The 54,962-nt window shown below is 61.7% G+C and carries 59 protein-coding genes (1 of these 59 running past the window's edge); 20 read left to right on the top strand and 39 right to left on the bottom strand.

The features are described 5' to 3' along the window. The 3 genes from BT179_RS26965 to BT179_RS07065 all read left to right on the top strand — a co-directional run. A protein-coding gene (locus tag BT179_RS26965) for a hypothetical protein (protein WP_256343832.1) crosses the window boundary here: on the top strand, positions 1-55 show its end. Its footprint begins 74 nt before the window's first position; only the last 55 of its 129 coding nucleotides appear in the window; its start codon lies beyond the left edge, outside the window; it ends in the stop codon at positions 53-55. Between the two features lie 105 nt (positions 56-160). Next, positions 161-679 (top strand): GNAT family N-acetyltransferase, encoded by a 519-nt coding sequence (locus BT179_RS07070; RefSeq protein WP_072430603.1) that lies wholly within the window; start codon positions 161-163, stop codon positions 677-679. A gap of 35 nt (positions 680-714) precedes the next feature. After that, positions 715-1,347, top strand: a complete 633-nt coding sequence (locus BT179_RS07065; RefSeq protein WP_072430602.1) for a pyridoxamine 5'-phosphate oxidase family protein — start codon at positions 715-717, stop codon at positions 1,345-1,347. 258 nt (positions 1,348-1,605) lie between these two features. On the opposite strand, the gene BT179_RS07060 is transcribed toward BT179_RS07065, so the two are convergent. Beyond that, on the bottom strand, positions 1,606-2,475 hold the full coding sequence (locus BT179_RS07060; RefSeq protein ID WP_072430601.1) for an NmrA family NAD(P)-binding protein: 870 nt from the start codon (positions 2,473-2,475) through the stop codon (positions 1,606-1,608). 148 nt (positions 2,476-2,623) lie between these two features. Between BT179_RS07060 and BT179_RS07055 the strand changes: the two genes are divergently transcribed. Continuing rightward, entirely contained in the window at positions 2,624-3,517 is an 894-nt protein-coding gene (locus BT179_RS07055) for a LysR family transcriptional regulator (protein WP_072399107.1), read from the top strand. Positions 3,518-3,654: 137 nt separating this feature from the next. Here the strand turns inward: BT179_RS07055 and BT179_RS07050 are convergent, their stop codons facing one another. From BT179_RS07050 to BT179_RS06980, 15 genes are all read right to left on the bottom strand, one after another. Continuing rightward, positions 3,655-4,398 carry a substrate-binding periplasmic protein gene (locus BT179_RS07050; RefSeq protein ID WP_072399105.1) on the bottom strand — a complete coding sequence of 248 codons (744 nt, stop codon included), beginning with the start codon at positions 4,396-4,398 and terminating at the stop codon, positions 3,655-3,657. A gap of 146 nt (positions 4,399-4,544) precedes the next feature. Next, positions 4,545-6,311, bottom strand: coding sequence for a S8/S53 family peptidase (locus BT179_RS07045; RefSeq protein WP_072430600.1), 1,767 nt, complete (start codon positions 6,309-6,311; stop codon positions 4,545-4,547). A gap of 68 nt (positions 6,312-6,379) precedes the next feature. Further along, positions 6,380-7,006, bottom strand: coding sequence for a response regulator transcription factor (locus BT179_RS07040; protein ID WP_072399101.1), 627 nt, complete (start codon positions 7,004-7,006; stop codon positions 6,380-6,382). Then, positions 6,993-8,069 carry a sensor histidine kinase gene (locus tag BT179_RS07035; protein WP_072399099.1) on the bottom strand — a complete coding sequence of 359 codons (1,077 nt, stop codon included), beginning with the start codon at positions 8,067-8,069 and terminating at the stop codon, positions 6,993-6,995. The genes BT179_RS07040 and BT179_RS07035 overlap by 14 nt, the downstream gene beginning before the upstream one ends. A gap of 53 nt (positions 8,070-8,122) precedes the next feature. Beyond that, complete coding sequence (locus BT179_RS07030) at positions 8,123-9,430, bottom strand: ABC transporter ATP-binding protein (protein ID WP_072399097.1); 1,308 nt, start codon at positions 9,428-9,430, stop codon at positions 8,123-8,125. A gap of 13 nt (positions 9,431-9,443) precedes the next feature. Further along, positions 9,444-11,183, bottom strand: coding sequence for an ABC transporter permease (locus tag BT179_RS07025; RefSeq protein WP_072430599.1), 1,740 nt, complete (start codon positions 11,181-11,183; stop codon positions 9,444-9,446). A 436-nt stretch (positions 11,184-11,619) separates the two neighbouring features. Beyond that, positions 11,620-12,693, bottom strand: coding sequence for a protein-glutamate methylesterase/protein-glutamine glutaminase (locus BT179_RS07020; RefSeq protein WP_072399093.1), 1,074 nt, complete (start codon positions 12,691-12,693; stop codon positions 11,620-11,622). A 2-nt stretch (positions 12,694-12,695) separates the two neighbouring features. Continuing rightward, positions 12,696-13,193, bottom strand: a complete 498-nt coding sequence (cheD, locus tag BT179_RS07015; RefSeq protein ID WP_072399091.1) for a chemoreceptor glutamine deamidase CheD — start codon at positions 13,191-13,193, stop codon at positions 12,696-12,698. Next, on the bottom strand, positions 13,190-14,026 hold the full coding sequence (locus tag BT179_RS07010) for a CheR family methyltransferase (protein ID WP_072399089.1): 837 nt from the start codon (positions 14,024-14,026) through the stop codon (positions 13,190-13,192). Before BT179_RS07010 ends, cheD begins: the two co-directional genes overlap by 4 nt. Continuing rightward, entirely contained in the window at positions 14,023-14,556 is a 534-nt protein-coding gene (locus tag BT179_RS07005; RefSeq protein WP_072430598.1) for a chemotaxis protein CheW, read from the bottom strand. The genes BT179_RS07010 and BT179_RS07005 overlap by 4 nt, the downstream gene beginning before the upstream one ends. A 37-nt stretch (positions 14,557-14,593) precedes the next feature. Next, positions 14,594-16,252 (bottom strand): methyl-accepting chemotaxis protein, encoded by a 1,659-nt coding sequence (locus tag BT179_RS07000; RefSeq protein ID WP_072399086.1) that lies wholly within the window; start codon positions 16,250-16,252, stop codon positions 14,594-14,596. Positions 16,253-16,285: 33 nt separating this feature from the next. Further along, positions 16,286-18,400, bottom strand: a complete 2,115-nt coding sequence (locus tag BT179_RS06995) for a chemotaxis protein CheA (protein WP_072430723.1) — start codon at positions 18,398-18,400, stop codon at positions 16,286-16,288. Between the two features lie 85 nt (positions 18,401-18,485). Further along, entirely contained in the window at positions 18,486-18,770 is a 285-nt protein-coding gene (locus BT179_RS06990) for an STAS domain-containing protein (RefSeq protein ID WP_072399084.1), read from the bottom strand. A gap of 15 nt (positions 18,771-18,785) precedes the next feature. Further along, positions 18,786-19,154 (bottom strand): response regulator, encoded by a 369-nt coding sequence (locus tag BT179_RS06985; protein ID WP_072399083.1) that lies wholly within the window; start codon positions 19,152-19,154, stop codon positions 18,786-18,788. Positions 19,155-19,165: 11 nt separating this feature from the next. Further along, positions 19,166-20,383 (bottom strand): methyl-accepting chemotaxis protein, encoded by a 1,218-nt coding sequence (locus BT179_RS06980; protein WP_072430597.1) that lies wholly within the window; start codon positions 20,381-20,383, stop codon positions 19,166-19,168. A gap of 371 nt (positions 20,384-20,754) precedes the next feature. On the opposite strand from BT179_RS06980, the gene BT179_RS06975 reads away from it, so the two are divergent. Next, on the top strand, positions 20,755-22,101 hold the full coding sequence (locus BT179_RS06975) for an MATE family efflux transporter (RefSeq protein ID WP_072399078.1): 1,347 nt from the start codon (positions 20,755-20,757) through the stop codon (positions 22,099-22,101). A 90-nt stretch (positions 22,102-22,191) separates the two neighbouring features. Further along, positions 22,192-22,860, top strand: a complete 669-nt coding sequence (locus BT179_RS06970) for an HAD-IA family hydrolase (RefSeq protein WP_072430596.1) — start codon at positions 22,192-22,194, stop codon at positions 22,858-22,860. 103 nt (positions 22,861-22,963) lie between these two features. Here the strand turns inward: BT179_RS06970 and ppnN are convergent, their stop codons facing one another. Continuing rightward, positions 22,964-24,337: a nucleotide 5'-monophosphate nucleosidase PpnN gene (ppnN, locus tag BT179_RS06965; protein ID WP_072399074.1), complete on the bottom strand. Its 1,374-nt coding sequence runs from the start codon at positions 24,335-24,337 to the stop codon at positions 22,964-22,966. A gap of 217 nt (positions 24,338-24,554) precedes the next feature. On the opposite strand from ppnN, the gene BT179_RS06960 reads away from it, so the two are divergent. Then, positions 24,555-25,088, top strand: a complete 534-nt coding sequence (locus tag BT179_RS06960; protein WP_072399072.1) for a DUF3087 family protein — start codon at positions 24,555-24,557, stop codon at positions 25,086-25,088. On the opposite strand, the gene arsH is transcribed toward BT179_RS06960, so the two are convergent. Next, positions 25,073-25,768: an arsenical resistance protein ArsH gene (gene arsH / locus BT179_RS06955; protein WP_072399070.1), complete on the bottom strand. Its 696-nt coding sequence runs from the start codon at positions 25,766-25,768 to the stop codon at positions 25,073-25,075. The two genes, BT179_RS06960 and arsH, sit on opposite strands and share 16 nt — an antisense overlap. 257 nt (positions 25,769-26,025) lie before the next feature. Here arsH and BT179_RS06950 point away from each other — a divergent pair, with 257 nt between their 5' ends. Beyond that, a complete protein-coding gene (locus BT179_RS06950) occupies positions 26,026-26,772 on the top strand; it encodes an OBAP family protein (protein ID WP_072430595.1) in 747 nt (248 codons plus the stop codon). Between the two features lie 184 nt (positions 26,773-26,956). Here BT179_RS06950 and BT179_RS06945 read toward each other — a convergent pair whose 3' ends face one another. From BT179_RS06945 to BT179_RS06910, 8 genes are all read right to left on the bottom strand, one after another. Beyond that, positions 26,957-27,184: a hypothetical protein gene (locus BT179_RS06945; protein ID WP_072399066.1), complete on the bottom strand. Its 228-nt coding sequence runs from the start codon at positions 27,182-27,184 to the stop codon at positions 26,957-26,959. A gap of 60 nt (positions 27,185-27,244) precedes the next feature. Beyond that, positions 27,245-27,424, bottom strand: a complete 180-nt coding sequence (locus BT179_RS06940) for a con-10 family general stress protein (protein ID WP_003182983.1) — start codon at positions 27,422-27,424, stop codon at positions 27,245-27,247. A gap of 204 nt (positions 27,425-27,628) precedes the next feature. Further along, positions 27,629-28,192: an ATP-dependent Clp protease proteolytic subunit gene (locus BT179_RS06935; protein WP_072399064.1), complete on the bottom strand. Its 564-nt coding sequence runs from the start codon at positions 28,190-28,192 to the stop codon at positions 27,629-27,631. A 136-nt stretch (positions 28,193-28,328) separates the two neighbouring features. Then, positions 28,329-29,366 carry a DNA topoisomerase IB gene (locus tag BT179_RS06930; RefSeq protein ID WP_072399062.1) on the bottom strand — a complete coding sequence of 346 codons (1,038 nt, stop codon included), beginning with the start codon at positions 29,364-29,366 and terminating at the stop codon, positions 28,329-28,331. Between the two features lie 103 nt (positions 29,367-29,469). Further along, positions 29,470-30,549, bottom strand: coding sequence for a molybdenum ABC transporter ATP-binding protein (gene modC / locus BT179_RS06925; protein ID WP_072399060.1), 1,080 nt, complete (start codon positions 30,547-30,549; stop codon positions 29,470-29,472). A 3-nt stretch (positions 30,550-30,552) separates the two neighbouring features. Continuing rightward, positions 30,553-31,233, bottom strand: coding sequence for a molybdate ABC transporter permease subunit (gene modB, locus BT179_RS06920; protein WP_072399059.1), 681 nt, complete (start codon positions 31,231-31,233; stop codon positions 30,553-30,555). Next, complete coding sequence (gene modA, locus BT179_RS06915; RefSeq protein ID WP_072430594.1) at positions 31,234-31,986, bottom strand: molybdate ABC transporter substrate-binding protein; 753 nt, start codon at positions 31,984-31,986, stop codon at positions 31,234-31,236. Positions 31,987-32,138: 152 nt separating this feature from the next. Further along, complete coding sequence (locus BT179_RS06910) at positions 32,139-33,212, bottom strand: NAD(P)H-dependent flavin oxidoreductase (protein ID WP_072399055.1); 1,074 nt, start codon at positions 33,210-33,212, stop codon at positions 32,139-32,141. A 147-nt stretch (positions 33,213-33,359) separates the two neighbouring features. Here BT179_RS06910 and BT179_RS06905 point away from each other — a divergent pair, with 147 nt between their 5' ends. Continuing rightward, positions 33,360-33,848 carry a GyrI-like domain-containing protein gene (locus tag BT179_RS06905; protein ID WP_072430593.1) on the top strand — a complete coding sequence of 163 codons (489 nt, stop codon included), beginning with the start codon at positions 33,360-33,362 and terminating at the stop codon, positions 33,846-33,848. Here BT179_RS06905 and ada read toward each other — a convergent pair. The 3 genes from ada to BT179_RS06890 form a co-directional block, all read right to left on the bottom strand. Further along, positions 33,812-34,885, bottom strand: coding sequence for a bifunctional DNA-binding transcriptional regulator/O6-methylguanine-DNA methyltransferase Ada (ada, locus tag BT179_RS06900; protein ID WP_072430592.1), 1,074 nt, complete (start codon positions 34,883-34,885; stop codon positions 33,812-33,814). The two genes, BT179_RS06905 and ada, sit on opposite strands and share 37 nt — an antisense overlap. 88 nt (positions 34,886-34,973) lie before the next feature. Beyond that, complete coding sequence (alkB, locus tag BT179_RS06895; protein ID WP_371128584.1) at positions 34,974-35,654, bottom strand: DNA oxidative demethylase AlkB; 681 nt, start codon at positions 35,652-35,654, stop codon at positions 34,974-34,976. Further along, on the bottom strand, positions 35,641-36,372 hold the full coding sequence (locus BT179_RS06890; RefSeq protein WP_072430591.1) for a 2OG-Fe(II) oxygenase: 732 nt from the start codon (positions 36,370-36,372) through the stop codon (positions 35,641-35,643). The genes alkB and BT179_RS06890 overlap by 14 nt, the downstream gene beginning before the upstream one ends. Before the next feature lie 35 nt (positions 36,373-36,407). On the opposite strand from BT179_RS06890, the gene BT179_RS26455 reads away from it, so the two are divergent. From BT179_RS26455 to BT179_RS06875, 3 genes are all read left to right on the top strand, one after another. Then, complete coding sequence (locus BT179_RS26455; RefSeq protein WP_072430590.1) at positions 36,408-37,421, top strand: hypothetical protein; 1,014 nt, start codon at positions 36,408-36,410, stop codon at positions 37,419-37,421. A 44-nt stretch (positions 37,422-37,465) separates the two neighbouring features. Next, positions 37,466-37,783 (top strand): hypothetical protein, encoded by a 318-nt coding sequence (locus tag BT179_RS06880; protein WP_072430589.1) that lies wholly within the window; start codon positions 37,466-37,468, stop codon positions 37,781-37,783. 170 nt (positions 37,784-37,953) lie between these two features. Beyond that, positions 37,954-39,207: a hypothetical protein gene (locus BT179_RS06875; RefSeq protein WP_072449234.1), complete on the top strand. Its 1,254-nt coding sequence runs from the start codon at positions 37,954-37,956 to the stop codon at positions 39,205-39,207. Positions 39,208-39,298: 91 nt separating this feature from the next. On the opposite strand, the gene BT179_RS26720 is transcribed toward BT179_RS06875, so the two are convergent. Then, positions 39,299-39,469: a hypothetical protein gene (locus tag BT179_RS26720; RefSeq protein ID WP_092182102.1), complete on the bottom strand. Its 171-nt coding sequence runs from the start codon at positions 39,467-39,469 to the stop codon at positions 39,299-39,301. Positions 39,470-39,501: 32 nt separating this feature from the next. Beyond that, positions 39,502-39,804 carry a DUF1883 domain-containing protein gene (locus tag BT179_RS06870; protein ID WP_072399040.1) on the bottom strand — a complete coding sequence of 101 codons (303 nt, stop codon included), beginning with the start codon at positions 39,802-39,804 and terminating at the stop codon, positions 39,502-39,504. 202 nt (positions 39,805-40,006) lie between these two features. Between BT179_RS06870 and BT179_RS06865 the strand changes: the two genes are divergently transcribed. Then, positions 40,007-40,357 carry a hypothetical protein gene (locus BT179_RS06865; RefSeq protein ID WP_072399039.1) on the top strand — a complete coding sequence of 117 codons (351 nt, stop codon included), beginning with the start codon at positions 40,007-40,009 and terminating at the stop codon, positions 40,355-40,357. 34 nt (positions 40,358-40,391) lie between these two features. On the opposite strand, the gene BT179_RS06860 is transcribed toward BT179_RS06865, so the two are convergent. Further along, a complete protein-coding gene (locus BT179_RS06860; protein WP_072399038.1) occupies positions 40,392-40,604 on the bottom strand; it encodes a hypothetical protein in 213 nt (70 codons plus the stop codon). A gap of 233 nt (positions 40,605-40,837) precedes the next feature. Here BT179_RS06860 and galU point away from each other — a divergent pair, with 233 nt between their 5' ends. From galU to ahpF, 4 genes are all read left to right on the top strand, one after another. Further along, the gene (gene galU / locus BT179_RS06855; RefSeq protein ID WP_072399037.1) at positions 40,838-41,677 is read left to right on the top strand and encodes a UTP--glucose-1-phosphate uridylyltransferase GalU; all 840 of its coding nucleotides are present in this window, start codon (positions 40,838-40,840) and stop codon (positions 41,675-41,677) included. Between the two features lie 360 nt (positions 41,678-42,037). Then, a complete protein-coding gene (gene gorA / locus BT179_RS06850) occupies positions 42,038-43,393 on the top strand; it encodes a glutathione-disulfide reductase (protein WP_072399036.1) in 1,356 nt (451 codons plus the stop codon). A gap of 230 nt (positions 43,394-43,623) precedes the next feature. Continuing rightward, on the top strand, positions 43,624-44,187 hold the full coding sequence (ahpC, locus tag BT179_RS06845; protein WP_053157484.1) for an alkyl hydroperoxide reductase subunit C: 564 nt from the start codon (positions 43,624-43,626) through the stop codon (positions 44,185-44,187). 124 nt (positions 44,188-44,311) lie between these two features. Further along, positions 44,312-45,874, top strand: coding sequence for an alkyl hydroperoxide reductase subunit F (gene ahpF, locus BT179_RS06840; RefSeq protein WP_072430587.1), 1,563 nt, complete (start codon positions 44,312-44,314; stop codon positions 45,872-45,874). A gap of 177 nt (positions 45,875-46,051) precedes the next feature. Here ahpF and gloA read toward each other — a convergent pair whose 3' ends face one another. After that, positions 46,052-46,573: a lactoylglutathione lyase gene (gene gloA / locus BT179_RS06835; RefSeq protein WP_072430586.1), complete on the bottom strand. Its 522-nt coding sequence runs from the start codon at positions 46,571-46,573 to the stop codon at positions 46,052-46,054. Between the two features lie 181 nt (positions 46,574-46,754). Here gloA and BT179_RS06830 point away from each other — a divergent pair, with 181 nt between their 5' ends. Further along, positions 46,755-47,288, top strand: a complete 534-nt coding sequence (locus tag BT179_RS06830; protein WP_072430585.1) for a DUF4946 domain-containing protein — start codon at positions 46,755-46,757, stop codon at positions 47,286-47,288. 89 nt (positions 47,289-47,377) lie between these two features. Here BT179_RS06830 and BT179_RS06825 read toward each other — a convergent pair whose 3' ends face one another. Further along, positions 47,378-47,746 (bottom strand): histone-like nucleoid-structuring protein, MvaT/MvaU family, encoded by a 369-nt coding sequence (locus tag BT179_RS06825; RefSeq protein WP_072399032.1) that lies wholly within the window; start codon positions 47,744-47,746, stop codon positions 47,378-47,380. A 462-nt stretch (positions 47,747-48,208) separates the two neighbouring features. After that, complete coding sequence (locus BT179_RS06820) at positions 48,209-49,072, bottom strand: LysR family transcriptional regulator (RefSeq protein WP_072430584.1); 864 nt, start codon at positions 49,070-49,072, stop codon at positions 48,209-48,211. Positions 49,073-49,155: 83 nt separating this feature from the next. Here BT179_RS06820 and BT179_RS06815 point away from each other — a divergent pair, with 83 nt between their 5' ends. Continuing rightward, a complete protein-coding gene (locus BT179_RS06815; RefSeq protein ID WP_072430583.1) occupies positions 49,156-50,100 on the top strand; it encodes a DMT family transporter in 945 nt (314 codons plus the stop codon). Between the two features lie 248 nt (positions 50,101-50,348). Further along, on the top strand, positions 50,349-51,425 hold the full coding sequence (gene hppD, locus BT179_RS06810; RefSeq protein WP_072399029.1) for a 4-hydroxyphenylpyruvate dioxygenase: 1,077 nt from the start codon (positions 50,349-50,351) through the stop codon (positions 51,423-51,425). A 90-nt stretch (positions 51,426-51,515) separates the two neighbouring features. On the opposite strand, the gene rarD is transcribed toward hppD, so the two are convergent. From rarD to BT179_RS26960, 4 genes are all read right to left on the bottom strand, one after another. Further along, the gene (gene rarD, locus BT179_RS06805; RefSeq protein ID WP_072399028.1) at positions 51,516-52,400 is read right to left on the bottom strand and encodes an EamA family transporter RarD; all 885 of its coding nucleotides are present in this window, start codon (positions 52,398-52,400) and stop codon (positions 51,516-51,518) included. Between the two features lie 161 nt (positions 52,401-52,561). Beyond that, entirely contained in the window at positions 52,562-53,575 is a 1,014-nt protein-coding gene (locus tag BT179_RS06800; protein WP_072430582.1) for an aldo/keto reductase, read from the bottom strand. A gap of 204 nt (positions 53,576-53,779) precedes the next feature. After that, positions 53,780-54,616: an IS3 family transposase gene (locus BT179_RS06795; RefSeq protein WP_072430581.1), complete on the bottom strand. Its 837-nt coding sequence runs from the start codon at positions 54,614-54,616 to the stop codon at positions 53,780-53,782. Then, positions 54,613-54,915 carry an IS3 family transposase gene (locus BT179_RS26960; protein WP_072430580.1) on the bottom strand — a complete coding sequence of 101 codons (303 nt, stop codon included), beginning with the start codon at positions 54,913-54,915 and terminating at the stop codon, positions 54,613-54,615. The genes BT179_RS06795 and BT179_RS26960 overlap by 4 nt, the downstream gene beginning before the upstream one ends. Positions 54,916-54,962: the final 47 nt, after the last annotated feature.

Below are 54,962 nucleotides of genomic sequence, written 5' to 3'. Positions count from 1 at the left end.
CTGCCTGGGCTTTCTGGAGAAAGCGATGGCCGGGCTGATGGGGGAGACGCATTGACCACAAGGGGCATTGCGCTGATGCTTGCGCAGGCTGCGCCATCGAATGGGCGCGGCCCGCCAGGCTCTTGATCGGGCCGGTCCATTCACAGAACCGAGGGAACCTATGCCTGTGACTGTTCGTGTCGCCGTTGCGGACGACGCACAACACCTGCCCGCCATCGAGGCGTCCGCCGCCCTGGCGTTCGGAAGCATTGATGAGTTGAGCTGGGTGGCGCAGTCGCCGCCGATGTCCGTCGAGCGACATCGCCAGCTCATTGCGCTATCGACATGCTGGGTCGCCCTCGATGACGAAAGCGCGCCGCAAGGGTTTCTCAGTGCCGAGCGCTACGGCGAGGCTCTTCATATCCATGAGATATCCGTCGCGCGGCCCTGGCAGGGCCGGGGCGTGGGGCGGCGTCTGATAGAGGTTGCCCAGGAGCATGCCCGCTCCAACGGGCTGCATCTGGTCACCCTCACGACATTCATCGACGTGCCCTGGAATGCCCCGTTTTATGCCCGCATGGGTTTCCAGGCTCAAGCCACCCAAGACCTGCAGCCGCGACTGGCGGCCCTGTTGAGCGCCGAATACCAACGCGGATACGCTCCGGGCAGCCGCTGTGCAATGGTCTGGTCAGTCACCTGAAGACGATTTTTCAAATACCTGCAACGGAGACAAGCATGGAACGCGACAACGACAGCAGCGCCTACATCACCACGACACAAGCGCTGGAAAGCCTCTATGGCGCCGTCGCGACGCCCTCGCTGCTCAAGGAAGTCGACCATATCCATCCGGTCTACCAGCCCTTCATCGAAGCGGCTTGCTTCGTGATCCTCGCTTCCTCGGGGCCCGGCGGGCTGGATGCATCCCCGAGGGGCGACGCGCCGGGATTCGTTCATGTCCATGACAGCAAGACGCTGTATCTGCCCGACCGGCGCGGCAACAACCGTATCGATTCGCTGCGAAATATTGTCGAGGATCCCCGGGTCGCGCTGCTTTTCCTGGTGCCGGGCGTGGGGGAAACCTTGCGGGTGAACGGTACGGCCAGGATATCGGTCGAGCCCGGGCTGCTGGCCCGGTTCGAGGTGAAAGGGCAGCGCCCTCGGACCGTTCTGGAAGTCACCGTTTCCTGCGTCTATTTCCAGTGCAGCAGGGCGGTGGTCAGGGCAGGGTTATGGGATAGGGAGCGACAGGTCGAGCGCAGCGCCTTGCCCTCGGCAGGCGAAGTGTTCAAACGCATCTGTCCTGCCAAGGTTGATGGCGATGCTTACGACAAGGCCCTGCCGGAGCGTGTCGCCAATACGCTTTATTGAGCGATTGACACTGCACTCGATACCCGGCTCGATAAGGCCTGGGTAGCGCCTGTTGTTTGTTCCTGATGACCTTCGGACACTATGACTGTGTAACGACGATGAGCGGTTTATGTCGGGCCGATACTTTTGTGTTGGTTGCCGGCCAGGTCATCGTGAAAAACTAAATTGACAGGGTGCTGCCGGAGGATTGACAGGCGTAGAAGGTGATCAACTCATCATGCCCAAAGGAGGCTGAACCGCCTCCTTTGGCACCGCCATTCAGACCCCGGCAACCGCCTCGCGCACGAAATCTTCATAGGTGCGCAGCGGGTGGCCGATAAGGGTCTGGAGTCGTTCTACCGTCCCTTCGGCTGCCCGCATGCCGTCTGCCTGGATTCCCTCCATCATCAAGCGCATGTCATAGGCCAGCCAGGCGGGCCCGTGTGACGCCAGTTGCCCTTCGAAAGCGACCACGTCATCCCCTCCATAAGCGACTTCGCGACCCAGCACGGCGCTCCAGATCTTCGCCACGCTAGCACCGGTAAGCGCTTGCGGCCCGATCAATTCCAGCGTGAGCCTATCCAGCGCGGCAGCGGCCTTGTCGCGGCGCAACAGCTCGGCCACGGCGACATCGGCGATATCCCGCGCATCGATCATGCAGACGCCCGCCGCACCGATGGGCATCGGGTACACCGAATAGTCCTGGATCGTCTGTTGGACCATGCGATCGTTCTGCATGAAATACGCCGGTCGCAGGATGGTGGCGGGGATGTCGAGACGCTCGATCATGCGCTCGACCGTATATTTGCCGGTGAAATGCGGGACATTGCTGAACGTGTCGGCGTGAATCACCGACAGGTAGACGATGCGCTCGATGCCGGCCTCGCGAGCGAGGTTCAGTGTCATGAGGGCCTGGGTGACCTCATCGGGCGTCACGGCATTGAGCAGGAACAGCGTACGCACTGACGACAGCGCGGTGCGCATCGATGCGACATCAGTGAGGTCGGCGACGACTTCGGTGACGCCGGCCGGGAACGCCCGTTTGCCCGCTTGGCGCACGAGGGCCTTGACCTCGACGTTCGCGTTGGCCAGGCCCTGGGTGACGAGTGAACCGATGGTGCCCGTGGCACCGATGACGAGAATGCTCATTTTGACGCTCCTGTAGTGGGTCAGTGGAGCCGCGTTGACGGCGCTGCTCTGGACGCTTCGAACAAGTTCGATGTGCAGAAGGTATTCCGTTGCACTTGAAAAACGAAGACGGCAGAATCCAGACACCTCGTTTCAAAAACGGAACACCATGAACCTGAATGCGTTGCTGGATTTCTTTCTGGTCGCCACCCATGAGGGGTTGGGGAAGGCCAGCCGCGCGAGCGGTATCCCCAAGGCCACCCTGTCGCGGCGTATTGCGGAGCTTGAAGAGCAACTGGGGGTGCGGCTGATCGAGCGTAGCGCCCGCGGCCTGAAACTCACCGAAGCCGGCCAGGGCCTTATGGCTCGGGCCGAGGGGCCACTGGGTGAAGTGGCCGAAGCCATGACGGCAGCTCGGGAAGGCGTTTCGACACCTCGTGGCCGCTTGCGGGTCGCGGCCCCCGTGCTGTTCTCCCAGCTCGCGATGGGACGCATCGGAGCGCAATTCTGTAGGGCCTACCCGCAGGTCGAGATTGAAGTCGTGGCGGAAGATCGGAAGGTGGATCTGGTGGAGGAGCAATTCGATGTCGCCATCCGGATCAACCCGAGTCCGGACAGCAATCTGGTCGGCCGCTGCTTCGCCAGGGACCGGTTGGTGGTCGTGGCCGCGCCGGGCATACCCAAGCCCATGCCCGGGGACGTCAGGGTGGTTCCCGGCATCGTGACCTCGACCTTCCAGCCCACCCAGTGGGTTCTCGATGGTGGGCAGTTGGTCCTGGAGCCGAACCCGAACATGCGATTCTCCTCCTTCTTGATGGTCCGGGATGCCGCTGTGGCCGGTGGCGGTGCAGCGCTCATTCCACAATCCATCGCCTGGAACCAGCTTGCCCGTGGCGAGTTGGTTCAGTGGGGCACGATGGTGGGCGCCGAACCGGCGCTTTGGGTCTTGCATACCTCCAGGCGTCTTGCGCCCCCCAAGGTTCGCGCATTCGTGGACTTCATCTGCGCCCGATACCCGGACCTTTCCCTGACTTTCGAAGGCACCGAGAAGTCTTCAGCCTGACTGTGGCGAGCCGCCGATTCGAGAAACGTCGCCGTCCGCGACTGCATCGACTTGTCGATCACTTGTCCCGCGACCCGGTTTCATGAGGCTTGCCGAAGCACGATGAGCCGATGCGCAGGCTCGACGGTACGCGGTGACTACCTGGGCTGGGCGTACCGGCGCTGGATGCGCTCCAGCTCGCCCGAGCGGCGCAGTTGCTCCAGGGCGCGGGCCCAGGCGGCGACGACGCTGTCATCCGAGTCGCGGCTGAAGGCGATGTACAGCGAGGATCGATAGAGTTCGACAGGCACCTGCCGCAACAGGCCAGGCGGGATTTTCAACTGACGGCTGTAGTAAGCCATGCCCGCCGGGGTATCGCCGACGATGATCTCCGTTCGCCCGGCCAGGAGCATGCGGTAGAGCTGCAGGCTTCCGGTGGCGCTCTTGTCCAGATTCCTGAAGCCGCGTGATTGCAGCACTTCGGGAATCAGGCCGGCATTGCGTGTGGTGATCTGGGGCGCCTGCAACAGTTGCTCCAGTGTATTGACCGGTTGCTGTGCACTGGCCAGTTGATAGGGGTAAATGGATTCCTCGACGATCGGCCCGACCCACTTGTACAGCGGTTCGCGTTCGGCGGTACGGAACATGGAATACAAGATGGTCTTCGGCCGGGTCTTCAAGACCCGTGAACTGCGCATGCTGGGCAGCACTTCGATGGGGAAGTCGTCTGCGGTCAACGTCATGATGGCCCGGACGATTTCCGTGGTCATGCCCGTCAGTTGATTGTTTTCCAGATAGTTGTACGGCGCCCACTCTTCGGTGACGACCAGGTACGACTCGGCCCTGACCGGCGTGCCGAGCAGTAGGCAGAGCAGCGCAACGGCGAATATGGAATATTTCAAGTGTTCTGCCTGGTGGCCTGGTCGGTATTCAAGAGCGCAGCTGACTGAAGGGACAAACTCAGTATAGACCCTGGAATGTCGCCAGACAGGCGCCCTGCCGCGATGGCGCCTATCCAATCATTCTCCCATCGCCAACCTGGCCGGACTCAGCGCACCCGCTCGCGACTCTGGGCGGCCAGGTCCAATGCCTTTTGCATGTCCAGCCGCGCCGAGCGGCCCACGTCCTTGTCGTTGAGCTGATAACGGCGCTCCGATGGCAGGATGGGCGCGGTGAGATCCTCGCCGTCCATGGCCTCGAAGTCGTGATTATCGCCAATGGTCATGGCGCTGCGGCGCAGCAGCATGCGCAACTGTTCGGGTTGCAGTTGCGGATTGATGGACAGCATCGCCGCCAGCAATCCCGCCACCATGGGGGTGGCATAGGAGGTGCCGCAATGCACCGCGCCTTCCTGGCCGGCCTGGGGCGTCGAGGCGTGGGCGCAGGCGGCGGCTGTGATATCGACACGCATGTCGATGTTGGAGGAGTCGCGCTTGACCGCATAGGCCGGGTCTTGGACGGCGACTCCGGTGCGTTCGCTGCGCTGGTGGCCGCCAACGACCAGCAGTTGCTCAGTGATGAAGGAGGAGGGCAGACGGTATTCGTCCGTGCCCGAGAACGAAGACCCGTTGCCGGCGGAGTTCACCACCACCACGTCGGGATGAGCCTTGCGTAGCCACAGGAAAAATTCTTCCAACAGTTCCTCGTAGCCTCCCATGGCGATCCCCGAGCGCAGCAGCGAATCCACGTCGTCGCCTTTGACATCCTTGGCGCCGACCCGGTGAATGCCCCAACTCCAGTTGAGTACTCGCACGCCGTCTTCCACGAGGTTGACCGAGGCGGCGATGTTGGCGGTGATACCCGCGTCCGAATTGCGTTCGACGATGACCTCGAAGCCACCGCTGGTCTTGTCCAGCCCCCTCAGAAAACCGGTATTGCCGCCGTCGTCCCAGCGCGCGGCGAGGATGCCGGCGACGGTGGTGCCATGGTTATCCGGCTTATCGGCATCGCGTGCGTAGACGCACGTGCGCGGCGCCGAGCAGGGACCGAGGTAATCGGCAAAATCCGCGGTGTCGAAGTCCACGTCGCGCTCGATCAGGCCGATGCGCACCGGCTGCGGTCGGATGGGCGCCTGCTGGCCGGGAATGCGCCGCTGGTAATAATTCACCGCATCGAGAAAGCGGTTCGCCGCCCATTCATCGGAGTCCTGGGCCGGTTTCTTCGGTTCTGCCGGGCGGGCGGTAGCCTGCTCGGTTTCTTCTGCGGCGGATTCTTCCACCACCACGGCATCCACGCTGGTCTCGCTGCCCAGGCGCAGCACCAGCGCGTCGCGCTGCACCAGGTCGCTGGCGGGCAAGCGCAGTTGGTACACGTTCAGCGGCGCGATACTGCCGACCACCTTCGCCCCATACTTGCTGGCCAGGCGCTGGGCTTCCGGCAAGCCTTCGCGATCTTCCTCGATCAGCACGCTGACCAGGTTGACGTAGGTGGTCAGGCCGTCCATGTTCTTCGCCACTTCGTCCGCTGTAGCGGCCAGGACGTGACTGTTGCGCAGGGTCAGCCAGGCTGCGTTGCTGGTGCGCGAACCCTCCTGCAGCCAGAGCGGTCCGCTCTGGTAGTCGGCGCTGTCCAGGCTCAACCGGAGGTTGGCCCCGTCGCGCTGGACGGCTTGCGCCGGTATCGCCTTGTCACCCAGCTTCAGTTGTGGGGCGTCCTGGCCCAGGCCGCGCACGGTCAGGCACCAGTCCTGTCGTTGGCTTTGCAGCAGGTCGCCGCAGCGCTTCAGGACTTCCAGGCGCAGCGGCTCTTGCGCGGCAGCCAGGGTGTGGGTGGCCAGGGTGAGCAAAGCGGCGAGGGCAGCGGATCGTACGGGCATGAACCAGTGTTCTCTGGCAGGGATTTGTTGTTCCGACTGCCGCAGGGTGCGCTTCGTTCAGCGGCGCATCAGCTGGCGTCCTTGAGTCTTTCCGACATCTTCACCAACGTGGCCAACGAATCGGCGCCCATCTTGCGCATCAAGGCGCCGCGTCGCACCTTCACCGTCACTTCGCTCAACCCCAGCCGCCCGGCCACCTGCTTGTTCAGCAGACCGCAGACCACCAGATCCATCACCTCCCGCTCTCCGTCAGTGAGGGTGCGGTGACGACGTTTCAGCTCATCCATCTTTTCTGCGAGCTGACGTCGCTGCCGATCACGACTCAAGCCCAGGCCGATGGCGTCCAGCAGGTCCTGTTCACGAAACGGTTTGGTCAGGAACTCCAGTGCCCCGCCTTTCATGGCCTTCACCGACATGGGAATGTCGCCATGGGCGGTGATGAAGACAACCGGAACCTGGATGTTTAGGCGGGCCATTTCCTGCTGGAAATCCAGGCCGCTCAAGCCCGGCATCCGCACGTCGAGGATCAGGCACGCCGGCGTATCGGCAAGCGTGGCGTCCATGAATTCCCGCGCCGAGCCGAAGGCCATGCTCGGCAGGCCGACGGAAGCCAGGAGGTCCTGCAGCGAGGCGCGCACGGAACTGTCGTCATCGACGATATAGATCATCGATTCGTTGGGGTCATGGGCTGTCATCGGATTCTCGGGTTACGGCCGGCAGGGTGAAGTGGAAGGTGGCGCCTGACTGTGGATCGCTGCTGACCCAGAGGCGACCGTCATGGGCCTCGATGATGGAACGGCTGATGGCCAGGCCCATGCCCATGCCGTCGTGCTTGGTGCTGTAGAACGCGTCGAATACCCGTTCGTGGTCGTTGCCGCTGAGGCCCTTGCCCTGGTCTGACACACAAAAGAGCAAGCGCTGGGCCGATTCCAGTACGACATTGACCTCCAGGCTGCGCTGCTCGACATCGACCTGCCGCATCGCGTCGATCCCGTTCATCGCCAGGTTCAGGATGACCTGCTGGATCTGTACTTCATCCGCCAGCATCGGCGGCAGGCCTTCCTGGACATGCACCCGTAGGCTGATGTTCTGCTCGTTCAGTTCGCCGGCCAGCAGCCGCAGCGCGGCATTCACCGTGTCGGCGACGTTCAGCCACCGCTTGCTGGGGGCCTGGTGCCGGGCCATGCCCCGCAGGCGGGTAATGATTTCGCTGGCCCGATGGGTGTCGGCGATGATGCGTTCCACGGCCTGGCGGGCCTTGGGCAGGTTGGGCGGGTCGTTGGCCATCCAGCGCAGGCACGCGCTGCTGCTGGTGGCCACCGCGGCCAGTGGCTGGTTCACTTCGTGAGCGATGGACGCGGCCAGCTCCCCCAGCATGTTGACGCGAGCGATGTGCGCCAGGTGCGCGCGGGTTTTGTGCACCGTGCCGATGGCGGCGGACAGGCGCAGCGCCAGGTAGGTGGTACCGGCGATGGCGGCGAGGCTGATCAGGACGTTGACCAGCCCGGCCTCCGTATCGCCGAAGCGGGTGAGCCGATAACTGAGGATCGTCAGGAGCATGCAGGCGACCGACAGGCCGGCGACGGCGCGGGTCGGCAGGATTCGTACGGCAATCAGCACCACGACGATCTGGAAGACGCCCACCGCGATTTCAAGGTCGGTGACGGTGTCTATGGCCGCGATGCCGAGGGACAATCCCAGCAACAGCAGCAGGCGAAGGGTCAATTGAGTGCTTCTCACTGGATATTCATCTCGCATCGCGCAAATGGCCGGCCCAGGCACGCAGTGTATATCGCCTCTGTGCCCGTGGCTCAGGAAGGGTTGTCCAGGCTGAACCGGTCGGCCACTTCGTCGTAGGCGAACAGCTCCGCGTAGCGCCCCCATTGCGTGACGCAATCGAGGGTAGTCGCAGCGTCGTGCTCCGACATGAAGTCCTCCAGTTGGTCCCGGAAGCGCCTGGCGGGTGCCGTGCGGGTGGGACGGTCATCCAGCACCTTGCGCACATGGCCCACCAGGGGAACGTGCCTGAGCAGCTGCTGGGCGAACAATTGCTTGCGCTCGTCGACCGTCGATCGGGCATAGCGCCGCCCGGCCGGCAGCAGTGCGAGATGGCCGTCCTGCAGATCGGCCAGGCGCATCAGTTGCAGCACCTCGGCCACCGGGAAGAGATCGCTGGGGCTATAGCGCAAAGTGTCGGCCAGTTCACGCAGGTCCGCCTGACCGTCGTAGGGCTGCTCGTGCACCGCCTCGATCAGGCCGGCCAGGGCGTTCGTTGAAATCGAAGGCAACACCATGCCCACGCCAGTGCCTGCAAATGCACCCGTATGGGCTGAACCGTCCCGGCCACCGCCGGCCATCTGCACATAGATATGCTCCACCAACGCCTGGAACGCCGGGTCGGCGCGATTGCGCGGCTGGCTGAGGTCGACGACGATTTCCTTCATGATCCGCCCCGGATTGGAGGAGAAAATCAGTATCCGGTCGCACATCAGCACGGCTTCTTCGATGTTGTGGGTGACCATCAGGATGGACTTGATCGGCATCCGGCCTTCGCACCACAGATCCAGCAGGTCGGTGCGCAGGGTTTCGGCCGTCAGCACGTCCAGTGCGGAAAACGGCTCGTCCATCAGCAGCACATCCGGAGCGACCACCAGTGCGCGGGCCAGGCCGACGCGCTGGCGCATGCCACCCGACAGTTCCTTGGGAAAGGCGCTTTCGAAACCGTCGAGGCCGATCATGTCGATGGCGGCCAGGGCCCGTCGGCGCCGCTCGGGCGCCGCCACTTCCAGCGCTTCCAGGCCGACTTCCACGTTCTGCAGCACCGTCAGCCAGGGGAACAGGGCGAAGCTCTGGAAGACCATGCGTACCGAGCTGGCCAGCCCGCGGTCATCGGCAGGGAAGTCGACCACGCCGGCCGTGGGCGCGATCAGGCCAGCGATGGACCGCAGCAAGGTGGACTTGCCCGAGCCCGAACGCCCCAGCAGGCCGACGATCTCGCCATCGTTCAAGCGCATGCAGACGTCGTCCAGTACCAGTCGCTCGGCACCGCCAGCGGTACCGTAGACATGCCGAAGCTGTTGCACATCCACCAGGCAGCGTTTGTCCATGAGTGCTTGCATTGGCTCACCTCCCTCAATCAATTCGAAGCCGACGCTCGGCGAACCCGTACAACGGGCGCCACAGCAGGCGGTTGAAACCCACGACGAAAACCGACATGACCGTCACTCCCAGGGCCACCCGTGGCAGGTCCCCTGCGGTCGTGGCCTGGGCAATGAAAGCGCCCAGCCCGCGGGCGTAGAGATGCTCGTCGCCCCAGGACACGGCCTCGGCGACGATGCTGGCGTTCCAGGAACCGCCGGCGGCAGTGAGGGCGCCAGTGACGTAATACGGAAAGATCCCGGGCAGTGCGACCACGCGCCACCACTGCCAGCCGCCCACCCGGAAGTTGCGCGCCGCTTCGCGCAGATCGTTGGGCAGCGCGCTGGCACCTGCGATCACGTTGAACAGGATGTACCACTGGGTGCCCAGCACCATCAGCGGCGACAGCCAGATATCCGGGTCGAGCTTCAGGGTGACGATGGCGATCACGGCAAAGGGAAACAGCACGTTGGCCGGAAAGGCCGCCAGCAACTGCGCGACGGGCTGCAGGCGTTCGGCCCAGCGCGGGTGCAGGCCGATCCAGACGCCGATGGGCACCCAGACCAGGCTGGCGAGGACGATGAGCACCGCGACCCGCAGCAGGGTGACCAGCCCCAGGCCGAAGGCCTCGATGACATCTTCCTGGCCCAAGGTGCTGGCGATGAAACCTGCCAATTGCAGCAGGCCGGCCAGACAGGCCAGGGCCACCAGGGCGATCCAGGCCCGGTCGGCGACACGATTGAAACCCTCGCTGGCCTTGAAGCGAAACGGGGGGAGCCTGGGCAGCCTGGGCAGGTACAACGCGGCCTTGATGCTGCCCAGCGCGGTCAACGTCAACGGCACCAGGCGGGTCGAGCGCAACAGGTCGTAGATTCTCGACCGGGGGCGTTTCTGGGCGGCGGTCTGTTCGAAGCGGAACTTGTCCGCCCAGGCCACCACGGGCCGGAAGAACAGCAGGTCGTACAGCATGATCACGGCGACCATGGCCAGCACTGCCCACACGGTCGCAGCGACGTTCTTCTGTTCGATGGCCAGTGCCAGCCAGGAACCGATGCCCGGCAGGCTCACGGTCGTATCGCCGACGGTTATCGCCTCGCATGCCACCACGAAGAACCAGCCGCCGGACATCGACATCATCATGTTCCACACCAGGCCCGGCGTGGCGAATGGCAACTCCAGCCGGATGAAACGTTGCCAGGGCGAAAAGCCGAATTGCCGGCTCACTTCGTAGAGGTCGTGGGGCATGGTCCTGAGCGATTGATAGACGCTGAAGGTCATGTTCCAGACCTGGCTGGTGAAGATGGCGAAGATGGCCGCGCATTCCACGCCGGACTGTTTGCCGGGAAAGACGCCCATGAAGAAGACCACGGTGAAGGTGAGAAAACCCAGTACCGGCACGGATTGCAGGATGTCCAGGGCAGGCAGTATCACCAGGGCCGCCTTGCGACTTTTCGCGGCCAGGCTGGCGATCACCAGCGAAAAGACAAAGGACGCCAGCAGCGCGATGAACATGCGCAAGGTGGTGCGCAGTGTGTATCCCGGCAGATGGGCCAGGTCCAGCGACAGCGGCGACGCATCGAGAGCCCCCAGGGGCTGGTCCATTTGTTCGAGGCCATAGGCGATGAACACGGCCAGCGCTATCAACAGGCCCAGCAGGGCGAGATCGGCCCACCAGCAAACCTGTTGGTTGTACTTGAAAGCAAGCCATGCGGGGGTTGGGATTGAAGGGCGCATAGACCACCTCTCTGATGAGCAAGCTGGAGGACCTGGAGGGACTGCGCTGAACGCCCGGCAAGATTAATCGGAGCCCCCGGGCGGGGCCAGAATGACTAGGGACGGGAAAATATACGTTGGTATATCGCTGATCCGCATTTTTCGCCGGCAGGTGCGTCTGTAATGAGCTCGTACCCCTGGCCAAACTACACAGCGGGTCAATGGCGACAGAAACCTGAAATCACCCCCCGTTGGGAGCGAGCCTGCTCTCGATGGCACACTGGCAGACAGTACAGCGTTGCCTGACACACCATCGCGAGCAGGCTCGCTCCCACAAGGGGCGGGTGGCTTGTTTGAACGCAGCATTCTCGTTCAGGAACAACTCATGACAAAGATGGCGATTTTTCTCGGTGGTTTTCTCGCGCTGACGCTTCTGATCGGCGCTCTTGCGACGATTTCACCGGTGTAGGATCACCTGGGCTATTTCCTGCAAGCCCATGACCCGTTGCGCCGCGTTGAGCTTGATGGCTTCCTTGGGCATGCCGAAGACCACGCAGCTAGCTTCATCCTGGGCCACGGTGGCGCTGCCGGCGTCGAGCATTTCCTTGAGGCCGCGGGCGCCGTCGTCGCCCATGCCGGTCATGATGATGCCGGTGGCGTTGCGGCCGGCGAACTTGGCCACCGAGCGGAACAGCACATCCACCGAAGGACGGTGGCGGTTGACCAGCGGGCCGTCCACCACCTGCACGTGATAGAACGCCCCGCTGCGGGTCACCATCATGTGCTTGCCGCCGGGGGCGATCAGGGCCAGGCCGGGGTGGATGCGGTCGTTGTTGCGGGCTTCGCGCACTTCGATCTGGCACAGGCTGTTGAGCCGGGCGGCGAACGAGGCGGTGAATTTTTCCGGCATGTGCTGGACGATGACGATACCGGGGCATACCCGCGGCAAGGCGGTCAGCACCGCTTCCAGGGCCTGGGTGCCGCCAGTGGAAGTACCCAGGGCGACGATGCGTTCGGTGGTCTGCGCCATGGCATGGCCGTTGGCGGCGGGCAGCATGGCATCGGCGCTGAGCTTGGCGGCCGGCACCAACGGGGCCGGGGCAGGGCGCCGGCCCAGGTTGCGCACATTGACCTGGGCGGCGGCCCGGATCGCCGTCACCAGTTCCGACGCCGACTCCAGCAGGAAGTTCTTCAGGCCACTGGTGGGCTTGGTGATGATTTCCACCGCGCCGGCCGCCATGGCCTGTGCGGTGGTTTCCGCGCCCGTTGGCGTCAGGGACGAGCAGATCACCACCGGCGTGGGGCGCTCGCTCATGATTTTCTTGAGGAAGGTGATGCCGTCCATGCGTGGCATTTCCACGTCCAGCACGATCACGTCGGGCCACTCGCGGGCCAGTTTGTCCATGGCGAAAATCGGATCTGACGCAGCGCCCATCACATGGATATCCGGCGTCTCGCTGAGAATCGCCAGCATCACCTGGCGCACCACGGCGGAGTCGTCCACCAGCAGAACATTGATCTTTTTTGACATGGTTAATGCCGGGTCCTTATCGGTTGGTGTCTGACCCACACATCGCCGCTGCAAAGGTCGAAAATGATGCTGCGGTAGCCGGTGCTGCCCATGTCCTGGGCGATCAGGTCCAGGCGATAAAGAGAGGCTATTTCCAGCGCCGCGTTGACGTTCTGCCGCGCCACATCGCCGAACGGCACATGGCGTTGCAACTCGGGAAACATCTCGCCGCCGCCGAACAGCTTGAGCTGGTAATCCTCGGGCTCGGTGCGGTGGGCCCGGGCCTGGCGCACGAACAGTTCGATGGCTTCGTCGGCGTACATGCCGTTGAGGGCGGTGGAGCAGCGTACGCGGCTGGGCAGCATGAAGTGGCACATGCCGCCGATCCTGCGCTCGGGATGCCACAGCGTGACCGCCACACAGGAACCCAGGATCGTGCGCAGGCGGGTCGGGCAGGTGGCGAAACGGAATTCCCCCGGCCCCAGGTACACTTCGGCCACTTGCTTGGTTGCGGCGTTCATGGCTTGCGATAGATCGAGGGAGCCACCAGCTTCAACGCATCGCAGACGCCATTGAGGCTTTCCGAATGGCTCACGATGAAATACCCGCCGGGCTTGAGCCGGGGGATCAATCGGGCGACCACTTTGCTTTTGGTGGGCTGGTCGAAATAGATCATCACGTTGCGCAGGAAGATCACATCGAACTCCCCCAGCTCCGGCAAGGTGTCGTTGAGGTTGACCTGGATGAAGTTGACCCGGCTGCGCAGCGACCGGTCGATCAGGAACGTGCCCTGTTGGCTGCCGGTGCCCTTGAGGCAGTATTTCACCAGCAAGGGCTGGGGCAGGGTGCGGGCCCGTTCCATCGGGTAGTGCCCGGAGCGCGCCTTGGCCAGGACCTGGCTGCTGATGTCCGAACCGATCACCTCCCACGGCGTGGTGCCCAGCCCCTCGGCCAGGGTCATGGCCAGGCTGTAGGGTTCTTCCCCCGACGAACTGGCCGCGCTCCACAGGCGAAAGGTCTTCCCTGGCGTTGCATGGGGCAATACATGCTGGCGCAGGAAATCGAAATGCTTGGGCTCGCGGAAGAAATAGGTTTCATTGGTGGTGAGCAGGTCCAGCGCCACCTGCAGTTCATCGCGGCGCTGGCCGTTCATGATCAGCTTGAAGTAATCGCCATAGCTGTCCAGCTCATAGTGCTTGAGACGCTTGAACAAGCGCCCGGCCACCAGGGCTTTCTTGGCCGGCGACAGGTTGATGCCGGCGGCCTGGTACAGCCAGGATTGGAACTGGCCGAATTCCCGGTCGCTGAGCGCCAGCCCGTTCGCCGTGCGTTCCGTGCAGGTCTGAGTGTTCACTGTCCTTCGAACTCCAATGTGGGGCCAGCCTGGGCGATCTGGGACATCTCGTCGATAGACAGCACCCGGTCCACTTCCAGCACGATGACGAACTTGCCGTCGACCTTGGCCATGCCGCTGATGAAATCGGCGCGGATCTTCGCGCCGAAACTCGGCGGCGGTTCGATCTGCGAGGCCGGGATTTCCAGCACCGCCGACACGGTGTCCACCAGCAGGCCGATGTCCTGGGCCTGGCCGTCGGCACTGTTGGCCTCGATGATCACCACGCAGGAACGCCGGGTAATCGACGAGTTCTGCCGGCCGAAACGGGCCGACAGATCCACCACCGGCACCACCGCGCCGCGCAGGTTGATCACCCCGCGTACGAACGACGGCATCATCGGCACCACGGTCAGGTTGCCGTACTCGATGATTTCCTTGATGCACAGGATGCCGATGGCGAACATCTCCGTGCCCAACATGAATGTCAGGTATTGCGCTTCTTCCTCGACCGCCATTGCGGTTTGACGAGTGGTCGCGATGGCGCCCATGCCTTTTTCTCCTTTAGCGAGCCAGTGATGACGGCCGTCAGAACCGAGTGAATTCGGATTCGTCCGGTGCGCTGGCCATGTTGTAGGCGAACGACTTGGGCAACACGGTCACCGTGGCCCGGGCCGGCTTGCGGCTGGACGGACTCGGGGTGTTGTCCACCTTCACCGGCAGGACGGCCGACTTGGCCGGCGTGTCCAGGGTGAAGAAACTCATGGCCTGTTGCAGTTGTTCGGCCTGGCTGCTCATTTCTTCGGCAGTGGCGGCCAGCTCTTCGCTGCTGGACGCGTTCTGCTGGGTCACCTGGTTGAGCTGGGTCATGGCGGTGTTGATCTGCGCCACGCCGGCGGCCTGTTCTTCGGAGGCGGCGCTGATTTCCTGCACCAGGTCCGATGTCTTGTTGATCGACGGCACCATCTCGTTGAGCAGGTTGCCCGCCTTCTCGGCCATGTCGACGCTGCTGGAGGACAGCTCGCCGATTTCCTGGGCGGCGATCTGGCTGCGCTCGGCCAGTTTGCGCACTTCGGCGGCGACGACGGCGAAGCCCTTGCCATGCTCGCCGGCGCGGGCGGCTTCGATGGCGGCGTTGAGGGCCAGCAGGTTGGTCTGGTAGGCGATGTCATCGATGATGCTGATGCGCTGGGCGATTTTCTTCATCGCCACTACGGTCTGCTGCACCGACTCGCCGCCGTCGGTGGCTTCCTTGGCGGCTTTGCTGGCCATGCCGTCGGTGACCTTGGCGTTCTCGGTGTTCTGGTTGATGCTGGCGCTCATCTGTTCGATGGAGGCGCTGGTTTCCTCGACGCTGGCCGCCTGTTCGCTGGTAGCCTGGCTCATGGATTGCGCGGTGGCGCTGACTTCTTCCGACGCGCTGGCCAGGTTGTCCGCTGCGTTACGTACCTCGCCGATGATGTGCGAGAGCTTGCCCACCATGTTCTGCATGGCATTGAGCACCATGCCGGTTTCGTCCTTCGAACCCCCTTCGATCTTCGCGTTCAGGTTGCCTTCGGCCAGTTGCTCGGCCACCAGCGCGGCCTGCTTCAACGGACGGGAGATCACCCGGGAAATGAACAGCGCCAGGCCCAGGCCCACCAGCAGGGCGGCGATGAGTACGGCAATGATGGACAGGCGGGATTTTTCGAACAGCGCGGTGCCATGTTCACTGGCCGCGCCGGCGCCGGCGTCGTTGAATTCAACCATTTTCTGCAGGTCGGCGGTGACCAGGTCGAAGTGACGCTTGGACTCGCCCTTGAGCAGCGCCTGGGCTTCCTGGGTCAGGTTCTGCCGGGACAGCGCGAACAGGTCTTTGCTCACCGCCAGGTAAGCGACCCAGTCTGTGCGGGTTGCATCGAGCAGTTGGCGATCCTCGGCACTGGAGAGCAGTTTTTCATAGGTCGCCAGGCGCGTTTCAAAGGCCTTCCTGGCTTCTTCCGCTTCCTGCTCCAGGGTGGTTCGCTCCTGTTCGGAGTCGGCCGCGATGTGCCGGTTTTCCTTGAGGCGATAGCTGGCCGCGAAGAAGCGCATGCCCGAGGCTGCCCGCATGGATGGCATCCAGTTCTCGCGGATCTCGATGGTGGTGCCGTTCACCTGGCCCAGCTGGATGATCGAGAACACTCCCATGATGGCAGTGAGGGCCAACACCACGAGAAATGAAGTGATCAGTTTGGTGGCGATTCTAAGATCGTAGAACCATTTCATTGGGAAGTACCTCTCCATGGAGTTGCTAAAGCGTCAGCGAGCGTTGGCTTGTGATAATTGTGTGGGGGTGTAGCGGTTTTCTATCTGGGCGATCTGGGTGAGCAATGCCGGGACGTCGACGATCAATGCCACGGCGCCGCTGCCCAGGATGGTCGAGCCGCTGATGCCGCGCAGTGCGCCGAACAGCTTGCCCAGGGGCTTGATCACGGTCTGGAATTCCCCCAGCAGGTCATCCACCACCAGCCCGGCCTTGAGGTCGGCGTAACGCACCACCACCACGTTCTGCCGGCGCGCGGCCGGGCCTTCATGGTTGAAGTGATCGCGCAGGTACACCAGCGGCAGCACTTCGCCACGCAGGTCCAGGTAGCCCTGTTCGCGGCTGGCGACACCGTCTTCTTCGCTCAACTCGATGCATTCCTGGACCATGTCCAGGGGAATGACATAGGTGGACTGGCCGATGCCCACCAGGAAGCCATTGATGATCGCCAGGGTCAGCGGCAGGCGGATACGCACCACGGTGCCATGGCCCGGCTGGCTGTCCAGGTCCACCGTACCGCGCAGCAAGGTGATGTTGCGCTTGACCACGTCCATGCCCACGCCACGTCCCGACAGGTTGGTGACGGACTGGGCCGTGGAAAAGCCGGGCTCGAAGATCAGGTTGTAGATCTCCTGGTCGGTCGGGCTCGCGCCGGGAGCGACCAGGCCGCGTTCCTGGGCTTTTTCCAGGATCCGGTCGCGATTCAGGCCGGCGCCGTCGTCGGCGATTTCCAGGACGATGCTGCCCGAATCGTGATAGGCATTGAGGTGCAGATGCCCCTTGGCCGGCTTGCCGGCGGCCAGCCGCGCTTCGGCAGTTTCGATGCCGTGGTCCATGGCGTTGCGCAGCAGGTGCATGAGCGGGTCGCCGATTTTCTCCACCACGGTCTTGTCCAGCTCGGTTTCCGCGCCGCTGATGATCAGGTCGATGTCCTTGCCCAGCTCCTGGCTGACATCACGCACCACCCGACGGAACCGGTTGAAAGTTTCACCGATGGGAATCATGCGCAGGCGCAGGGCGCCGTCGAGGATCTCCTCCACCAGCCCGGACACCGTGGACGTCGATTCCTGCAACGAATCGTTGTGGCAGGTGCGGGCCAGCAGGCTGGCCCCGGCGCTGGCGATGACCAGCTCGCCCACCAGGTTGATCAACTCGTCGAGCTTGTCGGCGTTGACGCGTACATAGGTGCCGTCCCGGGCCTTGCTGTCGCTGGCGACGGTTTGTCGCTCGGCAACCGCCTGGGTGGGCACGCGTGGCGTCTTGCGCTGGTCGGGCAGCAAATCGCCACTGGCGACCAGTCCGGTGGACTCGGCGCCCTGCGCGGGAGTGCTCGCCACCAGGTCGGTGTTCGTGGGCGCCTGGGTGTCGGGGCGCTGGTCATCGTCAAGGGCAACGATCTCGATCAGGCAGTCTTCCCGGACGAAATCGAAGACTTCATTGATCGCCCCGTGGCTGGCGGCCGAGCGGAATTCGATGTCGAACCCCAGGTAGCAGGATTCGGCGTCCCAGCTGTCGGCCGCCGGCAGGGTGTCCGTCAGGGTGTCGATGTGGACGATCTCGCCCAGGGTCTGCAAGTAGCGCAGGAACGACAGCGGGTCCATGCCATTGCGGAACACGTCCTGGCCGAAGCGCAGGGAAATGTGCCACAGCCTGGTTTCCGAGGGTTCGTCCGTTGCGGTTCGCGCTTCTGGCCGGGACGTATCGGCGGGCACGGGCGCCTGGTATTCCTGGAGGACCTGGCACAGTTCCATTTCCCGCTTCAGGGCCTGCGGCGCCAGGGTGCCGCCCTGGTTGGCCACCACGTTGATCAGTTCCAGCATGTGGTCGCTGGACTTGAGCAGCACGGCGATCAGGCCGGTATCCACCTCGACGCTGCCGTTGCGCAGGCGATCGAGCACGTCTTCGACAATGTGGGTGAAGCTGACGATCGGCTCCAGGCCGAACAGCCCGGCCGAACCCTTGATGGTATGAGCCGCGCGGAAGATGGCACCGATGGCGTCATCGTCGCCCGGGTCGTTTTCCAGTTGCAGCAGGGATTCCTCCATTGCCTGCAACTGTTCCCGTGCCTCGACGATGAACGTCTGTTGTGCCTGGTCGAGATTGATGCTCACGCTCATTTCCTTTGTCGTGTCGGGCCGGTGATGCGGGGCTCAGGCTTTGTATGAAAAATTGCCTTCGCGACTTTTCGTACAAACCCTAGGCCTGCAGGTTGCACAGCTCGAGTGTTTCGGTGACGGCTTTGCTGCGACCGGTCAGGGTCAGTTCGGTGCCGGCCTTCGGTGCTTCGCGCAGCGCCATCAGCAACAGTTGCAGGCCGGCACCGTCCATCTCGGTGATCTGCGACAGGTCCAGGGCCATGCGCGGCGTATTGCCCAGGCTGGGCAGCAACTGCGCGGCCAGCTCGGCGGCGGTGTAGATCGTCAGCTCGCCGTCGATGCGTACCTGGGTGGTGTCATCCTCGGTTTCGAACAGCAACGGCATCACAACCTCCGGCAATCAGGGAAGAATCAGCTTGGACACCGCCGCCAGCATCTGCGCCGGCTGGAACGGCTTGACCACCCAGGCCTTGGCGCCTGCGGCCTGGCCTTCCTGCTTCTTCGCTTCCTGGGATTCGGTGGTCAGCATGATGATCGGCGTGAATTTGTAGCTGGCCAGTTTCTTGACCTCCTTGACGAAGGTGATGCCATCCATGTTCGGCATGTTCACGTCGCTGATGATCAGGTGCACTTTCTGGCCGTTGAGCTTGCCCAGCGCATCCTTGCCATCGCTGGCCTCGATCACGTCGTAGCCGGCACTTTTCAACGCGATGCCGACAACCTGCCGAACGCTCGCGGAGTCGTCGACAACCAATACACTTTTAGCCATGAACGGCTCTCCTAAAAGAAGGTTATTTCCTGTGAAGTCTGCTGCGCGCCGGCGTCGCCGTGGTGATTTCGGCGCTGCTCGTCGGTGGCGTAGGTGGTTTCCATGCGGGCCAGCCATTGGCGGGCATCGATGGGGACAGCCTGGTCGGGCGACTGGGTGGCCTGCTGGATGTGCACATGCAGGTCCTCGATGTTGTCGCGCACGTGGCTGAGGATCTGGCTGACCCGATCCTGGAATTGCAGGCTGACCAGCACTTCGGTGAGCTCGTCGCGGATACCGAAGCTTTCCTGCTGCAGCAGGTCGGCCGATTCGGCGAGTCGTCCGGTCACGCTCTTGAAGCGTTCGAGCACGCGCTGGATGCTGTCCTCGGAAATGGACACCGACTGGCTGTCCTGGTCCGCACCGCTGGACGCGGCCTGGACCAACTGGGTGATGGCGGTATTGATGATGTCGACTTTGGCCGACATTTGCTGGCCGGTCTCGCTGGACTTGCTCGACAGGCTGCGCACGGCATCGGCCACCACCGCGAATCCGCGACCGGCTTCCCCGGCACGGGCGGCTTCGATGGCGGCGTTGAGTGCCAGCAGGTTGGTCTGAGCGGCGATCGCGGCAACATCGGCGGCCATGGTCCGCAGTTCGCCGGTGTAGGCAGTGAGGTTGCGCACCTGGGCCAGGGTTTCGTCGCGGCTGGCCTGGGTAGCCTTCAAGGAGTTGATGACCTGGACCAGTTCGCCTTCGCTCTGGGCCAGTACCTGGACGGCGCCGCCACTGCCGTTGCCGGCCAGCTCACCGGCCGCCAGTTGCGAGGCGTGCACGGTTTCTTCCAGGCGTGACGAGATGCCGGTGAAGCGGCTGGTCAGCGAAACGATCGCGGTTTCGGTCTGCTGCCGGGAGCTTTCCACTTGCCTGGCCCAGATAGGCATGGCACCGAGGATGACTTCGTTGAGCTGCGCGCTGGACGCATGGGCATCGTGTTGGGCCGCCTGCAGTTCGCGTCGGGACGCGTCGGCAGCGATGACGGGGGCGAGCTGACGACCCAGGGCTCGCGCGCTCCACACCCCGGAACCGATACCGAGGACCAGGAGGACCGCGCTCAAGCCAATATTCTGTGCGCCCGCACCGTTGATCAGCAGCACGCCGGCGACTGCGGCGATGGCCACGAGCACGGGGCTCCAGAGGATACGAGGCTGGGTTGGAACAGAGGAATGACCGTGTGGGTACGACGTCATGGTTCGGTCCTTGAACAATATTGCTTGCAGGATGTTGGCGACTAACTGGTTATCTGCGAACTCGGATCCAACTTGAAGACCGGTCGTCCGGTTCCGCAGTCGGCAGCCTGCCAAAGGTGTGGCACTGTGCTACTTCAGATTAGACCCAGTCTGCGAAATGTCGAATCGGACTGACGAAGGTGACCACCGAGGTGAGCGTAACCGCTGGCAAGGGGATTCATCCCCGTTGGGGGCAAAGCTGCCCTCAAGTGCGTCAGGCAGTTTGCAGGGGGGGCGCTTCGCGACCCAGCGGGGATGAATCCCCTCGCCACGGTCAGGGATTGAGCTAAATTACCGGCACGGAATTTTCGAACCTGCCATTACGAGCCCCCATGCCTGCCCAGCCACTCTGGAAAACCTACCTGCTGTTCCTGACCCCGATGGTCCTCTCCAATTTCCTGCAATCGATGTCCGGTACGTTCAACAGCATCTACATCGGCCAGATGCTCGGGACCCAGGCATTGGCGGCGGTGTCGGGCATGTTCCCCGTGCTGTTTTTCTTCATCGCGCTGGTGATCGGCCTGGGGGCGGGCGCCGGGGTGTTGATCGGGCAGGCCTATGGCGCCCAGGAAACCGGCAAGGTGAAGGCGATCGCCGGCGCGACGTTGCTGCTGGGGGCGATCATCGGGCTGGTGGCGGCGGTGCTTGGCAGCGTCTTCGCCCGCGATGCCTTGCACGGCCTGGGGACACCGGCGGATGTGCTGGACGATGCCGTGTCCTATGCCCGGGTCATGATGTGGATCCTGCCGATACTGCTGGTGTTCGTGCTGTTCACCCAGCTGTTGCGCGGGGTGAGCGATACGCTGTCGCCCCTGTTGGCCCTGCTGGTATCCACGGGTGTCGGCCTGGTGCTGACACCTGCGCTGATCCGCGGGTGGCTGGGGCTGCCGCAGATGGGAATCCAGAGCGCGGCCATGGCGGGCCTGGTGGGCACGACGGCGGCCATGGCAATGCTGGCCTGGCGCCTGACCCGTCGGCAGAACGTCCTGGCACCCGACCGGGCCCTGTTCGCGGCGATGCGCCTGGACAGGGCCATCCTCGCCAAGGTGTTGCGCATCGGCTTGCCCACCGGGTTACAGATGGTGGTGATCTCGTTGTCCGAGCTGGTGATCCTGGCGCTGGTCAATCGCCACGGGTCCGAGGCCACGGCGGCTTATGGCGCGGTGACGCAGATCGTCAATTACGTGCAGTTTCCGGCATTGTCGATTGCCATCACGGCTTCGATCCTCGGTGCCCAGGCCATTGGCGCCGGACGCCTGGAGCGCCTGGGGCCGATCCTGCGCACGGGTCTGATCATCAACCTCTGGCTGACCGGGGGACTGGTGCTGCTTGGCTACCTGCTGTCTCACTGGCTGCTGGGGCTGTTCATCACCGACCCGACGGCGCGGGTCCAGGCCGAACACCTGTTGCATATCATGCTTTGGAGCCTGCTGGTGTTCGGCTTCCAGGCGATCGTCGGCGGCATCATGCGCGCCGGCGGCACGGTGCTGCTGCCGGTGACGATTTCCATCTTCTGCATCGTGGGTGTGCAGGTGCCGGCGGCTTATCTGCTGGACGCATACTTCGGCCTGCAAGGGGTGTGGATGGCGTTTCCCGTGGCTTACCTGAGCATGCTGTTGTTGCAGACGCTGTATTACAAGCTGGTCTGGCTGCATCAGCCGATTGAGCGGTTGGTGTAATCAACCCGCCACCGGATCCCACAAGGGTTCGGTGCCTGGCGATGTTACAGTGGCCGTTACCCGTACCCGACACTCGACACCGAGGATTCGATGCCTGCCAGTCTTCCCTCCCGCGTTGCCTACCGCGCCTTCCTGTTCGACATGGATGGCACACTGCTCAATTCCATCGCCGCCGCCGAGCGGATCTGGACGCGCTGGGCCATGCGCCATGGCGTGGACGTGACCACGTTCCTGCCCACCATCCATGGCGTGCGCGCGGTCGATACCATTGCCTGCCAGCATTTACCGGGCGTGGATGCCGAGGCCGAGGCCGAGCAGATTACCCGGGAAGAAATCGACGATGTGGAAGGGGTGGTGCAAGTGCCCGGCGCGACGGCGTTCCTTCAGAGCCTGCCGCCAGATCGGTGGGCCATCGTCACCTCGGCGCCCATGGCCCTGGCTTTGCGCCGAATGGCGGCGGCTGGCATCCCGCGTCCTGACGTGATGGTCACCGCCGAGGACGTGAGCGATGGCAAGCCCAACCCTGCCTGCTATCGCCTGGCGGCCGAACGCCTGCAGGTGACGCCTCGGGAGTGCCTGGTGTTCGAAGACGCCGAAGCCGGTATCCGGGCAGGCGACGCCGCCGGGGCTGATGTGATGGTGGTGACGGCAACGCACACGCACCCCGTGGTCACCCTTCATCCGCAGATCAAGAATTACCTCGGGCTAGGCATTGAGGTGGATGAGGCCGGCCTGATGCGACTGCCTTCGATTCTGTGACCGCAGCAGCGCTTCGGTGGGAGCGAGTCGTTCACAGACACTGCAGCCCCCTGTGGGAGCGAGCCGGCTCGCTCCCACATTGGATCTGTGGTCCTCAGAGAACTCAGGTCACCACGCGGTAGCAGGGCACGTATTGCGCTCCGCCTGGCAGCTTCATCCGATGCTGGGCGACGAATGCCTTGAGCAGGCGGTCGAGGGGTTCCATGATGGCGGCGTCGCCGTGGATTTCGTAGGGCCCGTGTTCTTCGATCAGGCGAATGCCCTTGTCCTTGACGTTGCCGGCCACGATTCCCGAAAACGCGCGGCGCAGGTTGGCGGCCAGTTCATGCGCAGGCAGGTCGCGGCGCAGGCCCAGGCTGGCCATGTTGGCGTGGGTCGGATCGAAGGGGCGCTGGAAGCCTTCGTCGATCTTCAGCAGCCAGTTGAAGTGAAAGGCGTCGTTGCGCTCGCGACGGAACTGCTTTACGGCCTTGAGGCCCTGGGTCATCTGCCGGGCCACTTCGGCCGGGTCGTCGATGATGATCTGGTAGTGTTTCTGCGCCGCTTCGCCCAGGGTCGCGCCGACGAATGCATGCAGTTGGTCCAGGTAGGGCGCGGCGCTTTTCGGTCCGGTGAGGACCACCGGGAAGGGCAGGTCCTGGTTGGCCGGATGCATCAGGATGCCCAGCAGGTACAGGAACTCTTCCGCGGTACCGGCGCCGCCCGGGAAGATGATGATGCCGTGGCCCACACGTACGAAGGCTTCCAGGCGTTTCTCGATGTCCGGCAGGATCACCAGCTCATTGACGATCGGGTTCGGCGCCTCGGCGGCGATGATGCCCGGCTCCGTCAGGCCCAGGTAGCGGCCGCCATGGATGCGCTGCTTGGCGTGGGCGATGGTGGCGCCCTTCATCGGGCCCTTCATCACACCCGGGCCGCAGCCGGTGCAGATGTCCAGGCTGCGCAGGCCCAGCTCGTGGCCGACCTTCTTGGTGTATTTGTATTCCTCGGTGTTGATCGAGTGACCGCCCCAGCACACGACGATTTTCGGCTCGACGCCGGGACGCAGGGTGCGCGCGTTGCGCAGCAGGTGGAACACGTAGTCGCTGATGCCCTGGGAGGTGCTCAGGTCGATGCGCTGGCTGTCCAGTTCGTTCTCGGTGTAGACGATGTCGCGCAGGGCGCTGAACAGCATTTCCCGGGTGCTGGCGATCATTTCGCCGTCGACGAAGGCGTCGGCCGGGGCGTTCTGCAGTTCCAGGCGCACGCCCCGGTCCTGCTGGTGAATGCGGATCTCGAAGTCCTTGTAGGCTTCCAGGATGGTCTTGGCGTTATCGACATGGGCGCCGGTATTGAGGATGGCCAGGGCGCACTGGCGGAAGAGGGTATAGATACTGCCGGAACCGGCTTCGCTCAGTTGCTGGACTTCGCGCTGGGACAAGGTCTCCAGGCTGCCCTTGGGGCTTACCGAGGCATTGATTACATGTCTTTGAGTCATTCAGCTTTCCTTGAAAACGATGCCATGCACACAACGACGGCATCTTGTAAAAAACGTCCACGCAAGAAGATCGCACGATCCTTGCGCTATCGCCATGGACTTCGATCCGGATCCTTCGGGTCCGTTGCACTGCAAAATGAGCCCCAGCATAGCTAAATCGACCGGGCAGGCGATAATGCGGGACTCTTTTGATGCCGTACAAGGAAATTGCGCCGCGATGTTCGAGATCAAACCGTGGGATGCGGGGCTTTACCGAAAGCAGACCCGCCGCAGCACCCTCATCGTCGCCGTGACGTTCCTGGCGCTGGCGATGTTGCTGTCCAGCCTGGCCGTGATGCTGTTCGGTACCCCCGGGGGGGATAATTTTCGCTTCAATCTCGCAGGGGTCATTGCCGCCATGCTAGCGATGGCAGCGCTGATGCGCCTGTATTTCTGGTCGCAGCCGTGGATGGCCGCCGCGGTGTATGGCTGGCAGCTCAAGCGCAGCCTGATGAGCGTCACCAACATGATGCACCAGGTGACGGCCGGTGTGCAGGCCCGGGACCCGGCGGCCATGAAACTGCTGCGGTTCTATCACCTGGGGCTGGCCCAGATGCATCGGCTGGACGCCAACTCCAGCGCCCAGGGCTCACTGGCCCGGGAGGCCGACGAGCATCTGGCGCAGATGCAGGCGCTGGGCCTGGACACCGAACAGTCGCGCCTGGACCCGGCCTGGATCGAGGCGGTGAAACGCAGCTACAGCGAGCGCTGATTGACCCGCTGCGACAGCGCCTGTGCCGACTCCTTGCGTTCGGAGTAACGGTCCACCAGGTCCGGGCGATCACGCAGCAGCACGGTGAATCTCACCAGTTCCTCCATCACGTCCACCACCCGGTCATACAGGGCCGAGGGCTTCATGCGGTCCTGTTCGTCGAACTCCAGGAATGCCTTGGGCACCGATGACTGGTTGGGGATGGTGAACATGCGCATCCAGCGTCCCAGCACTCGTAGCTGGTTGACCGTATTGAACGACTGCGAGCCACCGGACACTTGCATCACCGCCAGCGTCTTGCCCTGGGTCGGACGCACGGCGCCCATGGCCAGGGGCACCCAGTCGATCTGCGCCTTGAACACCGCCGACATCGAACCATGCCGCTCCGGGGAGCACCACACCTGGCCTTCGGACCAGGTCATCAGCTCCAGCAGTTCCTGAACCTTGGGATGGCTGGTGGGAGCGTCATCGGGCAACGGCAGCCCCGAGGGATTGAAAATGCGTGTTTCGGCGCCGAAATGCTCCAGCAGGCGTGCCGCTTCCTGCACCAGCAGACGGCTGAACGAGCGCGGACGGGTGGAGCCGTAGAGCAGGAGGATACGGGGCTTGTGAGGGCCATCGCTGGCGCCGGGGATAGGACGGGACAGCGCGGTATCGAGGTTGGGCAGGTGGTCGGTCATGGGAACTCCGGATCAGAAAGGTACCGATGCGAGCCTTCTCGGGCATAGTGAAGAACCCTCATCTGGCGGTCCCGATAGGCTAGAGGGCAGGTCGTGTCGAGTATATATGGATAATCGAATATATGAAGTTTCATATCTTTGGTCCCGTGTAGGACGGCCATGCCAGATGCCACCATTCGTCGGTTGCACAATCAGGAAAATCAAACCCGCGGCACCCAGCGTCTTTCTCATGAACAGTCATGCAAAGGAGAGACGACATGTCAGGACGAATGACGCACGGAACCTGGGCTGTGCTGTGGGCTGCGGCTGTGGGGCTTGTTGGTTGTGCCGGTGGCAACAGCCATTCGCCGGTGGATGTGCCAGGTGCCGCGAAGACACCGACCACCGCGATACTGGAGGCGGGGGCGGACATGCTGCAGGACAAACCTCCACTGCAGGCCCTGAACACCTACCTCGATGGCTTTCATTTCTATAACGGGCGGATGTCCGAGCAGATGGAGGCCCATCACTACTGCTCGGCGTTGAACGAAGAGGTGTTCCAGTGCGCCATCTTCGACGGCAATACGGTCGATGCCAAGCTGATGGGGGTGGAGTACATCATCAGCAAGCGTTTGTTCGAGGGCCTGCCGGCCAGTGAAAAACAGCTGTGGCATAGCCATGTGCACGAGGTGAAATCCGGGCAACTGGTGGCCCCGGGTATTGCTCAGGCAGCGGAGAACCGCCTGATGCAGAACCTGGTGAGTACCTACGGCAAGACCTGGCATACCTGGCATGGCAAGGACCTGCCTTACGGCGTGCCGCAATTGATGATGGGTTTCACCGCGGACGGCCAGATCGATCCGCAGCTCGTGCGCGAGCGTGACAGCCGAATGGGCCTGGACAGCGAGGCGAAAAAGCGCGCCCGGGCGGGCATCGTCGCTCCAGCGATAGACCCCGGCGCGGATGCCTGGCGCAATGGAAAGGTGTGGCAGATCGAGGGGCCCATGGGGGAACATGCCCATTAGATTCCGTAGGGGAAGTGCCGGATGGTCCCTTGGTAACTTTCGTTCACAGCCTGAGCAATAGGTTCTGCCTGAATATATTCCAGGCAGAACCTATTGCTTATGAATAGAAGGGACAGTGCCCAGAACGCACCAGCGACGAAAGTAATAAAGTTATATCGGAATTGTTAAGAAAACCGGAAGTTGCTCAGGGTTGTTTGAAATGTCCGGGCACGCCATGTTCTTCTTCGGTCGGCCTGGTTCTCTTCTGAACTTGGATATCACTGAGTTCGGCGCTTTTGAGTTCGCTGAAAGAAATCCGCAGCAGCGCTTCGGCTTCGTCGACGCTCAGGGTTTCGGAATCGGCCTCCAGCACCCGGCTGTCGGGTTGACCGTTGGCGATGAAGCTGACGATGAATCGTTCGTGGTTGCCCATGCTGACCTCGGTAGTCAAGCGCCAGGGCGCAGCAGGACTGCGCCCCAACGGTTTTCCGGGTTACGATTTCCTGCCGCCGCCATGGCTGCGTTCGCCACCTTTCCTACCGGCTTCAGAGGCTTTTTCCCGGTCGTTGGCAAAGTTGCCGCCCGAAGCATGTCCGCCTTTCTTGCCGGCTTCGGATGCTTTCTCACGGTCGTTTGCGAAGTTACCTGGGTTTTTGTTTCCGCTATTAGCCATTTCGAGATTCCTCATTTTGGTTAAGCGAGTAACTGCCTCGCATAATTGGGAAAGGAAAGCGCCGTGGGAAGTTTAAAAAAAACGTTTCGCTGGCGACGAACGGTTATTAAAGTTATACAGCCGTTGCGCTTGGAAGTTGTACAGGATTGATTGTTTTTATATACGTCGCGATAAACATTGGAGATATCAATGTCCTGCGGCGGTTCAGTCATCGCCGCCACTGACTTTCCAATGCTTGGCCTCCACGGGGAATATCACCTGCTCGACCCGGTGCGCAATGCCGAAGGCCAGGGAGTTCTCTGCCGGAATGACTCGCTCCTCGGCGCACAGGCATTTGAAGATATCCAGTTGGGTGGCGGCGCCGGCGGTTTCCTTGACGTAGATTTCCACATACCGCGCCACGTCGTTATCCAGGCTGGACAGGTATTCGCGCAGGCGCGAATGGTCCACCGATTTCTGACCGAAATACCAGTTCATGGGGTGGATCAGAAAGCGTGAGTGAGGCGTCGTGGTGCGGTCGCTGGCGGCCAGGTACATGACGATGCCCATCGATTCGATATTGCCGGCATTCACGGCGCGCACCGGCACGGGCAGGGACTTGATAAAGGTGTAGAGGGTAAAGCCGAAGTTGGTGCTGCCGCCGACGGTAGACAGGTTGAGCATCAGCGAGTCGGCGCCTTTTTCGATGGCTTCAAGGCAATTGTCCCGGAAGCGTTCCGTGGTTCCCTGATCGATCTGGCAATGAAAATGGACAATGTGTTCGGACATCTCAAACTCCTGTCGACTTCATTCGTTGAAGTGTCGGCGGATCGTGGCGCCGTACACTTGGGAGTCCGCTGGCTGTCGGATGTTCCTCTTTTTGTAGCGGGCCACTCAAGGCCTTTCCAGGGCTTGGCCGCTTCGGTCAGCAGGCGCTGGCGGCTTGCTGCACGCGCTGCAGATACATTGCCAGGGCGGCTTCCTCTTCGCTCAGGCCCTTGCGAGCACGGGGTCTGGGCAAGTCCCTCAAGGCGCCGAGCAGGAAACCTTCCAGCACGGCAGGGTGGATATAGCATTTACGACAGACGGTCGGCGTGTTGCCCAGTTGCCGGGCGACCTGCCTGACCATCTCGGCGACGTGCCGCTTGGCCTCGGTCTCGGTTTCCCAGCTCAGCGCCCGCAACCCGGCCAGCGCCGCCGCGCTGCCGGCCCAGGTGCGGTAGTCCTTGGCGGTGAAGTCGGCGCCGGTGAGGGTCTTGAGCCAGGCGTTGATATCGGAAGAGCTGATGGAGTGGCGCTCGCCGTTTTCGTCCAGGTACTGGAACAGGTTCTGGCCCGGCATTTCCTGGCAGCGCTTGATGATCCGCGCCAGGCGACGGTCCTTTACGGTGATCTGGTGTTCGACGCCGCTTTTACCTCGGAACTGGAAGGCGATGGCGCTGCCGTTGACCTCGACATGCTTGCTGCGCAGGGTGGTCAGGCCATAGGAACGGTTGTCCCGGGCGTACTGGGTGTTGCCGACGCGGATCAGCGTTACGTCCAGCAGGGTAATGACCGTGGCCATGACCTTGTCGCGGCTGAAGCCGGGTGTCGCCAGGATCGCCTCCAGGCGTTTGCGCAGGCGGGGCAGGGTGCGTCCGAACTCCAGCATCCGGGAATATTTGTCCGCATCGCGCACTTCGCGCCAGCGGGCATGGTAGCGGTACTGCTTGCGCCCGCGAGCATCGCGACCGGTCGCCTGGAGATGGCCGCGCGGGTCGGGGCAGATCCACACATCGGTGTAGGCCGGCGGCACCGCCAGGGCATTGAGACGCTGGATCTCGGCGGCGTCCGTGATGCGTTGGCCCTGGGGATCGAAATAACAGAACTTGCCCCGCAGTTTTCGGCGGGTGATGCCCGGCGTGGTGGTGTCGTCGACATAATGCAGGTCGGCCGGCAAAGCGGGTGGCAGGGTGTCGGGCATGAAGGAAATCCTTGGCGAATCCGGTGGCCTGTGAAGTCATTGACCGCAGCCCGTTGCGGTCGTGCCAGAATTCTGATGCCCCCGCCCCGCTGAAATTCCCGGCCTAGGCCAGTACCGCTACCGCCTTGATCTGGGCCCACAGTTGTTGCCCGGGATGCAGCTGCAACTGGTCGCGAGAGTAACGCGTGATGCGCGCCAGCAATGGCGTGCCGGCGGCTTCCAGGCGAATGAGCACATGGGCGGCGTTGTCGGCGGCCAGTTCGCTGACCACTGTGACCGGCAGGCGGTTGAGGATGCTGGTCTGGGTATCGTTGGCCAGGCTGAGGCTCACATCCCGGGCCTGAACCTTGAAGCGCAGCGCCTGGCCCGGGGCCAGCGGCGTGTGGGCCACACGAACGTCCAGCTGGCTGTCGGGCAGGGTCAGGCTGAGCAGTTGATAGTCGGCATCGTAGCCGCTGACTTCGCCCTGGATCACCACGCCGGCGTCATCCCCCAGGGCCAGCGGCAGGTCGAGCCGCGCCAGGGTTTCGCCGATGGGCCCGCTGGCCAGGGTACGACCGGCGTCCAGCAACACGATATGGTCGGCCAGACGCGCGACTTCGTCCTGGGAATGGCTGACATACAGCAGCGGGATGTCCAGTTCGTCATGAAGCCTTTGCAGATAAGGCAGGATCTCGTTCTTGCGCCGGCTATCGAGGGAGGCCAGAGGCTCATCCATCAGCAACAGGCGTGGACTGGTCAGCAAGGCCCGGGCGATGCCCACCCGCTGGCGTTCGCCTCCGGACAAGTGCTGCGGGCGCCGATCCAGCAAGTGCCCGATGCCCAGCAGTTCGGTCGCCTGGTCCATGCCCACCTTGCGCTGTGCCGGCGCGATCCGCTTGAGGCCGAACGTCAGGTTGGCCCTTACAGATAGATGGGCGAACAGGCTGGCCTCCTGGAACACATACCCCAGCGCCCGTTGATGGGGCGGCACGAACACGCCGCGATCGGTGTCTTGCCAGACCTGGCCATTGACCTCGATAAAGCCCCGTGCCGGCCGCTCCAGCCCTGCGATGCAACGCAGGCAGGTGGTCTTGCCGGAACCGGACTGACCGTACAGCGCCGTCACGCCACGGCCCGGCAACTGCACATCCAGGTCGAAGGAAAAGTCCCCGCGGTCGAGCTGAAAACGCGCTTGAATCATCGATCAGCTCCAGCCGGTCCGGGCTCTGCGACTGGAATACAGCGCCAGCAGCACAACGAAAGAGAACACCAGCATCGCCGCCGCCAGCCAGTGAGCCTGGGCGTACTCCAAGGCTTCGACATGGTCGTAGATCTGCACTGACACCACCCGGGTCTTTTCCGGAATGTTGCCGCCGATCATCAGCACCACGCCGAATTCGCCTACCGTGTGGGCGAAACCGAGAATGGCGGCGGTGATGAAGCCCGGCCGGGCCAGGGGCAGGATGACGCTGAAGAAGGTATCCCAGGGGCCGGCGCGCAGGGTGGCGGCGACCTCCAGCGGACGGCTGCCGATGGCGGCGAAGGCATTTTGTAGCGGTTGCACCACGAACGGCATGGAATAGATCACCGAACCGATCACCAGCCCGGTGAAGCTGAAGGTGAAGGTGCCCAGGCCGAGGGCCTGGGTGAGCTGGCCAAGCCAGCCATTCGGCCCCATCGCCAGCAATAGATAGAAGCCGATGACCGTGGGGGGCAGCACCAGCGGCAGGGCCACCACGGCTCCCACCGGTCCGCGTAGCCAGGAACGGGTACGCGATAGCCACAAAGCGATGGGCGTGCCGATGAGCAGCAGGATCACCGTGGTCACTGAGGCCAGTTGGAGGGTCAGCCAGATGGCGGCGTAGTCGGCATTGTCCAGTGGCATTTAGCGTTGATAACCGTAGGCCTGGAGGATGGCGGCGGCTTGCGGCCCCTTGAGATAGTCCATCAAGGCCGTGGCGGCAGGGTTGTCCCGGCCCTTGCCGAGGATGACCGCGTCCTGCTTGATGGGATCATGCAACCGGGCCGGAACGATCCATGCCGAACCGCTGGTGAGCTTGCCGTCCTTGTAGACCTGGGACAAGGCCACGAAGCCGAGCTCGGCGTTGCCGGTGGACACGAACTGGTAGGCCTGGGTGATGTTCTGGCCTTCGACGATCTTGTCCTTGACCTGCGTGGCCAGCCCCAGCCTGTCCAGCACCTGGGTCGCAGCCAGGCCGTAGGGCGCGGCTTTCGGGTTGGCGATGGACAGGTGCCGGAAAGCGTTGTCCTTGAGGGCCTGGCCGTTGTCATCGACATAGCCGGTCTTGGCCGACCACAGGGCCAGTGTTCCGATGGCGTAGGTGAAGCGCGAGCCCTTGACCGTGTCGCCTTCGGTTTCGAGCCTGGCCGGGGCGCTGTCGTCGGCGGCGAGGAAAACTTCGAACGGTGCGCCGTTCTTGATCTGGGTGTAGAACTGCCCGGTGGCGCCGTAGGCCGCGACCACCTTATGGCCGGTGGCTTTCTCGAAGTCGGCGGCGATGGCCTGGAGCGGCGCGGTGAAATTGGACGCCACCGCCACCTGCACCTCGGCCGCCTCGACGGTAGCAACGGTGCAGAGCGTGGTGAGCAGCAGCGCTGCAAGGTGGTTCAGGTGCATGGAGATGGCTCCGTAGGGGCAGGTTCGCTATTTCGCTATATAGTGGAATATATAGCGAACGGCTGGCAAACGGAACGCGGCATATTGTCGGGATCAGCGGCAGCGAGGATGCAAGGGCTGCCGCTCTCGTGAACAGTCGGCCACCAGCCGCTTCAGGCCCGGCCCCTGGCACTGAGCAACGCTAGTGCTTCCTCGGCCAGGCGCCGGGTCAGTTCGGCGCTTGGCAACTCGCGCCCCATGGGAAACGCCTGGCCGGCCCAGAGGTTGCTGAAGTCTGCTTCATCCTTGGCGCGCAGCGGCATCAACGCGCCGCCCGCCAGGGGAAAGGCCGGTGCCATCGGGCTCATCGGGCCCACTTCACGCATGACCCGGTTGACGATGCCCCGGGCCGGACGACCGGTGAACAGGTTGGTGACGGCGGTCTGGCTTTCCCTGGCCGTGCGCAGCGCACGGTGATGGGAGGCGCTGATCTTGGCCTCGGGTGTGAACAGGTAGGCGCTGCCCAGTTGCACTGCCGAGGCGCCCAGGGCGAACGCCGCGACGATCCCCCGGGCATCGCCGATACCGCCCGTTGCGATCACCGGTACCTTCACCGCATCCACCACCTGGGGCAACAGGGCGAACAGCCCGACCTGGGTATTGAGATCGTCACTGAGGAACATGCCGCGATGGCCGCCGGCCTCGTAGCCCATGGCGATGATTGCGTCACACCCGTGCTGTTCCAGCCAGATGGCTTCCTCGACGGTGGTCGCCGAAGAGAGGATTTTCGCGCCGGTGGCCTTTACCCGGTCCAGCAGGGATTTTTCCGGCAGGCCGAAGTGGAAGCTGACCACCTTGGGCCGCATTTCTTCCAGCACCCGGCAGGCTGCATCATCGAACGGCGTGCGGTTGGAAACAGGCGTCGGCGCCGCGAAATCGGCGCCCAGTTCCTCGTAGTAAGGCTTGAGTCGCTGCTTCCAGGCCTCGGCCCGCTGCTCATCGAACTGCGGTGGCTGGTGACAGAAAAAATTCACGTTGAACGGCTTGTCGGTCTGTTCGCCGATGGTGGTCAAGGCCTGGCGCAGTTGCTCGACATCCAGCATCGCCGCCGGCATCGAACCCAGCCCACCGGCATTGCAGGTGGCGACCACCATGGCCGGTCCGGTCACGCCGGCCAGCGGCCCCTGGATGATGGGCAGCTCGATACCGAGCAGGTCAAGGATGCGCGTGTCTGGCCATGAGTTCATGTGCGGGGCTCCGGTGGCGGAAGGAAACAGCCTTTTAGCAGGTGCGGCCCGGCCAGGGCCAGTCGAGTTTTTCAATCGAAGACGGCCGCTTGATCCTTGGAGAGGGCGGGTTACCATGCCTGCTTCACCGAAAAGGGAGCCTTAACCATGGACGTAAAACTCAAGGTCGTCGAACCGTTCACCGTGGCCGGTTTGCAGGTGCACACCCGCAACGCCGATGAGGAACGACCCGATACGGCGCGGATCGGCCCGATGTGGCAGCAATTTTTCAACGAGGGGTTGTTCGACAGGATCCCGGCCAGGCTGTCGGAGTCGTTCGTCTATGGGGTGTATTCCAACTACGAGTCAGACGCGACCGGGTATTTCGATGTGACGGCCGGCGTACAGGTCGACGCCACGAGTGCCGGTTTTCCCGCCGTGGCGATCGAGGGCGGTGACTACCTGGTGTTTTCCGCCCAGGGACCCATGCCCGACTGCGTGATCCAGACCTGGGGGCTGATCTGGGCGTACTTCGCGGACAATCCGCAGACGCTGCGTCGTTTCGCCACCGATTTCGAGGTGTATAGCGGCCCCGATTCGGTGGCGATCCACATCGGTGTTCAGTCCCCGGCCGAGCGCTCCAGCGCCAGCAACTGACGCTTGCGTTCCACGCCCCAGCGATAGCCCGACAGGTCGCCGTCGCTGCGCACCACCCGGTGGCAAGGGATCGCCACCGCCAGGCTGTTGGCGCCACAGGCCTGGGCCACGGCGCGTACGGCCTTGGGGTGGCCGATGCGCTGGGCGATCTCGGCGTAGCTGGCGGTACTGCCCACCGGGATGTCCCGCAAGGCTTGCCAGACCCGTTCCTGGAACGCCGTACCGCGCAGGTCCAGCGGCAAGTCCAGGCCCAGGGCCGGGGCTTCGACGAAGCCCACCACCTGCGCGACCAACTGCTCGAACGCCCGGTCGGCACCGATGAGGTTGGCGCGGCGGAACTTGTCCTGCAGATCCCGCACCAGCGCGTCGGGGTCGTCCCCCAACAGGATCGCGCACACGCCACGTTCACTTTGCGCCACCAGGATCGAGCCAAGGGAGCATTGGCCGACGGCGAAACGGATGTCGGTGTTCTGCCCGGCGGCGCGGTAGTCGGTGGGCTTCATGCCCAGGACCTTGTCGGCGGCTTCATAAAAGCGGCTGTTGGAATTGAAACCGGCGTCGTACAGCGCTTCGGTGATACTGCCGCCCTCGGCCAGGCGTTCGCGTACCTTGCGTGAACGGTGAGCGGCGGCATACGCCTTGGGGGTCAGGCCGGTCACGGCCTTGAAGACCCGATGAAAGTGAAAGGGGCTCAGGCCTGCGCCGTGTGCCAGTTCGTTCAGGCCAGGCAGTTCTTCGGCCTGCTCGATCTGTCGGCAGGCGGCCGCGACCCTGGCCGCTTGCTGGGCGGCAATCTGGGTCTGGTCCCTGGCCAGGCGCTTGCTGGGACGGTAACCGGCGGCCTGGGCCTGTTCCGGCGTGTCGAAGAATTCTACGTTACGTGGATTGGGCAGGCGCGACAGGCTGCTGGGGTGGCAATAGATGCCGGTGGTTTTCACGCCATAGACAAATTGCCCGTCGGCGCGCGGATCCCGGGCGAGCACGGCGGCCCAGCGTGGGTCCAGTTCAGGGGCGAGGGTATTGGAAGTGTCGTTCATGGTCGGTATGTCCATTGGCCCGTTTTGCCTACGGTAGCGAGCCTGTGATCGGGCGACACTCCGGGTCTTGCGGTTGAATTGCGCACCTTCATCCGGCGGTGCGGAACGTCAGGTTGATGCGCTGGGCGCCCAGGCGTGGATGCTCTCCAGCCTTGAGCGGCAATACGCCGTGGTAACGCAACCGGTCCACGCCACCCCAGACCACGATATCGCCATGGAACAGGGGGATGCGCAGGCTCCTGTCGCTGCGTTCGAACCCGCCGAACTGGAACATCGCCGGCAAGCCCAGGGACATCGAGACGATGGGGGCGGTCAGGGAGCGCTCGTTCTTGTCTTGATGCAACGACATCCGCGCGCCGGGCACGTAGCGGTTGATCAGGCAGGAGTCCGGCTCGAAATGTTCGAACCCTGCCTGCCGGGCGGCGGCCTGGGCCAGTTCGCGAAACGCCGCTGGCATGTCGGGCCAGGGGTGGCCGGTCTGTGGATCAGTGGCGCTGTAGCGGTAGCCGCTGCGGTCGGTGGTCCAGCCCAGGGCGCCACAACTGCTCAAGGCCACTGACATGGTAAAGCCGCCGGGCGTGACCATCTGCCGGAACGGCGCGGCCTGCAGGATCGCTTCCAGGGCCGGCAGCAAGCGGTCGAGCCAGGGCAGGGCAAAGCCACGCAGCACGAACGACTGCTCGCCGATCCGCTCGACCTGACCGGGTGTTGTCGGTGTCTGGCCGGCGAACAGGTCCAGCGTGATCGGGGTATCGTCATTGCGCATCATGAAAAATGATTCCCAAGGTGTGTCGCCTGCCGTCGTTCACGCGGCTGACGCCATGGCGCATGTTCACCCGATAATACCCGCGAACGCCCTTGATGGGCCGCTGATGCACGGCGAACACCACCGCATCGCCCTGTTTCAGATCGATGACCTGGGGGCGCGATTGCATGCGCGGGCGTTGTTCGGTCAGCACGAACTCGCCGCCGGTAAAGTCCTGGCCCGGTGCCGACAGCAGGATCGCCACCTGCAACGGGAACACCTGCTCGCCGTACAGGTCCTGGTGCAGGCAGTTGTAGTCCTGCGGGCCGTATTGCAGCAACAGCGGGGTAGGTCGCAGCTGTCCGGCGGCATGGCAGCGCTGGATGAAATCGGAATGCCGGTCGGGGTATCGCGCTTCGATGCCCATGCAGGCATTCCAGCGGTTCGCCAGGGGCACCAGCCTCGGATACAACGCCTCACGCAGTTGCTGGACGAGGTCGGGCAACGGATAGCGGAAATACTGATATTCACCGCGTCCGAAACCGTGGCGGGCCATGATCACTTTTGAGCGAAAGCGCCCGGGTTCAGCATAGAGGCTGCTCAGCAATCGACATTGCGGGACGGATAACAGGTTGCGAATGATTGTGCTGCCGTCCTGGTCGAGACTGCGCTCAAGAGATGGCCAGTCAGCAATGCGCAGAGTGGGGGGCGGCGAGAAGTGGGGGATGGGGGAATCGAACATAATGATTAACCAGAGCGCAAAGGATTGTAAGTCTGGTGGACGATCTTAAGGCGGACACTCCGCAGCTTGCGGTTGAATCTGTGACCGCACCTGTCGTCTCTGACAGTATCCGGCGTGATTGCGCAGTGCTCAAATGTCCAGAGTCAGTGGTCATGATTCTTCATGACCTCCCCGTCCTGAGGCATAACATGATGAGCCGGAAAACCTTCATCCATCCACCAGGTATGCTCAGATTTACCTCTGACTTTCAATTGAAACTGTATGATCTGAGCATTGAAAATCCAACAGCGTCTCTGGAACGGCTTCGTGAGCCCACGATATTCTTGGGCAATAATCCCGCCTCGGTGGAAGAGGTGCGGGATGTGCCACCCTGGGGTACTTATTTGCCCGCAGAGAATATATATTCGGACGCTTACATTGAAATGCAGATAGAAACGGGCGATCTGCCGAAGACCGCACGGGTGAGCGTTCAATGGCGCGCAGTAGATGACCCTGGTGATAATGTTTCTACAACTCCTGTTGGAATCATCTGGCCTGAAAGGCTGCATATCGTTATTCCGAATGAAACGCTCCGTACCTTCGAGGGGCGTCAAGTCAACGTCAGCTATACGGTACATTTGGATAACGCAGACATCACATTCTTACCGTATCGCTTGGTGAATGTGACCAAGCGCCTTGTTTATTCTCATCCGGTTATCGAGGGCGTGACAGATGAAGGCCTGGATGTGTCTGCATATCCACATGGGCTGACAGTCAATCTTGCTGCTATAGAAAATGGCCAGCCTTATCAAAGGATCGGTTGTTCCTGGGGGATCTTTCGAATGGACGGCGATTTATTGATTCCTTTGTACGACCTACAGCAATCTATTCCGTACGAAGCCGGTACCAAGTATCAATACGCCATTCCGCCCGAGGCCTATACCGGGTTTCCCCATGATGCCTTTTGCATGTGTTTTTGCTCATTAAGGCTTGTTCCCTATCTATCCATATACGGATGGGGGCTCGGTGGGCGCACGTTTCCTCTTATCACAGGGAAGGGGTCTATGTAGGACTGATCGAAGGCTTGGTCAATTCTGTGAACTGTTTCTGGGTCATGCCGGTCGTTCTTCTGGCAGGCGTCACCTGGGGGCAGGGAGGTGTTCTCGAAGAAGCGGCGTACGATATCCTGATCGCCAATTATCGGCCTGAAGGCCATTTATCCGATATCTTGGGATGGCCTGATACGTGGTATCGGGCCAGGCGTGGCCATGTCGATGACAAGTATGGATATGTAAAAAATCTGGCTGGCACAACGGGGGTCGAACTTAAGAGTACCCATTACCCTGCCGTACAGCATGTTGCAGCCCGTGCAGATATGCCGGTAAACATTGACGTTGCCGCAGAGCAGGGGAGCAAAAGCGACGGTGCGTGACTAGATAGGACCCTCGTTTCATTCGGACTGATGGGTTCCGTTTCTCGTCAGCCGACCAGGCCGTTCGTCTTGTCCTCTGCTTACCTGTCAGTACTGACAGTAGCCAGCCCTCTTGCATCGGCGCTCTCATATCTCCACGCCCTGACGCGTCACTTATGAGGACCCCGATCATGCCCCCTTCATCGACACCCGCCGACCAGACCGTCCTTCTGGAAAAACCCGACCTGCCGCGCGCCACTCGCCCCGTGGTGGGTGGCGATTTCGGGGTGCCCAAGCATATCTATGACCAGGAGCCCGCGGGCTGCAAGGTCGCGGTGTTGCCTTATACAAACCAGACAGGCGGGGAGAACGTCTCGATCAACCTCAATGGCGAGACGAACATCGACAACCGGGACACGCTGGGCACCGACGACACGGTGGAGCTGTACATTCCCCATGGAAAACTATTGGCCAACGCAGTCAATCGACTGACCTACACCATAAGGCGTCTCAGCGGTGTCGTTGAAACCTCCGATCCTCCTGCGGAGATTCTGTATAACCAGATCCGCCCTGGTAACGAGGATCGCTCGCCCGGCGATGGTGCACACTCGGAGCTGGAATTGATCCTGCCGGATGAAATCAAGAACGGCATAGGGCCGGGGTTCACCCGGGCGACGGTGTGCGTGAGTTACCCCTATTGCCGGGCGCACGACCGCATCCGGCTCAATTGCAACGGCAAGGATGTGATTCGTACCGTACTGGAAAGCGAGGCTCCTGCGCCGCCGGACCACGGCTCGGCAACGCCTACCACGATCTGCTTCGATGTCACCAGCGCCGACCTGGGCGAGGATCATCCCGAGTTCATGTTTTCCTTCACGGTCACCGACCAGTTGGGCAACTCGCCGGACCTTGACTCACCCTTTTCGGCAATACAGATCGTGGACGTGGACCAGGCCGGCCTTCGACTGCCGGTGCCGATCCCGCGGGAAATCGCCAGCGACGGAACCGACGATCCCAGCACCATCGACCTCGACAAGCTGGGCACCAACCCGCTGTTGTTGATCATCTTGACCGGTGACTCACGCTTCCTGCCGGGGGATACGATCGAGGCGACCTACGTCGCGAAGGTGGCAGGCCAGCCGAATGTCACCCACAGCGAGACGGGAACGGTCGAAACCGATGGTTTTGGGCAGAAACAGGCCTGTGTGCTGGAAATTCCCAACGACAAGGTTATTCCGGACAGCACGGTAGAAATGTCCTACAAACTGTTCAGGGGCACGACACTGATAGGTACCTCAAAAACGGCCCATGCGACCGTGATCGGGCAAGGTGCGCCGGAGATAGAGCCTGTGATCACTCGGATAGAGGATTCCAGGGGGGAGGAGATAGTGGAGGGAGGAATCACCGTCGATACCACGGTCAAACTCTTCGGAACTGCCCTTTAAGCAATCAACCCTGCAAACAGGGGCTGGACGGGCTGCCGTAACCGGGATCGACGGGTCCCCGTCATTGCCCTGCCACGAAAGCCCGAGCCCTTCACAATGCCTTACTGACCTTGACGTCAGTAATCTCATCGTTGGCCTGGCCGTGCTGCGCCTGCAGCACGGCCCGGGCTTCTTCTTCGGTTCCGGTTTCCAGTTGCGCGAATTCGAAACGGCGCTCGCCATTGAGCTTGTACTTGATGACGTATTTGGTCGTCTGGTCCACGGTTTTACCTGCAGTTGAAGTGTGGGCGATATTCAGCTCAGTTTGGAGTTGGAGCGCCGGATGATCTTGATCTTGTGGGTCAGGTTCGGCTTGCGCGTGACGCTGATGGCCCGGCGGCTGACGGTGTCGATGGTGATGTTCCAGAAACCGGTGCTCGGGGCGGTGATTTTCGCGGGGAATTTATCGAACGCGCCGCCATGGTAAGTGTGCCGCCCACCATTCTTGAAACTGCGGAAATTGGCGTCGCTCATCAGGCGGATGTTGCACATTTGGGAGCATTCGATGACAACAATGTCGTCTTCGTTGAGGTGCTCGCGCTGGTGGATGAATTTCATGGGCGCCTCCAGAAGGGCTTTTCTACACGATCAAAACGGCAGGGGGCTGCGATAGGCGGGCAGTTTACCAGCACCGGCGACCAATAACCGACCCACGCCGGGGCTTTGTTCGTATGATGCAGTGGCGTGGAACAAAAAAAGCGTCGTGCGCCGGAGAAAAACACCGTTTGCATTGTCGGAGGGTCTTTATCGGAGGATTGATATGAAGCGTTGCGTGTGGGTGTTGGCATTGGCCTTGGGTGGATGTGCATCGGTATCGGACATCAACCAGACGCCGCCCACCATGAGCTTCATCTCCGGCAAGAAGCCCCATGAGTACGCTCGCTGTGTTGCCGACAGACTGGCCGACAGCCGCGGGGCACTGCAGATGGAGCCTCACAAGAACGGCGTGCGGTTGATCGTCCCAGGCAAACTGTCGTCTCTTCCGGCTGCGGTGTTCGACATCGAGGAGCGTTCCAGCGGCAGTGGCATCAAGCTGCACGAAAGCCTGTCCAATGTGCCGGTGCGCCCGGGTGATGTTCAGGACGCGGCCAACGCCTGCATTTCCGGTTGAGCCAGACGTTTTTTTCCATCAGCGGCTGATTCGGTCATTTCTTGCGGCGGCTGCGGGCTGGAGCCTGTTCACGTTCCTTGGCCGCCGGGGCAGGGCGTTCGTCCTGGAAAACCGCCGCCACTTCCACCGCCATCGTCTTGCTGGGCAAGGGGCCGGCGACCTGTTCGCCGTGGTAGTTGACTATCCACCATTGCCCGTCCTTGTCCTGGGTGACTGAATAACCGTTTGCGTTTCGTGGTGCCGACATCTGCTGGCCTCGTTGGCGGAATCGAGGACGCATGATACGTCAAATGCACGCAAACGGTGCCCGGGACGCTTAATGGACACCGTTGAACCCCGGAAACGAAAGGCGATTGAACTATCCGCCGGTTTATTTCTCTATGATGGCATCGGTTAGCCAGTGCAGGCATTGTAAGGTGCCTACAGCCTGATTAGACTGCGCCGAATTTCGTCGTACACACCGCCTTTACAAGGATTCATATGATCAAGAAATGCTTGTTCCCAGCAGCCGGTTACGGTACTCGCTTCCTGCCAGCGACTAAAGCCATGCCCAAAGAAATGCTGCCGGTGGTGAACAAGCCACTGATCCAGTACGGTGTCGAAGAAGCCCTCGATGCGGGCCTGAATGAAATCTCCATCGTGACTGGCCGTGGCAAGCGTGCCCTGGAAGACCATTTCGACATCAGCTACGAGCTGGAAAACCAGATCAAGGGCACCGACAAGGAGAAATACCTGGTCGGCATCCGCAAGCTGCTGGACGAGTGTTCGTTCTCCTACACCCGCCAGACCGAAATGAAGGGCCTGGGCCACGCCATCCTGACCGGTCGTCCGCTGATCGGCGACGAACCCTTTGCCGTGGTGCTGGCGGACGACTTGTGCGTCAACCTGGAAGGCGACGGTGTCCTGACCCAGATGGTCAAGCTGTACAAGCAGTTCCGCTGCTCCATCGTGGCGATCCAGGAAGTCGATCCGCAGGAGACCAACAAGTACGGTGTGATCGCCGGCGAGATGATTCGCGACGACATCTACCGCGTCCACAGCATGGTTGAAAAGCCAAAGCCTGAAGATGCCCCGTCGAACCTGGCCATCATCGGTCGCTACATCCTGACCCCGGATATCTTCGACCTGATCGAACAGACCGAGCCAGGCAAGGGCGGCGAAATCCAGATCACCGACGCCCTGATGAAGCAGGCCCAGAACGGCTGCGTCATGGCCTACAAGTTCAAGGGCCGTCGTTTTGACTGTGGTGGCGCCGAAGGCTATATCGACGCGACCAACTTCTGCTTCGAGAACTTCTACAAGACCGGCAAGGCCTACTGATAGCCACCGTGCCTTGAAAAAACGCCCCGACTGGTTCGGGGCGTTTTTGTATGTGCAAAAAATATTCTGCTTTCCTCCACAAATTGACGAGGGGATTTATCCCCGTTGGGCTGCACGGCAGGCCCACTGCTGACCACTCAATCGAGTTCACATGCCGAGTTTCGATGGGGGAGTGCCGCTGCACAGCCCGGCGGTGATAAATCTCCTCGCCACAAGAGCCGCGCTCGGCTTTGTCTTCTTGAGTCAACTCTCACTGGTTTTTTCGTTTTTCGTGCCCATATCCTTTGGCAAAGTTACTCGATGTGGCTGCCCACTGTGGAAGCAGCGGGTATGCTGATGGCCTGCCAAAGGAGATTGAAGATGGCCTATGATTTTGACCTGTATGTGATTGGCGCCGGTTCCGGCGGTGTGCGGGCTGCGCGATTCGCTGCCGGGTTCGGGGCCAGGGTGGCCGTGGCGGAAAGCCGCTACCTGGGCGGTACCTGTGTGAACGTGGGCTGTGTGCCGAAGAAGCTGCTGGTCTACGGGGCCCATTACGCCGATGATTTCGAGCAGGCTTCGGCCTACGGCTGGACCGCCGGCGAGGCGAGTTTCGACTGGGCCACCCTGATCGCCAACAAGAATCAGGAAATCAACCGCCTCAACGGTATCTATCGCAACCTGCTGGTCAACAGCGGGGTGACCCTGCATGAAGGCCACGCGAAGGTCACCGGCCCCCACGAAGTCGAGATCAACGGCCAGCGCCACACCGCCGAGCATATCCTGATCGCCACGGGCGGTTGGCCGGTGATCCCGGACATTCCGGGGCGTGAGCACGCCATCAGCTCCAACGAGGCGTTTTTCCTCAAGGAACTGCCCAAGCGCATCATCGTCGTGGGCGGTGGCTATATCGCAGTGGAGTTCGCGGGTATTTTCCATGGCATGGGGGCGCAGACCTCCCTGCTGTATCGCGGTGAGCTGTTCCTGCGGGGCTTTGACGGCGCAGTGCGCAAGCATTTGGCCCAGGAACTGACCCAGCGCGGCCTGGACCTGCGGTTCAACGCCGATATCCAGCGCATCGACAAGCAGGCGGATGGCAGCCTTGAGGTCACGCTCAAGGACGGCAGCGTCCTGTCCACCGATTGCGTGTTCTATGCCACCGGCCGGCGACCGATGCTCGATAACCTCGGCCTGGAGAACACCGCGGTGACCCTGGATGAGAAAGGCTTTGTCCAGGTCAACGAAAGGTACGAGACCCAGGAACCGTCCATCCTGGCCATCGGCGACGTGATCGGCCGTGTGCAGCTCACGCCCGTGGCCCTGGCCGAAGGCATGGCGGTGGCGCGACGGCTGTTCAAGCCCGAGCAGTACAGGCTGGTGGATTACCGGATGATCCCCACGGCCGTGTTCAGCCTGCCCAACATCGGCACGGTTGGCCTGACCGAGGAGCAGGCGCGGGAAGAGGGGCATGAGGTGCAGGTTTTCGAAAGCCGCTTCCGACCGATGAAGCTGAGCCTCACCGACAGCCAGGAGCGCACGCTGATGAAGCTGGTGGTGGACGCCCGGACCGACAAGGTGCTGGGGTGCCACATGGTCGGGCCGGATGCCGGTGAAATCGTCCAGGGGTTGGCCATCGCCCTCAAGGCCGGGGCTACCAAGCGTGACTTCGACGAAACCATCGGCGTTCACCCGACCGCCGCCGAAGAGTTCGTCACCATGCGTACCCCCACCGCCTGAGCCACTGGCGAGGCCCGATGGCTGGAGGCTGCGTTTTCTTGACCTGCGTCACCCTGACGCAAGATAGGGAAGCGTGGCCTTCGGCAGCTTCTATGCTTGGGTTCTTCTATCTATAGAGATTCCTGATAGCCAAAACCAATTATTCGCATGAGCTTTGCCAATGAGCCAGCATGGGAATGAATGGGTAAGCTTCACTCCATCAACTTTTCAACCCTGACGGAGAAACATCGATGCCTATCATCAACAGCCAAGTCAAACCGTTCACCGCTACCGCTTACAAAAACGGCAACTTCGTTGAAGTCTCGGACGCCGACCTGAAAGGCAAGTGGTCTGTCGTGTTCTTCTACCCAGCCGACTTCACCTTCGTCTGCCCGACCGAACTGGAAGACCTGGCCGACAACTACGCCGAGTTCCAGAAGCTGGGCGTGGAGATCTACAGCGTGTCCACCGACACTCATTTCGCCCACGCTGCCTGGCACAACACTTCGCCAGCCATCGGCAAGATCCAGTACACCATGATCGGCGACCCGACCCACGTGATTTCCCGCAACTTCGACGTACTGATCGAAGAAGTCGGCCTGGCTGACCGTGGCACCTTCGTGATCAACCCTGAAGGCCAGATCAAGATCGTTGAAATCAACGACGGCGGTGTGGGTCGTGACGCTTCCGAACTGCTGCGCAAGGTCAAGGCCGCTCAGTACGTCGCCGCTCACCCGGGCGAAGTCTGCCCAGCCAAGTGGAAAGAAGGCGAGGCCACCCTGGCTCCGTCCCTGGACCTGGTCGGCAAGATCTAAGACCGTGAGTTCCTTGAGGGCGGTCATCCGCACCTGAGTAAGCCGCACCGCCCACAAAAAACGCCCGGGCGAGATTCGCTCGGGCGTTGTTTTTTCTGAAATTCAAAAAATGGAAATCGCCCGTATGTTGGACGCCAATCTTAAAGCTCAGTTGAAGTCATATCTGGAACGGGTCACCCAACCGATCGAGATCGTTGCATCCCTCGACGACGGTGCGAAATCCCAGGAAATGCTCGCTTTACTCAAAGACGTTGCCAGTCTCTCCGACAAGATTACCTTGCTCGACAACGGTAACGATGCGCGCAAGCCTTCGTTTTCGTTGAATCGCCCGGGAGCCGATATCAGCCTGCGTTTTGCCGGCATCCCCATGGGCCATGAATTCACTTCGCTGGTGCTGGCCCTGCTGCAAGTCGGTGGCCACCCGTCGAAGGCCAGTGTCGAAGTCATTGAACAGATCCGCTCCCTCAAGGGTGAATTCAACTTCGAGACTTATTTCTCGCTGTCGTGCCAGAACTGCCCGGACGTGGTCCAGGCGCTGAACCTGATGGCGGTGCTGAACCCGAACATCCGCCATGTCGCCATCGACGGCGCGCTGTTCCAGGCCGAGGTCGACGAACGCCAGATCATGGCGGTGCCGAGCATCTACTTGAACGGCGTGAACTTCGGCCAGGGCCGCATGGGGTTGGAAGAAATTCTCGCCAAGATCGACACCAGCGGCATCGAACGCCAGGCCGAGAAGATCAGCGCCAAGGATGCCTTCGACGTGCTGGTGGTCGGCGGTGGCCCGGCCGGTGCTTCGGCGGCGATCTACGCGGCTCGCAAAGGCATCCGCACGGGGGTGGCGGCCGAGCGTTTCGGCGGCCAGGTGCTGGACACCATGGCCATCGAGAACTTCATTTCGGTCCAGGAAACCGAAGGGCCGAAACTGGCTGTCGCCCTGGAAGAGCACGTCAAGCAGTACGACGTGGACATCATGAACCTGCAACGTGCCGATGCGCTGGTGCCGGGTAAAGAGGGCGAGCTGCACGAAGTCAGGTTCGCCAGCGGTGCGCGCCTCAAGGCCAGGACCGTGATCCTCGCGACCGGCGCCCGCTGGCGCGAAATGAACGTACCGGGCGAGCAGCAATACCGCAACAAGGGCGTGGCGTACTGCCCGCATTGCGACGGTCCGCTGTTCAAGGGCAAGCGCGTGGCGGTGATCGGCGGAGGCAACTCCGGTGTCGAGGCCGCCATCGACCTGGCGGGCATCGTGGCCCATGTCACCTTGCTGGAGTTCGATGTGCAATTGCGTGCCGACGCCGTGTTGCAGCGCAAGTTGCACAGCCTGCCGAACGTGACGGTGATCACCAACGCCCAGACCACCGAAGTGACCGGTGACGGGCAGAAGGTCAACGGCTTGCGCTACAAGGATCGTCCAAGCGCAGAAGTACACGATGTGGCGCTGGAAGGCATCTTCGTGCAGATCGGCCTGTTGCCCAACACCGATTGGCTCAAGGGTACCGTCGAACTGTCCCCACGTGGCGAGATCGTGGTCGATGCCCGTGGTGAAACCTCGATCCCAGGCGTGTTCGCCGCCGGTGACGTGACCACGGTGCCGTACAAGCAGATCGTGATCGCCGTAGGCGAGGGCGCCAAGGCTTCGCTGGGAGCCTTCGACCACCTGATCCGCACCTCCGCACCGGCCTGAGCGGCCGATCGCGGGCAAAAGGAAAACCCCATGAGCCTTGGCTCATGGGGTTTTTTATCGCCCATCATTCTGTGGGAGGGCGCTTGCTCGCGATGGCGGCGGGGCAGCTTGCCTCAATGCTGAATGTGCTGCCCTCATCGCGAGCAAGCTCGCTCCCACAAGAGGCATCAGTGCAGCTTACAGTGGCGCTGGCTGGATGATCTCGACCCAGTAGCCGTCCGGGTCCTTGATGAACGCCAGGCTTTTCATGCGGCCATCGTTCAGGCGCTTCTGGAAGTCACAGCCCAGTGCTTCGAAGCGTTCGCAGGCCGCGACGACATCCGGCACCGAGATGCAGATATGACCGAACCCGCGCGGGTCGGTGTTGCCGTCGTGGTAACTGAACGCCGGGTCGTTTTCGGTGCCGTGGTTATGGGTCAGTTCCAGGATGCCTGGTATCGACTTCATCCATTCGGTGCGTGCCGCGGCATCGGCCGGGATCTGGCGCTTGTCCACCAGGGCCAGGAAATACAGGCTGAATTCGGCTTCCGGGAAGTCGCGTTTTTCCACCAGGGAAAAACCCAGAACCCGAGTGTAGAAATCCAGCGATTTGGTAATGTCCTTGACCCGCAGCATGGTGTGGTTGAAGACGTAGTGGGTCGTGGCGGCATCGGGTTGGGCGGTGACGCCCGGGAAGTGTTCGAGTTCGTGCAGGCTCATGGGCCCTCCAAAAAGAAGTGAGGCAGACGGCGCCGCAGAGCGGATCGCGACGGTTCTGGGGCTGCGCTGAATGGCTTGCAGCATGATACGCAAGGGACGCGGCAACGCCAAACCGCGAGTGGCTATTGCCTGGGTTTGCGGCCGGCTTCAGACTTGCCGATCCGTCCTTGAGTGCAACCTGATGATTCGACCGCTCCTTTCGCTGTTTGTCCTGTCGTTTGCCTTCGTTGCGAGTATCGAGGCCCAGGCGGCTGAACCGCAGGTCGCATGGCCCGAGGGCTGGGTCGTCGAGTCGTTGCCTTCCGACGCCGTCACGCCAACCCGTCAAGGGACTACACGCCAGCGAGCGACCAAAAACGATGCCGCGGGAAGTGCATTGTTGGTCATGGAGCTGACTGCGACGCCTGTGGAACCCGATCATCAAGTCAACTTGCAGGGCGTGCTGCTGGAAATGCGCAAATCAATCCAGAAGGATTTTTTCCAGGGCGGTTATCAAAGTGTCTGCAATAAGATTCATGCTTCGATGTTGGGCGAGGCAACAGCTTTGGAGACCACTTGCACAATCACGCAAAATGGCCGGCACGTGTTGTCCCAGACTCTGGTTGCAGCACTAAATGCCGGGCGGGCGTATGTACTGTCCTATGCTGGGCAGGCGCAGGTGTTTGCCGAAAGCCAGGGGGAAATACAGGCGGTACGAAATAGCCTGAAACTATAAGGTTATCCGCCTGATACTCTGGGTTTAATCCAGAAGTTGAAGTCCATAAAAAAGCCCTGTTGATCAGGGCTTTCATTCAAGGCTGGATGTCAGGTACGTACCCAGGAGTCAACGGTCTCGGCGCCGTACTGCTCTTTCCAGGCTTTCAGGCCGCGGTGGTTGCCGCCCTTGGTTTCGATCAGTTCGCCGGTATGGGGGTTCTGATAGACCTTCACCACCCGTGCGCGGCGCGTTTTAGGCGTCTTGCCGGCCGCTGCCGCGCCTGCCTTGGCCGGGCCCGGATCGAGAATCGCGATGATGTCGCGCAGGCTCTTGCCGTAGGTTTTCATCAGTCCCTGGAGCTTTTCTTCGAATTCGATTTCTTTCTTGAGCCCGGCATCGTTCTTCAGCTTTTCCAGTTGTTTGAGCTGGTCCTGAAGGGCCTTTTCGGCTTTACGAAATTCAGCGAGTCTGGACAATTATCGTTACTCCAATCAAATATGTGGCTGATACCAACCGCAAACAAAGCTATAAGCCAAGCGCCTTGACGCGACTCGGTGATAAATGACTCCCTGCTATCCAGCACAGGTAGAAAAATTGTAGTAGTTAAACCGGGGAGTGTAAATCGTAACTTTTTCGTTATGTAACAATGGCAAACGTTTTCCTACTAGTTGGAGTCCCGGCAGGCACGCCGCGTCAGGGCTTTGAGCCAACTACGATGCATTAGATAATTCGACGCAAAGTTGCAGCTCCACTGTCCCTTAATTGCAAAGTGTTATCACACAGTGGCGCATGTCAGGCTCTGTACGAACAGTCTTGAGCCGAAGGCAGGCAAGGCGAAAACAGCCAAGCAAGCGCAGTTCATTGGAGTACATGAGTAATCCGAGGCTGTTTTCAGCGCAGCATGAGCGAGTCTCAAGGTTGTTCGTACAGAGCCTGATTCAGGTGGATCTGGCCAAGTCGATGAACGCCTGGGTGGCAGGCGAAACCTGGCGGCTGTCCAGCACTGCCAGGCCGATCCGGCGCGGGACCCGTGGCGCCAAGGGACGGACTACGAAGCCGCAGTGCTCGCCTTCCGGTAGCGAGCCTTCCGAGACCACGGTCACGGCTTCGCCCCGGCTCACCACATTCAACGTGCTGAGCACCTGCGAACAGCGATAGCGTACATTTGGTGTGAGCCGCTCGGCGTTGAACAGGCGTGTGACCAGCTCCGAGGAGCCGGCCTCGGTGAGCACGAAAGGGTCGTCGCACAGGTCCTTCAGGCCCAGGCTGGATCGGGCGGCGAGGGGATGGGTGGCGGGAAGCAGGGCCACCATCTGGTCCTCCATCAGGGCGACGGTATCGAAACGCTCCTCGGGCAGGACCACGAAGCCAATGTCGATCCGTCGTTCATCCAGCCATTGGATGACCTGGCGGTCCGGTCCTTCGTCGATATGAACCTCGATGCCCGGGTGCAACGCTCGATAGCGTTGCAGGATAGGGGGCAGCAACTTCATGGAGGAGGTCGGACCGAACGAGCCGATACGCAACGTGCCCCGGCGCATGCCCTGGGCGTCGGCGGCTTCCTGGCGCAAGGTGTTGGCCAGCCCGAGCATGGCCCGGGCCCGTGACAGCAGTTGCTGGCCAATGTCGGTGAGTTCCACCAAGGATTGATGGCGCCTGAACAATTCGACGCCCAGCTCCTGCTCCAGCGACTTGATAGCGTGGGATACCGCTGACTGGCTGACCCCCAGCCGCATCGCTGCGGCGGTGAACCCTCGCAGTTCAGCGACCAGGGAGAATATTTCGAGCTGGGTAAGGGTCATGAGTATTTGCTCATTTTACGATGATAAGACATGAGTTCGAGAATACGCCATGGCGGCATTCGATTGAACTGATGTGGTGAACCATGAAGACCCTTGAACAAACTGCTCCAACCTCCTCGGACCTGCCGGTGTACCTGAACCTGTCCATGGTCACCATGATCTGGGGCGGGACCTTCGTGGCCGGCAGGATGTTGTCCAGTACCCTGGAGCCCCTGCTGGCCGCCAGTCTGCGCTTTTCGCTGGCCAGTATCGCGCTGTTGCTGTTTCTCTGCCTGGCCAGGGTCGCGCTGGTCAGACCCACGCTGAAACAGGCGTTGCAACTGGCCGTGCTGGGGTTCTTCGGCATCCTTTTCTACAACCTGTGCTTTTTCCATGGGTTGCAATATGTCCAGGCGTCGCGCGCTTCGCTGATCGTGGCCTTGAACCCGGCGGTCATCGGCCTGGCGTCCTGGTGGTTGTTCAAGGAGCGGCTGGGCCCCTCAAAGGTCTGGGGAATCGTGTTATGCATCGGCGGGGCGGGTCTGGTGATCGTCAGCCGCGATCCGTCCTCGCTGCAGAGCGCCGCACAAGGCTGGATGGGAGACCTGCTGATTTTCGGCTGCGTGTTGGGGTGGGGTATCTATTCGCTGTTTTCCAGGAACCTGAACGACAGCCTTGGTCCGTTGCAGACCGTCACCTGGTCGATTCTGCTGGGCACGGGGATGTTGTGGCTGGCTTGCGTGGCCGGGGGCGAAGCTCGGCTGGAGCCGCTGCGTGGCCTGGATATGCGCCAGTGGCTGAGTCTGCTGTACCTCGGTGTGTTGGGCTCGGCCCTGGCCTACATTGCCTGGTACGAGGGTATTCGCCGGATCGGCGCCACCCGCTGCGGCGTATTCATTGCGCTCAACCCGCTCACCGCCGTGCTGCTGGGGGCCCTGTTGCTCGATGAACGACTCGGCGCGCTGATGGGCGTGGGCGCAGGATTGATCCTGACGGGCATTTTCCTGTGCAACAAGCCTCTTGCACGATCGGCGCAAAAGACGATTTGATACAGGAGGCGGACAAATCGGGTTACGCTGTGTAGAATCGGTTTACGCATATAAGAATAACGTCTTCTGGCAGCAGAAGCCTCGCCCGCAAGAGCCTTGGGTCGACAATGAAGATACTTGGGTTACAACTGATCTATGGCGATTTCCTCGCCCGCAGCGTTCGCGGTATTTCCTGCGCGCCACCCCGCGTCCTCAGCATCGCCAGCAACTAACGCTCCGTTAATTGACAAGCATGATGAGGCGCCGACATGGCAGATCTATACGAAAACCCAATGGGCCTGATGGGCTTCGAGTTCATCGAGTTCGCATCCCCGACTCCCAATACCCTGGAGCCGATCTTCGAGATCATGGGCTTCACCAAGGTGGCCACGCACCGTTCCAAGGATGTGCACCTGTATCGCCAGGGTGCGATCAACCTGATCCTCAACAACGAACCCCACAGCGTGGCGTCCTACTTCGCCGCCGAGCATGGCCCGTCGGTGTGCGGCATGGCGTTTCGCGTCAAGGATTCGCAGCTGGCCTACAAGCGAGCCCTGGAGCTCGGCGCCCAGCCGATCCACATCGAAACCGGCCCCATGGAGCTGAACTTGCCGGCGATCAAAGGCATCGGCGGTGCGCCGCTGTACCTGATCGATCGTTTTGGCGAGGGTAGCTCGATCTACGATATCGATTTTGTGTTCCTCGAAGGTGTCGACCGTCATCCGGTGGGTGCGGGCCTCAAAATCATCGATCACCTGACCCACAACGTTTATCGCGGCCGCATGGCCTACTGGGCCGGCTTCTACGAGAAGCTGTTCAACTTCCGTGAGATCCGTTATTTCGATATCAAGGGCGAATACACCGGCCTGACATCCAAGGCCATGACCGCTCCGGATGGCATGATCCGCATTCCGTTGAACGAGGAATCGTCCAAGGGCGCCGGGCAGATCGAAGAGTTCCTGATGCAGTTCAACGGCGAAGGCATCCAGCACGTGGCCTTCCTGACCGATGACCTGGTCAAGACCTGGGACAAGCTCAAGAGCATCGGCATGCGCTTCATGACGGCGCCGCCGGACACCTACTACGAAATGCTCGAAGGCCGCCTGCCGAACCACGGCGAGCCGGTGGGCGAGCTGCAATCGCGGGGGATCCTGCTGGACGGTTCCTCCAACCCGGACGACAAGCGCCTGCTGCTGCAGATTTTCTCGGAAACCCTGATGGGGCCGGTGTTCTTCGAGTTCATCCAGCGCAAGGGCGACGACGGCTTCGGCGAAGGCAACTTCAAGGCGCTGTTCGAGTCCATCGAGCGTGACCAGGTGCGTCGGGGTGTGCTGGCGACCGAGTAATACCTGAGCGCAAAAAAAAGCCCGCCTGGCAGTGATGCCAGGCGGGCTTTTTATTGAGCGACGCAAACCCTTGTGGGAGCGGTGTGTACGTCAGTCCCGGCGCCGCTGCCGCATCAGGTGTTTGAATCCCTCGAACACCAGCACCGCCACGGCCATCCAGATGGGGATGTAGGTCAGCCATTCAGTGGCCTTGATGCTTTCGCCCAGTAGCAGCGCCACGCCCAGCAATAGCACCGGTTCGACATAGCTCAACAACCCGAACAGGCTGAACGGCAGCAACCGACTGGCGACGATGTAGCACACCAGCGCAGAAACACTGATCACGCCGAGCAGCGGAATCAGCAGCGACAGCCACGGGTATTGATTGAACACCTCGAAACCCTGTTCGCCGCTTTGCACGAACCAGAGGGCCAGCGGCAGCATCAGGGTCATGTCCAGCCAGAGCCCGCCCAGGTTGTCGGTCTTGGTGCGCTTGCGCAGGATGAAGTAGAGCGGATAGCCCAACACCACCAGCAAGGTTGCCCAGGAAAAACCACCCACTTGGTACAACTCATTGAACACGCCAAGGGTGGCGAAGAACACGGCGACTTTTTGCAGGTAAGAAAGGCGTTCGCCATAGACGATGCGGCCGGTCAGGACCATCGACAACGGCAGCAGGAAATACCCCAGCGATACGTCCAGGCTGTAGCCGTTGAGCGGCGCCCACATGAACAGCCACAATTGGGCGCCCATCAGTGCCGACGAGGCTATTGCCGCGATCAACAGGCGTGGCGTGGCAACCAGGCGGCGGATCAGCGCCGTGACCAGGTGCCACTCTCGTGCCACCAGCATGAACACGGTCATGCATGGCATCGTCAGCAGCATACGCCAGCCGAAAATCTCCAGGCCGGTCAACGGTGAGAGCAGCGAGGTGTAGTAGTACATGACGGCGAACAGCGCAGAGGCTGAGACCGATAGAGCGATGCCTTTGGACACTGAGGCCTCTTATTTTGATGGGCAGGAACACCGTTGTGGTGAGAAGGGTAGTTGCGGCGAGGGAGCTCGCTCCCGCAGGGCAGCGTACCGAACCCTGGATTGCGGTCGCTCGCGGCCCAGCGGGAGCAAGCTCCCTCGCCAGGTTCTTGTTCGATGAGTGCTTAGGACGTCAGCGGCACGCGTCCCGGCACGAAATGCCCCACATCGTTGAACCCTGGCGTGGAGGCATGCCCCGGCGTCACCAACGAATCGATGAAGGCTTCATCCTCCGCGGTGATTTTCACGGCTTGCGCCTTGGTATAGGAATCCCACTGCTCCTCGGTACGCGGCCCGACGATGGCCGAGGTCACTGCTCGGTTGTTCAGCACCCAGGCGATAGCGAATTCGACGATCCCCACGCCCCGGCCCTGGGTGTATTGCAGGATCTGCTGGGCAATGCGCAGGGACTCGACCCGCCATTCGGTCTCCAGGATGCGCTTGTCCTGGCGTCCGGCACGGCTGTTGGCGTCCGGTGCCGCGTCTGGCGCGTACTTGCCGCTGAGGACTCCTCGGGCGAGGGGGCTGAAGGGCACCACGCCGAGACCGTAATGCTGCGCGGCGGTGATCTGCTCGGTCTCGGCCTGGCGATTGACGATGTTGTACAGCGGCTGGCTGATCACCGGGCGGTCGATGCCCAGGCTGTCGGCGATCCGGATCACTTCGGCGATGCGCCAGCCACGGTAGTTCGACAGGCCCCAGTAGCGGATCTTGCCCTGGCGAATCAAGTCGCCGATGGCCGACACCGTCACCTGCAGCGGCGTGTTGTGGTCTTCGCGGTGCAGGTAGTAGATATCCAGGTAATCGGTGCCCAGGCGAGTCAGGCTGGCCTCGATACCGTTGAAGATGTGCTTGCGGCTCAGGCCGCTGCGATTGGGCACGCCGTCCGCCGGGCCGAACCCGACCTTGGTGGCGAGCACCCATTCCTGGCGGCGGCTGGCAATCGCTTCGCCAACGATTTCTTCGGAGCGACCATTGGTGTAGACGTCCGCGGTGTCGATGAAATTGATGCCCTGGTCCCAGGCCTTGTCGATGATCCGCAGCGAATCCTCGGTGCTGGTCTGTTCGCCGAACATCATGGTGCCCAGGGTCAGGGTCGAGACTTGCAACCCGGAATGGCCAAGCGTGCGGTAGCTCATGACAAGATCCTTTCATCCATGGGAAAGGCCCAATCAAACCCCAGAACAGGCGCGCGGATCAAACAGATTTATCGGACCCCCTGAATCCCTGTGGGAGCGAGCTTGCTCGCGATGGCGTCGGATCAGTCGATATTGATGTTGACTGTTCGACCGCTATCGCGAGCAAGCTGAACTGGTCAAGTAATCTTGGACACCAGTTAAGGCTTACGCCGCCAGCCGTTCTTTGGCGACTGGTGACCGATAGTCGTTGTAGCTATGAGGCCTGACGGTGTTGTAGCGCGATACATAGCGCTGCACATCCGCTCGGGCTTCATGCTCGGATTCGTAGCCTGTTTCGGGTACCCACTCTGATTTCAGACTTCCAAAGAAACGCTCCATTGGGGCGTTGTCCCAGCATTCGCCTTTACGACTCATGCTCTGCTGTAGCCCGTGTTCCATCAGTACATTCCTGAATTTATGGCTGGTGTACTGGCAACCCTGGTCGGAGTGAAACAGCACGTTTGCAGGGCGACGGCGCACTTCAACCGCCATTCGTAGAGCTTCGCAGGTCAACGTGGCATCGGAGATCATCGAAAACGCCCAACCCACCACCCGGCGAGCATACAAATCCAGAACCGCCGCGAAGTACAGCCATCGCTTGCCCACCTTGATGTACGTCACGTCTCCACACCACACCTGATTAACCGCCGTCACATCAAACTTGCGCTTGAGTATGTGTGGCGCCACCAGCGCTTCCACCCCTGGTGACTTGTACTTATGACGCCTGCGCTGACGACTGACAATGCCTGCCTCTCGCATCAAACTGCGAGCCATAAACCGCCCGACACTGTGTCCGCTGGCTTGCAACTGCTTGGCCAAGGTGCGGGCCCCCGCCGACTCTCTCGACGCCTTGTGATGCTTGACCAGCACGGCCTTGAGCTTTTCTCGCCGAGGATTCACTTTGTCTTGGCGCTGACGCCAGGCGTAAAAGCTGCTGCGGTTGATGCCAAGCACCCGACAGCACTCATTGACGCCGTATTGCTCGCCCAGCTCACAGATCAACGAGAGTGATCTTTGGCGTCCAAAAGCAGGAGAGCACTGGCCTTTTTTAGGATTTCGATATCCCGATCCTTTTGCCGCAGCAACGCTTTGAGCTCCTGGATCTCACGTTGATCGGCGGTAATCGCTTTGGCCCCTGCCGGCGTTGAACCTTGGCGTTCCTGACGAACCTGATCGACCCAACGGCGCAAGGCTGTAGGGCCAATATCCAAACCGACACAGACCTCAGGTACCGATTGCCCCTCGTCCAGCACCATGCTGGCGGCCTTGAGTTTGAACTCTCTCGAATAGGATTTACGCATAGCCAAACACCTCAGATTTGGGCGCTATCATAGCGCCCGATTGAGGT

The organism is Pseudomonas sp. NFACC43 (assembly GCF_900119645.1).
Classification (GTDB): Bacteria; Pseudomonadota; Gammaproteobacteria; order Pseudomonadales; family Pseudomonadaceae; genus Aquipseudomonas.
This window is presented reverse-complemented; position numbering and strand designations above follow the sequence as displayed.

Excerpts from the sequence above, each read along its gene's own strand:
- ahpF (WP_072430587.1), top strand. The coding sequence starts at position 44,312 with ATGTTGGACGCCAATCTTAAAGCTCAGTTGAAGTCATATCTGGAACGG.
- modA (WP_072430594.1), bottom strand. The coding sequence starts at position 31,986 with ATGCACCTGAACCACCTTGCAGCGCTGCTGCTCACCACGCTCTGCACC.
- BT179_RS06905 (WP_072430593.1), top strand. The coding sequence starts at position 33,360 with ATGGACGTAAAACTCAAGGTCGTCGAACCGTTCACCGTGGCCGGTTTG.
- galU (WP_072399037.1), top strand. The coding sequence starts at position 40,838 with ATGATCAAGAAATGCTTGTTCCCAGCAGCCGGTTACGGTACTCGCTTC.
- BT179_RS06960 (WP_072399072.1), top strand. The coding sequence starts at position 24,555 with ATGTTCGAGATCAAACCGTGGGATGCGGGGCTTTACCGAAAGCAGACC.
- BT179_RS06890 (WP_072430591.1), bottom strand. The coding sequence starts at position 36,372 with ATGTTCGATTCCCCCATCCCCCACTTCTCGCCGCCCCCCACTCTGCGC.
- BT179_RS06830 (WP_072430585.1), top strand. The coding sequence starts at position 46,755 with ATGATTCGACCGCTCCTTTCGCTGTTTGTCCTGTCGTTTGCCTTCGTT.
- BT179_RS06880 (WP_072430589.1), top strand. The coding sequence starts at position 37,466 with ATGCCGGTCGTTCTTCTGGCAGGCGTCACCTGGGGGCAGGGAGGTGTT.
- BT179_RS06820 (WP_072430584.1), bottom strand. The coding sequence starts at position 49,072 with ATGACCCTTACCCAGCTCGAAATATTCTCCCTGGTCGCTGAACTGCGA.
- BT179_RS06865 (WP_072399039.1), top strand. The coding sequence starts at position 40,007 with ATGAAGCGTTGCGTGTGGGTGTTGGCATTGGCCTTGGGTGGATGTGCA.
- BT179_RS06930 (WP_072399062.1), bottom strand. The coding sequence starts at position 29,366 with ATGCCCGACACCCTGCCACCCGCTTTGCCGGCCGACCTGCATTATGTC.
- modB (WP_072399059.1), bottom strand. The coding sequence starts at position 31,233 with ATGCCACTGGACAATGCCGACTACGCCGCCATCTGGCTGACCCTCCAA.
- BT179_RS07055 (WP_072399107.1), top strand. The coding sequence starts at position 2,624 with ATGAACCTGAATGCGTTGCTGGATTTCTTTCTGGTCGCCACCCATGAG.
- BT179_RS07030 (WP_072399097.1), bottom strand. The coding sequence starts at position 9,430 with ATGCAAGCACTCATGGACAAACGCTGCCTGGTGGATGTGCAACAGCTT.
- BT179_RS07040 (WP_072399101.1), bottom strand. The coding sequence starts at position 7,006 with ATGACAGCCCATGACCCCAACGAATCGATGATCTATATCGTCGATGAC.
- BT179_RS06815 (WP_072430583.1), top strand. The coding sequence starts at position 49,156 with ATGAAGACCCTTGAACAAACTGCTCCAACCTCCTCGGACCTGCCGGTG.
- BT179_RS06970 (WP_072430596.1), top strand. The coding sequence starts at position 22,192 with ATGCCTGCCAGTCTTCCCTCCCGCGTTGCCTACCGCGCCTTCCTGTTC.
- BT179_RS07060 (WP_072430601.1), bottom strand. The coding sequence starts at position 2,475 with ATGAGCATTCTCGTCATCGGTGCCACGGGCACCATCGGTTCACTCGTC.
- gloA (WP_072430586.1), bottom strand. The coding sequence starts at position 46,573 with ATGAGCCTGCACGAACTCGAACACTTCCCGGGCGTCACCGCCCAACCC.
- BT179_RS06945 (WP_072399066.1), bottom strand. The coding sequence starts at position 27,184 with ATGGGCAACCACGAACGATTCATCGTCAGCTTCATCGCCAACGGTCAA.
- BT179_RS07020 (WP_072399093.1), bottom strand. The coding sequence starts at position 12,693 with ATGTCAAAAAAGATCAATGTTCTGCTGGTGGACGACTCCGCCGTGGTG.
- ada (WP_072430592.1), bottom strand. The coding sequence starts at position 34,885 with ATGAACGACACTTCCAATACCCTCGCCCCTGAACTGGACCCACGCTGG.
- BT179_RS07045 (WP_072430600.1), bottom strand. The coding sequence starts at position 6,311 with ATGCCCGTACGATCCGCTGCCCTCGCCGCTTTGCTCACCCTGGCCACC.
- arsH (WP_072399070.1), bottom strand. The coding sequence starts at position 25,768 with ATGACCGACCACCTGCCCAACCTCGATACCGCGCTGTCCCGTCCTATC.
- gorA (WP_072399036.1), top strand. The coding sequence starts at position 42,038 with ATGGCCTATGATTTTGACCTGTATGTGATTGGCGCCGGTTCCGGCGGT.
- ahpC (WP_053157484.1), top strand. The coding sequence starts at position 43,624 with ATGCCTATCATCAACAGCCAAGTCAAACCGTTCACCGCTACCGCTTAC.
- BT179_RS06950 (WP_072430595.1), top strand. The coding sequence starts at position 26,026 with ATGTCAGGACGAATGACGCACGGAACCTGGGCTGTGCTGTGGGCTGCG.
- BT179_RS07035 (WP_072399099.1), bottom strand. The coding sequence starts at position 8,069 with ATGCGAGATGAATATCCAGTGAGAAGCACTCAATTGACCCTTCGCCTG.
- BT179_RS06875 (WP_072449234.1), top strand. The coding sequence starts at position 37,954 with ATGCCCCCTTCATCGACACCCGCCGACCAGACCGTCCTTCTGGAAAAA.
- ppnN (WP_072399074.1), bottom strand. The coding sequence starts at position 24,337 with ATGACTCAAAGACATGTAATCAATGCCTCGGTAAGCCCCAAGGGCAGC.
- modC (WP_072399060.1), bottom strand. The coding sequence starts at position 30,549 with ATGATTCAAGCGCGTTTTCAGCTCGACCGCGGGGACTTTTCCTTCGAC.
- BT179_RS07065 (WP_072430602.1), top strand. The coding sequence starts at position 715 with ATGGAACGCGACAACGACAGCAGCGCCTACATCACCACGACACAAGCG.
- cheD (WP_072399091.1), bottom strand. The coding sequence starts at position 13,193 with ATGAACGCCGCAACCAAGCAAGTGGCCGAAGTGTACCTGGGGCCGGGG.
- BT179_RS07005 (WP_072430598.1), bottom strand. The coding sequence starts at position 14,556 with ATGGGCGCCATCGCGACCACTCGTCAAACCGCAATGGCGGTCGAGGAA.
- BT179_RS06940 (WP_003182983.1), bottom strand. The coding sequence starts at position 27,424 with ATGGCTAATAGCGGAAACAAAAACCCAGGTAACTTCGCAAACGACCGT.
- BT179_RS06910 (WP_072399055.1), bottom strand. The coding sequence starts at position 33,212 with ATGAACTCATGGCCAGACACGCGCATCCTTGACCTGCTCGGTATCGAG.
- BT179_RS06860 (WP_072399038.1), bottom strand. The coding sequence starts at position 40,604 with ATGTCGGCACCACGAAACGCAAACGGTTATTCAGTCACCCAGGACAAG.
- alkB (WP_371128584.1), bottom strand. The coding sequence starts at position 35,654 with ATGATGCGCAATGACGATACCCCGATCACGCTGGACCTGTTCGCCGGC.
- BT179_RS06935 (WP_072399064.1), bottom strand. The coding sequence starts at position 28,192 with ATGTCCGAACACATTGTCCATTTTCATTGCCAGATCGATCAGGGAACC.
- BT179_RS06980 (WP_072430597.1), bottom strand. The coding sequence starts at position 20,383 with ATGACGTCGTACCCACACGGTCATTCCTCTGTTCCAACCCAGCCTCGT.
- BT179_RS07025 (WP_072430599.1), bottom strand. The coding sequence starts at position 11,183 with ATGCGCCCTTCAATCCCAACCCCCGCATGGCTTGCTTTCAAGTACAAC.
- hppD (WP_072399029.1), top strand. The coding sequence starts at position 50,349 with ATGGCAGATCTATACGAAAACCCAATGGGCCTGATGGGCTTCGAGTTC.
- BT179_RS07070 (WP_072430603.1), top strand. The coding sequence starts at position 161 with ATGCCTGTGACTGTTCGTGTCGCCGTTGCGGACGACGCACAACACCTG.
- BT179_RS06985 (WP_072399083.1), bottom strand. The coding sequence starts at position 19,154 with ATGGCTAAAAGTGTATTGGTTGTCGACGACTCCGCGAGCGTTCGGCAG.
- BT179_RS06870 (WP_072399040.1), bottom strand. The coding sequence starts at position 39,804 with ATGAAATTCATCCACCAGCGCGAGCACCTCAACGAAGACGACATTGTT.
- BT179_RS06800 (WP_072430582.1), bottom strand. The coding sequence starts at position 53,575 with ATGAGCTACCGCACGCTTGGCCATTCCGGGTTGCAAGTCTCGACCCTG.
- BT179_RS26960 (WP_072430580.1), bottom strand. The coding sequence starts at position 54,915 with ATGCGTAAATCCTATTCGAGAGAGTTCAAACTCAAGGCCGCCAGCATG.
- BT179_RS06975 (WP_072399078.1), top strand. The coding sequence starts at position 20,755 with ATGCCTGCCCAGCCACTCTGGAAAACCTACCTGCTGTTCCTGACCCCG.
- BT179_RS07000 (WP_072399086.1), bottom strand. The coding sequence starts at position 16,252 with ATGAAATGGTTCTACGATCTTAGAATCGCCACCAAACTGATCACTTCA.
- BT179_RS06990 (WP_072399084.1), bottom strand. The coding sequence starts at position 18,770 with ATGCCGTTGCTGTTCGAAACCGAGGATGACACCACCCAGGTACGCATC.